At 64.4% G+C, this 43461-nt stretch carries 52 protein-coding genes and 3 pseudogenes (1 of these 55 running past the window's edge); 27 read left to right on the top strand and 28 right to left on the bottom strand.

From position 1 onward, the window contains the following. Positions 1–240: pseudogene (locus N1032_RS18875) on the top strand (carbonic anhydrase); the annotation flags it as partial. A gap of 78 nt (positions 241–318) precedes the next feature. On the opposite strand, the gene N1032_RS18870 reads toward N1032_RS18875, so the two are convergent. Beyond that, on the bottom strand, positions 319–525 hold the full coding sequence (locus N1032_RS18870; protein ID WP_259540956.1) for a cold-shock protein: 207 nt from the start codon (positions 523–525) through the stop codon (positions 319–321). Between the two features lie 196 nt (positions 526–721). Here N1032_RS18870 and N1032_RS18865 point away from each other — a divergent pair, with 196 nt between their 5' ends. From N1032_RS18865 to N1032_RS18855, 3 genes are all read left to right on the top strand, one after another. Then, positions 722–2146 (top strand): amino acid permease, encoded by a 1425-nt coding sequence (locus N1032_RS18865; protein ID WP_259540954.1) that lies wholly within the window; start codon positions 722–724, stop codon positions 2144–2146. Next, a complete protein-coding gene (locus N1032_RS18860; RefSeq protein WP_259540953.1) occupies positions 2143–2511 on the top strand; it encodes a pyrophosphohydrolase domain-containing protein in 369 nt (122 codons plus the stop codon). Before N1032_RS18865 ends, N1032_RS18860 begins: the two co-directional genes overlap by 4 nt. A 97-nt stretch (positions 2512–2608) precedes the next feature. Beyond that, entirely contained in the window at positions 2609–2935 is a 327-nt protein-coding gene (locus tag N1032_RS18855) for a hypothetical protein (protein WP_259540950.1), read from the top strand. A 49-nt stretch (positions 2936–2984) separates the two neighbouring features. On the opposite strand, the gene N1032_RS18850 is transcribed toward N1032_RS18855, so the two are convergent. Beyond that, positions 2985–3413 (bottom strand): hypothetical protein, encoded by a 429-nt coding sequence (locus tag N1032_RS18850; RefSeq protein WP_259540948.1) that lies wholly within the window; start codon positions 3411–3413, stop codon positions 2985–2987. Positions 3414–3682: 269 nt separating this feature from the next. On the opposite strand from N1032_RS18850, the gene N1032_RS18845 reads away from it, so the two are divergent. From N1032_RS18845 to N1032_RS18835, 3 genes and pseudogenes are all read left to right on the top strand, one after another. After that, entirely contained in the window at positions 3683–3931 is a 249-nt protein-coding gene (locus tag N1032_RS18845) for a dodecin (protein WP_259540946.1), read from the top strand. Continuing rightward, on the top strand, positions 3928–4158 hold the full coding sequence (locus tag N1032_RS18840; RefSeq protein ID WP_259540944.1) for a hypothetical protein: 231 nt from the start codon (positions 3928–3930) through the stop codon (positions 4156–4158). Before N1032_RS18845 ends, N1032_RS18840 begins: the two co-directional genes overlap by 4 nt. 468 nt (positions 4159–4626) lie before the next feature. Further along, a pseudogene (locus N1032_RS18835) lies at positions 4627–4926 on the top strand (transposase); the annotation flags it as partial. Between the two features lie 199 nt (positions 4927–5125). Here N1032_RS18835 and N1032_RS18830 read toward each other — a convergent pair. The 3 genes from N1032_RS18830 to N1032_RS18820 all read right to left on the bottom strand — a co-directional run bounded on the left by N1032_RS18830 (position 5126) and on the right by N1032_RS18820 (position 7543). After that, positions 5126–5332, bottom strand: coding sequence for a hypothetical protein (locus tag N1032_RS18830; RefSeq protein ID WP_259540943.1), 207 nt, complete (start codon positions 5330–5332; stop codon positions 5126–5128). 11 nt (positions 5333–5343) lie between these two features. After that, on the bottom strand, positions 5344–5889 hold the full coding sequence (locus N1032_RS18825) for a hypothetical protein (RefSeq protein ID WP_259540941.1): 546 nt from the start codon (positions 5887–5889) through the stop codon (positions 5344–5346). A gap of 640 nt (positions 5890–6529) precedes the next feature. Next, a complete protein-coding gene (locus tag N1032_RS18820) occupies positions 6530–7543 on the bottom strand; it encodes a PDDEXK nuclease domain-containing protein (RefSeq protein ID WP_259540939.1) in 1014 nt (337 codons plus the stop codon). A gap of 250 nt (positions 7544–7793) precedes the next feature. Here N1032_RS18820 and N1032_RS18815 point away from each other — a divergent pair. Together N1032_RS18815 and N1032_RS18810 are read left to right on the top strand one after the other, a co-directional pair. Then, positions 7794–8221: pseudogene (locus N1032_RS18815) on the top strand (LexA family protein). A gap of 6 nt (positions 8222–8227) precedes the next feature. After that, positions 8228–8908: a Y-family DNA polymerase gene (locus tag N1032_RS18810; protein WP_259540931.1), complete on the top strand. Its 681-nt coding sequence runs from the start codon at positions 8228–8230 to the stop codon at positions 8906–8908. Here the strand turns inward: N1032_RS18810 and nrdH are convergent. Further along, positions 8875–9111: a glutaredoxin-like protein NrdH gene (gene nrdH, locus N1032_RS18805; protein WP_259540929.1), complete on the bottom strand. Its 237-nt coding sequence runs from the start codon at positions 9109–9111 to the stop codon at positions 8875–8877. The two genes, N1032_RS18810 and nrdH, sit on opposite strands and share 34 nt — an antisense overlap. A 701-nt stretch (positions 9112–9812) precedes the next feature. Here nrdH and N1032_RS18800 point away from each other — a divergent pair. Together N1032_RS18800 and N1032_RS18795 are read left to right on the top strand one after the other, a co-directional pair. Next, positions 9813–10769 carry a ParA family protein gene (locus N1032_RS18800; RefSeq protein ID WP_259540921.1) on the top strand — a complete coding sequence of 319 codons (957 nt, stop codon included), beginning with the start codon at positions 9813–9815 and terminating at the stop codon, positions 10767–10769. Next, positions 10762–11298: a hypothetical protein gene (locus N1032_RS18795; protein ID WP_259540918.1), complete on the top strand. Its 537-nt coding sequence runs from the start codon at positions 10762–10764 to the stop codon at positions 11296–11298. Before N1032_RS18800 ends, N1032_RS18795 begins: the two co-directional genes overlap by 8 nt. Positions 11299–11381: 83 nt before the next feature. Here N1032_RS18795 and N1032_RS18790 read toward each other — a convergent pair whose 3' ends face one another. The 6 genes from N1032_RS18790 to N1032_RS18765 all read right to left on the bottom strand — a co-directional run bounded on the left by N1032_RS18790 (position 11382) and on the right by N1032_RS18765 (position 15871). After that, the gene (locus N1032_RS18790) at positions 11382–12293 is read right to left on the bottom strand and encodes an ArdC-like ssDNA-binding domain-containing protein (protein ID WP_259540917.1); all 912 of its coding nucleotides are present in this window, start codon (positions 12291–12293) and stop codon (positions 11382–11384) included. Between the two features lie 368 nt (positions 12294–12661). Continuing rightward, a complete protein-coding gene (locus N1032_RS18785; protein ID WP_259540909.1) occupies positions 12662–13111 on the bottom strand; it encodes a hypothetical protein in 450 nt (149 codons plus the stop codon). A 66-nt stretch (positions 13112–13177) separates the two neighbouring features. Next, positions 13178–13615 carry a DUF3846 domain-containing protein gene (locus tag N1032_RS18780; RefSeq protein ID WP_259540907.1) on the bottom strand — a complete coding sequence of 146 codons (438 nt, stop codon included), beginning with the start codon at positions 13613–13615 and terminating at the stop codon, positions 13178–13180. 11 nt (positions 13616–13626) lie between these two features. Further along, positions 13627–13842: a hypothetical protein gene (locus tag N1032_RS18775; RefSeq protein WP_259540905.1), complete on the bottom strand. Its 216-nt coding sequence runs from the start codon at positions 13840–13842 to the stop codon at positions 13627–13629. Positions 13843–13859: 17 nt separating this feature from the next. Next, positions 13860–14099: a hypothetical protein gene (locus tag N1032_RS18770; RefSeq protein ID WP_259540903.1), complete on the bottom strand. Its 240-nt coding sequence runs from the start codon at positions 14097–14099 to the stop codon at positions 13860–13862. 338 nt (positions 14100–14437) lie between these two features. Continuing rightward, complete coding sequence (locus N1032_RS18765; protein ID WP_259540901.1) at positions 14438–15871, bottom strand: ParB/RepB/Spo0J family partition protein; 1434 nt, start codon at positions 15869–15871, stop codon at positions 14438–14440. A gap of 366 nt (positions 15872–16237) precedes the next feature. Here N1032_RS18765 and N1032_RS18760 point away from each other — a divergent pair, with 366 nt between their 5' ends. Both N1032_RS18760 and N1032_RS18755 read left to right on the top strand, forming a co-directional pair. After that, positions 16238–16429 carry a hypothetical protein gene (locus N1032_RS18760; protein WP_259540890.1) on the top strand — a complete coding sequence of 64 codons (192 nt, stop codon included), beginning with the start codon at positions 16238–16240 and terminating at the stop codon, positions 16427–16429. Further along, a complete protein-coding gene (locus N1032_RS18755) occupies positions 16426–17349 on the top strand; it encodes a replication protein RepA (protein WP_259540888.1) in 924 nt (307 codons plus the stop codon). Before N1032_RS18760 ends, N1032_RS18755 begins: the two co-directional genes overlap by 4 nt. Before the next feature lie 728 nt (positions 17350–18077). Here the strand turns inward: N1032_RS18755 and N1032_RS18750 are convergent. The 8 genes from N1032_RS18750 to N1032_RS18715 all read right to left on the bottom strand — a co-directional run bounded on the left by N1032_RS18750 (position 18078) and on the right by N1032_RS18715 (position 25414). Then, positions 18078–19913 (bottom strand): helix-turn-helix domain-containing protein, encoded by a 1836-nt coding sequence (locus N1032_RS18750; RefSeq protein WP_259540886.1) that lies wholly within the window; start codon positions 19911–19913, stop codon positions 18078–18080. 551 nt (positions 19914–20464) lie between these two features. Then, a complete protein-coding gene (locus N1032_RS18745; protein ID WP_259540884.1) occupies positions 20465–20701 on the bottom strand; it encodes a hypothetical protein in 237 nt (78 codons plus the stop codon). Positions 20702–20858: 157 nt separating this feature from the next. Continuing rightward, entirely contained in the window at positions 20859–21287 is a 429-nt protein-coding gene (locus tag N1032_RS18740) for a helix-turn-helix domain-containing protein (RefSeq protein WP_259540883.1), read from the bottom strand. A 164-nt stretch (positions 21288–21451) separates the two neighbouring features. Continuing rightward, the gene (locus N1032_RS18735; RefSeq protein WP_259540881.1) at positions 21452–22201 is read right to left on the bottom strand and encodes an FHA domain-containing protein; all 750 of its coding nucleotides are present in this window, start codon (positions 22199–22201) and stop codon (positions 21452–21454) included. Next, positions 22201–23316 carry a M23 family metallopeptidase gene (locus N1032_RS18730; protein ID WP_259540879.1) on the bottom strand — a complete coding sequence of 372 codons (1116 nt, stop codon included), beginning with the start codon at positions 23314–23316 and terminating at the stop codon, positions 22201–22203. Before N1032_RS18730 ends, N1032_RS18735 begins: the two co-directional genes overlap by 1 nt. A 3-nt stretch (positions 23317–23319) precedes the next feature. Further along, complete coding sequence (locus N1032_RS18725) at positions 23320–23826, bottom strand: hypothetical protein (protein ID WP_259540877.1); 507 nt, start codon at positions 23824–23826, stop codon at positions 23320–23322. Next, on the bottom strand, positions 23823–25142 hold the full coding sequence (locus N1032_RS18720; RefSeq protein WP_259540872.1) for a MinD/ParA family ATP-binding protein: 1320 nt from the start codon (positions 25140–25142) through the stop codon (positions 23823–23825). Before N1032_RS18720 ends, N1032_RS18725 begins: the two co-directional genes overlap by 4 nt. Further along, complete coding sequence (locus N1032_RS18715; protein ID WP_259540870.1) at positions 25139–25414, bottom strand: helix-turn-helix domain-containing protein; 276 nt, start codon at positions 25412–25414, stop codon at positions 25139–25141. The genes N1032_RS18720 and N1032_RS18715 overlap by 4 nt, the downstream gene beginning before the upstream one ends. Before the next feature lie 205 nt (positions 25415–25619). Here N1032_RS18715 and N1032_RS18710 point away from each other — a divergent pair, with 205 nt between their 5' ends. The 10 genes from N1032_RS18710 (at position 25620) to N1032_RS18665 (ending at position 35750) form a co-directional block, all read left to right on the top strand. Beyond that, positions 25620–26240, top strand: a complete 621-nt coding sequence (locus N1032_RS18710; protein ID WP_259540868.1) for a DUF6668 family protein — start codon at positions 25620–25622, stop codon at positions 26238–26240. Positions 26241–26251: 11 nt separating this feature from the next. Beyond that, positions 26252–26554 (top strand): hypothetical protein, encoded by a 303-nt coding sequence (locus tag N1032_RS18705; protein ID WP_259540866.1) that lies wholly within the window; start codon positions 26252–26254, stop codon positions 26552–26554. A gap of 31 nt (positions 26555–26585) precedes the next feature. Then, positions 26586–27320, top strand: coding sequence for a hypothetical protein (locus N1032_RS18700; RefSeq protein WP_259540865.1), 735 nt, complete (start codon positions 26586–26588; stop codon positions 27318–27320). A gap of 3 nt (positions 27321–27323) precedes the next feature. Continuing rightward, on the top strand, positions 27324–28922 hold the full coding sequence (locus N1032_RS18695; protein ID WP_259540864.1) for a hypothetical protein: 1599 nt from the start codon (positions 27324–27326) through the stop codon (positions 28920–28922). A gap of 12 nt (positions 28923–28934) precedes the next feature. Next, positions 28935–30437, top strand: a complete 1503-nt coding sequence (locus N1032_RS18690; RefSeq protein WP_259540862.1) for an SCO6880 family protein — start codon at positions 28935–28937, stop codon at positions 30435–30437. Further along, entirely contained in the window at positions 30437–32107 is a 1671-nt protein-coding gene (locus tag N1032_RS18685) for an ATP/GTP-binding protein (RefSeq protein ID WP_259540860.1), read from the top strand. Before N1032_RS18690 ends, N1032_RS18685 begins: the two co-directional genes overlap by 1 nt. After that, positions 32104–33921 carry a type IV secretory system conjugative DNA transfer family protein gene (locus N1032_RS18680; protein WP_259540858.1) on the top strand — a complete coding sequence of 606 codons (1818 nt, stop codon included), beginning with the start codon at positions 32104–32106 and terminating at the stop codon, positions 33919–33921. The genes N1032_RS18685 and N1032_RS18680 overlap by 4 nt, the downstream gene beginning before the upstream one ends. Continuing rightward, positions 33914–34366 (top strand): DUF4913 domain-containing protein, encoded by a 453-nt coding sequence (locus N1032_RS18675; protein WP_259540851.1) that lies wholly within the window; start codon positions 33914–33916, stop codon positions 34364–34366. The genes N1032_RS18680 and N1032_RS18675 overlap by 8 nt, the downstream gene beginning before the upstream one ends. Then, complete coding sequence (locus N1032_RS18670) at positions 34363–35010, top strand: hypothetical protein (protein WP_259540843.1); 648 nt, start codon at positions 34363–34365, stop codon at positions 35008–35010. Before N1032_RS18675 ends, N1032_RS18670 begins: the two co-directional genes overlap by 4 nt. Before the next feature lie 92 nt (positions 35011–35102). Next, positions 35103–35750 (top strand): hypothetical protein, encoded by a 648-nt coding sequence (locus N1032_RS18665; protein ID WP_259540841.1) that lies wholly within the window; start codon positions 35103–35105, stop codon positions 35748–35750. A gap of 57 nt (positions 35751–35807) precedes the next feature. Here N1032_RS18665 and N1032_RS18660 read toward each other — a convergent pair whose 3' ends face one another. The 4 genes from N1032_RS18660 to relB all read right to left on the bottom strand — a co-directional run bounded on the left by N1032_RS18660 (position 35808) and on the right by relB (position 37272). Beyond that, positions 35808–36014 carry a cold-shock protein gene (locus tag N1032_RS18660; protein WP_259540835.1) on the bottom strand — a complete coding sequence of 69 codons (207 nt, stop codon included), beginning with the start codon at positions 36012–36014 and terminating at the stop codon, positions 35808–35810. A 166-nt stretch (positions 36015–36180) separates the two neighbouring features. Continuing rightward, positions 36181–36675, bottom strand: a complete 495-nt coding sequence (locus tag N1032_RS18655; RefSeq protein ID WP_259540834.1) for a CarD family transcriptional regulator — start codon at positions 36673–36675, stop codon at positions 36181–36183. Positions 36676–36730: 55 nt separating this feature from the next. Then, positions 36731–37003 carry a type II toxin-antitoxin system RelE family toxin gene (locus N1032_RS18650; protein WP_259540832.1) on the bottom strand — a complete coding sequence of 91 codons (273 nt, stop codon included), beginning with the start codon at positions 37001–37003 and terminating at the stop codon, positions 36731–36733. Next, complete coding sequence (gene relB / locus N1032_RS18645) at positions 37000–37272, bottom strand: type II toxin-antitoxin system RelB family antitoxin (RefSeq protein ID WP_259540830.1); 273 nt, start codon at positions 37270–37272, stop codon at positions 37000–37002. Before relB ends, N1032_RS18650 begins: the two co-directional genes overlap by 4 nt. Before the next feature lie 103 nt (positions 37273–37375). On the opposite strand from relB, the gene N1032_RS18640 reads away from it, so the two are divergent. Then, positions 37376–38002: a hypothetical protein gene (locus N1032_RS18640; protein ID WP_259540821.1), complete on the top strand. Its 627-nt coding sequence runs from the start codon at positions 37376–37378 to the stop codon at positions 38000–38002. Between the two features lie 48 nt (positions 38003–38050). Here the strand turns inward: N1032_RS18640 and N1032_RS18635 are convergent, their stop codons facing one another. Genes N1032_RS18635 through N1032_RS18625 form a run of 3 tightly spaced genes read right to left on the bottom strand, consistent with a single transcriptional unit; the run spans position 38051 to position 38928 of the window. Beyond that, positions 38051–38293: a hypothetical protein gene (locus tag N1032_RS18635; RefSeq protein WP_259540819.1), complete on the bottom strand. Its 243-nt coding sequence runs from the start codon at positions 38291–38293 to the stop codon at positions 38051–38053. A 32-nt stretch (positions 38294–38325) separates the two neighbouring features. Next, a complete protein-coding gene (locus N1032_RS18630; protein WP_259540817.1) occupies positions 38326–38547 on the bottom strand; it encodes a hypothetical protein in 222 nt (73 codons plus the stop codon). Positions 38548–38550: 3 nt separating this feature from the next. Further along, entirely contained in the window at positions 38551–38928 is a 378-nt protein-coding gene (locus N1032_RS18625; protein WP_259540815.1) for a hypothetical protein, read from the bottom strand. A gap of 316 nt (positions 38929–39244) precedes the next feature. On the opposite strand from N1032_RS18625, the gene N1032_RS18620 reads away from it, so the two are divergent. The 3 genes from N1032_RS18620 (at position 39245) to N1032_RS18610 (ending at position 42620) form a co-directional block, all read left to right on the top strand. Continuing rightward, the gene (locus N1032_RS18620; protein ID WP_259540813.1) at positions 39245–40222 is read left to right on the top strand and encodes a hypothetical protein; all 978 of its coding nucleotides are present in this window, start codon (positions 39245–39247) and stop codon (positions 40220–40222) included. Positions 40223–40470: 248 nt separating this feature from the next. Then, on the top strand, positions 40471–41223 hold the full coding sequence (locus tag N1032_RS18615; protein ID WP_259540811.1) for a hypothetical protein: 753 nt from the start codon (positions 40471–40473) through the stop codon (positions 41221–41223). Then, a complete protein-coding gene (locus N1032_RS18610; RefSeq protein WP_310795970.1) occupies positions 41220–42620 on the top strand; it encodes a helix-turn-helix domain-containing protein in 1401 nt (466 codons plus the stop codon). The genes N1032_RS18615 and N1032_RS18610 overlap by 4 nt, the downstream gene beginning before the upstream one ends. An 816-nt stretch (positions 42621–43436) precedes the next feature. Here the strand turns inward: N1032_RS18610 and N1032_RS18605 are convergent. Beyond that, on the bottom strand, positions 43437–43461 hold the 3' portion of the coding sequence (locus N1032_RS18605) for a biotin transporter BioY (protein ID WP_259540809.1). 563 nt of this gene lie beyond the right edge of the window; 25 of the gene's 588 nt are visible here — the last part of the coding sequence; the start codon falls outside the window, past its right edge; its stop codon occupies positions 43437–43439.

Genomic DNA, 43461 nt, shown 5'->3' with positions numbered 1-43461 from the left:
CTCATCCACCACACCGACTGCGGCATGCTCACCTTCACCGACGACGGCTTCAAAGACAGCATCATCGCCGAAACCGGAATCCGCCCGGCCTGGGCTGCCGAAGCGTTCCCGGATGAAGCAGCCGACATCACACAGTCGATCAACCGCATCACCGCCAGCCCGTTCATCCCGATCAAGGACTCAGTCCGCGGCTTCGTATTCGACGTCGCCACCGGCCGGCTCAACGAAGTTACGGAGTAGTCGGCTGGGACGGCGCCGTCCAAGTGGGGCTTGGGGTGTCAGCGGCCTTTTCCAGGTATCGGGCCGCTCCACCCGTGCTCAGCTGATGGGGAACACATTGGCCGCTTGTGGGCCTTTCTGTCCGGCCTCGATGTCGAACTCGACGCGCTGGTTCTCTTCGAGGTTCCGATACCCGGAGCCGGAGATCTGGCTGAAGTGCACAAACACGTCGGCGCCGCCGTCATCGGGTGAGATGAATCCGAAACCCTTCTCACTGTTGAACCACTTCACCGTTCCTGCAGTCATTGCTATTCCCGTCCGTCAATCTGCACCTTTTATCGGAAGCGTATCCAACACCGCGCCTGAGTTTGTTGGCGCGTCGAAGGGGTCGACACAAGCCGACACAGACAGCGCCGTCGGTACCCGCCTGCCCGGTACCGATGCTTGAATCGTGCGAGCAGAGCGTTAGGTGCGCTTGCGGTTGATCGGGGGGTCTGGGGTCGTGACCGATGGGAAGGTGGATCGCTTCGCGGCGGAACAGGACGGGTACCGGGCTTCGCTCAAGCCGCGTCAGGTTCAGATGATCGCGATTGGCGGAGCGATCGGCAGCGGCCTCTTCCTCGGCGCCGGCGGACAGCTGGCATCCGCAGGACCTGCTCTCGTGTTTGTATACGCCCTCTGCGGCCTGTTCGCATTCTTCATCCTGCGCGCCCTCGGCGAACTCGTGCTGCACCGCCCCTCGTCGGGATCATTCGTGTCCTACGCGCGCGAGTTCCTCGGTGAGAAGTACGCCTTCGCTGCCGGCTGGATGTATTTCCTCACCTGGGCCACGGGTTCTATCGTCGACGTCACCGCCATTGCGCTCTATCTCCACTACTGGTCGGCGTTCACCGTAGTGCCGCAGTGGGCGCTGGCTCTGGTCGCACTCGTGGTGGTGCTGGGTGTGAATCTCCTCGCCGTGAAAGTATTCGGTGAATTGGAATTCTGGTTCGCTTTGGTGAAGGTTTCGGCGCTCGTGATCTTCCTTGTGATCGGTGTTATATTCCTCTCCGCCGGGTGGCCGGTCACAGTCGACGGCGACCAGATCTCCACCGGCCTCACAATGATCGCCACCCACGGCGGCCTCCTCCCGAACGGTATCCTCCCGCTGGTCGTGGTGGGCCAGGGTGTGATTTTCGCGTACGCGGCGATCGAGATGGTCGGCACTGCCTCCGGGGAGATGGCCGACCCGCAGAAGCAGATTCCCCGCGCGATCAATACGGTCATCATCCGCATCGCCGTGTTCTATGTCGGATCGATCGCCCTGCTGGCGTTGTTGCTGCCGTCGACTGCGTACTCGGCGTCGGAGAGCCCGTTCGTGACGTTCTTCTCCAGCATCGGCTCCCCCGAAGCGGGAGCGATCGCCGGGTCCTTGATGAACTTCGTTGTGCTCACCGCCGCACTGTCGAGCCTCAACGCGGGCCTCTACTCCACCGGCCGCATTCTGAAGTCGATGTCATTCAACGGCGCCGCCCCACGATTCGTGGGGAGAATGAGTCGCAGCGGGGTGCCTTACGGGGGCATCCTCCTTACTGCGACCTTCACACTGGTGGGTGTGGGCCTTAACGCGATCGTGCCGCAGCAGGCGTTCGAGATCGTGCTGAACATCGCCGCTCTCGGCGTAATCGCTGCGTGGGCCACAATTCTGTTGGCGCACTGGGCGCTCTACCGTCGATGGAAAGCAGGACTGCTCGAACGGACACAGTTCCGGCTCTGGGGTGCCCCGGTCACCAACATCATCACGCTCGCGTTCCTGGCGGCCGTGCTGGTGCTGATTGTGTTCGACTATCCGGTCGGCACGTACACAATCGGTCTGCTGATCGTGGTGGTACCGGCGATCGTTGTCGGCTGGTATCTCACCCGCCGGCGCATCCGCGCCCTCCCATGAGCGCCGACATCGAAGGCATCAGCGCTGACGTCGAAGGGGTCTCGGGCGGCTATGCCGAGAAGTTCGGCATCGAACGAACCGACGCCTGGTTCATGCTCAAACTCCAGGAAGAGGTCGGCGAGCTCACCCAGGCGTTCATCGACCTCAAAGGGATGGGCCGCGACCGCGGCCGTACCGCCCAGGAGAACAGAAATGCGTTTGCTCAGGAATGCGCCGACGTTCTCGCCCACATCCTCCTCCTGGCCCGCCACGAAGGAATCGACCTCACCGCGGCAATCGATCAGAAATGGCTCCGCTGGGCGCGTGCGACGACGGCGGACGAAGCGACCGCTCCCGCAGACACGTTCGAGGCTGACCTGGGTTGATGTCGCCGTGTGACAGCGCCCTTGTCGAAACCGGAGCAGCGCGCCTAGGCTCAACCACCAATCAAGCAGACCAGTTGACAAGGGAAGGGGGTTTCGGATGCAGCAGCGTTTCGAAACCTCACCCGGTGATCGCAACCGCACCGATGAGCACGCGCTGCCCGTCTACCAAGATGGCCACGATCTGCATCCGATCATCCGTCACGCCGCTCTCGCCACCCCATCCGACTGGGTCGACGCGATCGTGGTTTCGTCATCAGAAGACGGCACCATCGAACTGTCCCCGATGGACAACGCACGCACCGTCCGCTGCTGGCACCACGCCGACCTCAGCAACATGGTGCCGACCGGCACCCCCGTCGCCCTCCACAACATCTACCCGGTGCTGGCCGTCGGCGACGAGATCCTGAGCATCCGCGCCCTCTGAACGCACGAACGCCCCCGCCGAAGCGGAGGCGTTCGTACCCACGGGCTTGTTACATGGAGGCCATCATGGGCTTCATCGAAGCCATCATCGCCTCGCACGCGTCGGCGCAGTTCATGCACACCTGAGCGCACATCGTCGCTGCGTCGTTCATACCCATCGCCGAGCAGTCCTCCGCGCACGCACGGCACATCGCGACGGTCGCCTCAAGCATGCTCATCATCGCCATCATGCCCATCTGAGTGGTCGGCATCGGGCGCATCATCATCCGCATCATGGTGTTGCACATCTCGGCGCAGCTCATGCACATCGTGACGACGGGCATGCCTCCCATCGCCATCGAACCCGCGCACATCGCGCACGCCTGCTCGGCCGCCGAGCAGGCCTCGATACACTTCTGCATCATCATCATGTCCATGCCCGCCATCGGGCCCTCCATCTTCTCAGAGAGCATCGACATCATCTGGGTCGTCTCATTCATCGGTCTTCCTACCTCTCTTCGGCGCGAGAGGCGGGATTGCCTCGTCAAGTGCGTGCCGTAATAATTCGTAATGCTAGCGGAAGCAGCCCACCCGAATCGACCGAGGAACAGGCAACACGCAGCTCGGTCATAGCGCGCGAGGACGAGGCCGAACCCAAGCCGCTCGATGGGTCGAATCAGGGTGCGTCGATGTTCGTAACCTGACCCCATAGCGGCGGCCACGACCGTACCGTCAATTGCAACAAGACATCTTTGCGGGGGGACGCACTATGGCTGATCACACCTACCGGGTCACCGAGATCGTGGGCACATCGCCCGACGGAACCGACGCGGCGATCCGTAACGGCATCGAACGCGCATCAGCGACCATCCGGAGCATCGACTGGTTCGAAGTTACCGGCACACGCGGCGACATCGAGAACGGCACGGTGGCCCACTTCCAAGTCACCCTGAAAGTCGGCTTCCGCCTCGAAGACCCCGCGACCCAGACAATGACTGCGGAACAATCGCGATCATGAGTATTCTCACAGTCGACTGGACTCGCGAACTCGTCCTCCGACGCCGCGAGGTCAATCGCCGCATCGACCTCTTAGCAGGGACCAACCCCATGGTGGCAGCGCAGCACCGTCTCGGACTCATCACTATCACCCAGGCATTCGATACCGGCGCCCTCACCGCGAACGGGTTCGATACCGAACTCACCCGCCTTGAGCGTCGGCTCAACCACGACGCTGTCCCCGCATGAGCCGAGTAGCGCAGATCATCGCTACCGCAGCTCGTCAGGTCACGCGCTGGTACACAATCAGCACACCTGCATACGATTCCTCCGTGACCAACACTTCTCAACCGTCCGACGGTGAGCACACGGGCTCGCCCGGCTGGGTGGACGATGTTCTTGCTCGATTCCTCTCCGCTGACCCACGATCAATCATCTGGTAACACACACGCCAATACCCCCACGCTCCACCACTCCGGGGAGCATCCTGTTCTTCGGCACTCAAACACTGATGATCCGTGGAACTATCGGTGGCGGACTAACGCTGAAGGCTTAGCCCGGCTAGCCATGTCTCGTAAAGCCGCCACATGCTGGAATCTACTCGGCCCGGCTAACGAGACGTACAGATGGGACTGTCTGAATAACGGTGTGTGAGGTCCGGCCTAATCCGAAAGGAGATGGCCCGTGGCTGACACGACCGAAGTAATGGGCAACGCGATGATTGATCCCGTGACGGGAGAGATCATCGATCAGAAGGACCTCGCGGAGCGGTTGCTCGCGCAGACCAAGGAACAGGCCGTGAGCATGGTAGGCCCCGGAGGGCTGCTGAACCAGCTCTCGAAGAGCGTGCTCGAGACGGCGCTGAACGCTGAGCTGACGGAGCATCTCGGCCACGACCACGGCGGGACGCCGATGACCGCGAACATGCGCAACGGGACGCGGGTCAAAGCGATGTTGACCGGGATCGGTCCGGTGCAGATCGAGGTCCCCAGGGATCGGGATGGGTCGTTCGACCCCACCGGCGGCGGCAGGGCACGCTGGGTGATCAGGTGAAAGCCAGCACTCAACGCGTTCGCGATCACCTTCGCCGGACGGTTCGAAAGAACCACCTACTGATGAAAACCGCCGGACCTCACACACCGTTATTCAGACAGTCCCTCCTGATGCGATGTGTGCTGCCGCGCGCGCGGCGCTTTCCCTCAATGCTGGGCCAGCGTCAGGTGTGGGGGATGTTGCCAATCGCTCCGGTGGGTCCGGGCAGGATGTTCTTCTGTGCGTCGAGCCAGATCTGGTGTCTGCGGAGTGCGCTGCCGACTGCGGATCGGATGACCCAGTATGAGGCGAAAAGGATGATCGCGACGGGGATGGCGTAGGCGAGGATCGCGATGAGTATTCCGGAGGGGTTGAAGCCGTTGGAGATCATGGGTGGGCCTTTCAGTTGGTGGTGAGTTGTCCGTTGGTGAATCCGACGTCGATGTGGAGGTGGGTGCAGGTGTCGTCGAACTGAGTGAAGTGCGTCGTCTCGATCGTGGTGCCGGCTTCGGCCCGGCATTCGATTTGGCCGACGCGGGCTCCGTTGGGCATGACGGGGTCGAGTGCGCTGATGAGGCGGATGGAGTTCCCGTCGGCGCCGGTGAGGGATTGCCCATTGAGTCGGTAGAAGTCGACGGCGAGCCCGCCGCCGTTGAAGTAGTGCGATGACGCGGTGCCGGCGCCTTCGATCTGGCCGGTGCATTTCCGGTTGATGTCGGAGACCCCGACCTGGTCGAAGAGCTGGAGGGCAAGCACGAGCACTTGGAGGATGCGCACGTCGACGTCGCAGTCGGGCACGTTCTGGCCTTGGGCGATCCACCGGATTTCTTTGATGTGGTCGGGGGTGGAGCCGATGAGGCGTCCTTGGTCGGCGGCGTCGACGAGCTGCTGCGCGAGCTGCACCGCGTCCCCACCGATCGCGCAGGCTCCCGCTCCCCCGGTCGACACGATCCCCTGATCGCGGTCGCGGGCGCGTAGAAGGGTGTGTAGTAGTTCGGGTCGGCGTTGATCTGCACGGCGTGCGCGGCGAGGGTGGGTTCCATCGTCTGCCATCCGGGCACGCCCATGAGGCGGGTGAAGAACGCGGTCGCGGCTTTGAATGGGTCCATCCGGTCGGCGAGCGGCCCGTAGCCGCGTTCCTGCTGCTGGAAGAGCCCGACGGAGTCAGCGGCGGTGCCGCGGAAGGAGAGCATAGGCCGGGCGTCCGTATGCGTGCGTTGGAGGCAATCTCAAGCAATTACGCGATTAAGAAAATTTGACCGTAACCCTAGGCCTAGGGTTACGGTTTCGCCTGAGGTAGCGTGGCTCTCTTCGCATCGTCGGAGTCCCCGTTAGAGAGAACCCGTGAAGCAATACGACGCTGTCGTGTTCCAGGATCGCACCTGGTGGATGGTCGAAATTCCCGAGCTCGGCATAATCTCTCGAGCTATCTCCCGATCCGAAGTGCCCACTCAAGCCCGCGATCTCATCACTGTGTGGCTCGATGTCTCTGAGACGCATGTCTTGCCACCACGCATCCGATGGTCGTCGCCACGGCACTTCGACTGAGCCCGCACAGACGTCCTTTTGTCAGCGGTTGTATTTCGACTCAGTCGCCTCGTAGTGCAGCGGCGAGGTCGTTCTCGGAAGGAAGAGCTGCTTGCATGGCAGGCGGAAGCATGTCGTAGCTGGCGACGCCGATGGGATTCTGCTGCGACCCGAGGGCGTAGCGAACCACGGCGTCGTTTTTGTTGGTGACGAGGAGGAGCCCGACGGTTTCGGCGTGCTGCGGGCGGCGTAGCTTTTCGTCGACGAGTGCGACGTAGAAACCGAGTTGACCGAGGAATTCGGGTTTGAATCGGCCGGTTTTGAGTTCGATGACGACGTAGCGGAGCTGCTCGACGTGGAAGAACAGGAGGTCGACGAAGAAGTCGTCTCCGTCGACGTCGAAGTGGACTTGTTTGCCGACGAACGCGAACCCTTCCCCGAGTTCCCGGAGCGTTTCGATGATGCGGTCGACGAGGGCCTGCTCGAGCTCGCGCTCTTTGGCGTCGCCGTCGACGGCGAGGAAGTCGAGAACGTATGGGTCTTTGGTGATCTGTTGGGCTAGGTCGGAGTCGGCTGGGTCGAGGACTCGGTCGAAGTTTGACGGTGCTGCCTCGAAGCGGGTGTGAGCGCTGGTCCGAATGTGGTGTTCGAGGACGTTCCGGGACCACCCGTGGGCGAGCGCGTTGGCCGCGTACCAGTCCCGCAACGTTTGGTCGCTGATCCGGTCGAGAAGGACGGTGATGTGACCCCAGGGCAATTGCGCAACAGCTTGCTGCGCAATTACGGCATCGGGCCAGGCACCGGCGAATGTGCGCATGTAGGTCAGGTTCCGGGGCGAGAATCCTTTCATCTCGGGGAAGGACGCCCGGAGGTCGGTGGCGAGCCGGCTGATGACTTTGGCTCCCCATCCTTCTGCTTCTTGGCGATCCGCGATCGTGTGCCCAATGCGCCAGTACAGCGCCACGAGTTCGGTGTTCACTCGACGCTGCGCGGTGAACCTGGCCGCACGAACTTGTTGTTTGAGTTCGGCGAGAGTGGACTCGTAAGAGGACGGCACCGGGGTGTTCTCGGACATGATCCCCCAGTCTGACTTATCCGCCGGCAGTGTTGCCCTTGGCGCGTCCCTGTCTCGCCTATCCGACTCAGGGAGGTGAGCCGCTCCCACCGGCATCGCCATATGTGTAATCACGCAACAGGCTGTTGCGCGATTGCGATGTCCCGCCTCGTCCCGCCGAAGAGCTGCCGAGCAGTAGCCGTCTGGGTGTTCGAATGTCACTGCGGTCACACATACTTGCCTATCGGTTCTTTGTTCGTGTGGAGGTGTGATGCTCGCGCTTCATCCTCAACCCATCGCCCCGGAGGTCGTGGCCGTCCTGCTGGCGGCTCCAACTGCCGTGGCGTGCGGGTTCCCCTCCCCCGCCCAGGACTACTACGACGGCCCGATTGATCTGACCAGCATGCTGGTTGAGGATCAGGCGGCGACTTTCATCGTTCGAGCGGCCGGGCATTCCATGACAGGCGCCGGGATTAGCGATGGTGACGAGCTACTGGTCGATCGCTCGAAGAGGCCGCGGCACGGGGACATCATCGTGGCCATTGTCGACGGCGAACTTACGGTGAAGCGGCTCGAGCTCACCGTAGACGGTGTGGTGCTTCGCTCTGGGAACTCCGAGCACCCCGACATCGTCGTCTCCGAACTGTCCGATTGCAGGTGTGGGGCGTCGCGACCTCCTGCCTTCATCACCTTCGGTAGGCGGCGTTGCTCGCTCACGTCGACGTCAACTCCGCCTACGCGTCGTTCGAACGAGTCTTCAATCCATCTCTCGATGGACGCCCACTCGTCGTCCTCAGCAACAACGACGGCATGGTCGTCGCGGCATCGAGAGAGGCGAAAGCTATCGGCCTCGATCCCGGAAAGCCCTGGTTCGAGTTGAGTCCTCATGCGCAGCGACTGGGTGTGGCGGCGGTGTCGAGCAACTACGAGCTGTACGGCGATATGAGCCGGCGAGTGATGGATGTGCTGGAACGGTTCACCCATGAGCTTGACGTGTACTCAATCGACGAGGCTTTCCTGACTGTCGATCGTCGTGCCGCCGCCGATCCCGACGAGATGACTCGTCTCGGCAGAGAGATTAAGGACACTCTCCGGCGTTTGCTGGGCGTTCCGGTTTGCGTGGGGATCGCTCCGAACCGCACCTTGGCGAAGCTGGCTAATCGGACAGCGAAGAAGCTTCCGGTCTTCGACGGGGTGTGCGTGTGGACGGCAATTCGCCCGGATTGGCGACGGCAGCTGATGGAAGCACTGCCGGTGTCAGAAGTGTGGGGCATCGCGAGCCGGCTTGAGCTGAGGCTTCTCGGGTACGGGGTGCGGTCGATTTGGGATCTGGCCACGGCGGGGGGTCGGTTTCAGGTCAGCTTGTCGATGAGGTCGGGACGGTAGCCGGACCAGTGATTGTGGTCGTCGACGATGACCACGGGGGCTTGAACGTAGCCGAGGTCGTCGCTGACGTATTCGAGAGCTGCACTGTTCACGGTCAGGTCGACTTCCTGGTATTCGACGCCTTTGCCGTCGAGGTGCCGTTTGGTGGCGGTGCATTGGACGCATGCGGGTTTGGAGTAGACCGTCACGGGTGTCTCGCTCATGGGTTTCCACCTTTCTCCTTGGATCGCTTCTTTGGTCGCTTGGCTGGGTGAGATCGAGGGTGAGCGGGTGCGGAGGTCGCGCCGGGTCGTGGAATACCGGATCGGGCGAAGCCGGTGAGGATATGCCGCGAAAGCACGGCGCGACCGCCGTGGAGCGAGCTACGATCGGTCAGGCAGGCGGCCGACGGACGATGCAAGAGGGGTGCGAGCCGCCCCGGCTTTGTACTGGCACTCCCCCGTGGCCGTACATATGTTCGATGTTGGGTCAAACGCTCAGATCAGACCAATCGGTGAGTGCGACGTTGACGGGCGTTTTTCGCCACCACTCCCCCGGCCTTTGATGGCCGTCAGGACGGATTTGACCGCCAGCCTGGGACTGCCACCCATCCGGCCTCGTGTTTGTCGATTCTGAGCCAATTCCGCGTCAGAATGCGGGCAGGTTCTCGTACTACGGCGTTCACAATAATGCTGGTATTTATGGTTTTGTTGGTGTTACTTGTTTCGATTGCATACCTTGGTTTTCAAGTAATGCCGTAATCACTTGCATTGTTGACGTGAATTCCCAACCAAGCGGCGGGCATCACCAGGTCTATGAATGGAAAGCACCGAACTTGCAATACCCGTATTGCAAGTATTCCTTGCTAACCTGGGTTCACCCGAATAACCAGCATTACATGCATTACTTGTTTTAGGAGACTGTTGTGGCCAACTTTGACCGGAGCGTTCTGCAGCGCACCGTTGCCGTCATCAACAACAAGGGTGGTGTCGGTAAGACGACCTTGACCACGAACGTCGGGGGGCTACTCGCGGCGTCGGGATGGCGGGTTCTGATCGTGGATCTCGACCACCAGGGCAATGCCGGTCTGGATCTGGGTTATCGGAACACGGAGAAGGATGACGACGGCGCGAACCTTTTGAAGGCGCTGATCATGAATGAGGAGCTGCACCCGGTCGAAGTGCGACCGAATTTAGATGTCGTGGTCGGGGGCAGTCTGCTTGAGAACGCGAATGGGCCGCAGCCTGCGTCGGCGTCGAAGAGGGGAGATGCCCGCCTGTCGGTCGCGCGGGCGTTGGAGCCTATTGCGGGCGATTACGACATCATCTTGCTGGATTGCCCACCGAGCAGTGATGTGATTCAGTCCGCGGCGGTCGCGGCGGCCCGCTACGTGCTTGTGCCGGTGAAGACGGACCGGGCGAGCTTGGAGGGACTCGCGCTAACGGCGAACCGTCTGAGCGCCATCTACCAGCTAAACCCGGACATTGACCTGCTCGGTATTGTTCTGTTCTCGTCGACGACATCGGCGGTAAAAGTGCGCGAGGAGTTCGTGAACCAGATCGTCGAGGTCCTGGTCAGCGATGACGCGGGTCCTGATGAGCGGGTGGCGGCAAAGAAGTCAATCTTCGACAATTTCGTTCGTAATGCCGAGGCAGTGGCGAACTCGGCTCGGAACAAGGGTGTTCTCGTCCACGAGTTGGATGAGCAGGTACGGAAGGCCGACAAGTGGTGGGTGTCGCTTCGTAAGGGAGAGCCGGCGAAGCGGGTGGGTCCTGCGTCCTCGAAGAGTGTCGCCGATGATCTGCAAGCCATCACGCAGGAGCTGGTGGCGCGGTTGACGGAACTTGAGGCTGAGGCGGAAGTGGAGGAAGCGAATGTCTGATGAAGCATCGCGCTTTGTTGGCGCTCCGCCGCCTCCCCCGCGAAAGGCGCGTGGTCTGACGCGGGCTAGCCGGCCCGCGGTCGCCGCGGAAATCGAGCCCGAAACCACGCCGTCGGCCGAGCCGTTGCCGGTAGTCGAGCAGCCGAACAACGAACGGTCCGGGCAGGTCGCGGTCGCTGAGGCGCCGGTGGCTCAACCAGCCTCGGCCGCTCCGACTGCACCTGTCGTCGTTCCGCCAGTCGCTTCGCAGCAGTCGGCTTTGGTGCAGCAACCGTCGGGGGAGGGGTTCGACGTTCCGGAGGCGCGCCGGCACAGGATCAAGGTGACGTTCGAGCTCGATTCGGATTTGAGGATGCGAGCTCGCACGATGTTCAAGCGGACGGGGGAGAGCGAGGGGGACTTGTCGTTCGGGGGCATGATTGCGACGCTCATTGAGAACGAGTGCCTGCGGCGTGAGCGCGTGTATAACGGCGGTCGGCCTTTCGAGGGAATGGACAGCAACCTTCGTCCCGGCCGCCCGTTGAACTGACTGTGAAGATGCAGCGCCGCCTTTGGCGGCTCCGCTGGGCCGCACCCACCGGAGCCAGTGTGCTGAGTCCGGTGGGTGCGGGGTTAGTCGAGTTGTGCCTGCTCGGGGTCGTCGGTGAGTGCGTCCGCGAGGGTGTGGGCTGCGCGGAGTACTCGGGTGGCGGTGGTTCGGATGGTGTCGGCGTCGCAGTTGCTCCATCCGGCGACGTAGCCGATGCTGTATCCGCTGGTGTCGAGGCCCATCAGTCCGGCGACGATGTAGGCGACGCTTTCGGCTTCGGTCTCCTTGATGCCGCGGTGCTCGATGTACTCGCCCGGTTCTTCGTCGGTGTGCAGCAGCACGTGTCCGGCCTCGTGGAGGACGGTCTTGGCGGCTTGAGCGGGGGAGAGGTCGGCGTCGACGACGACGCGCATGCTTCCGTCTCGGGTGGTGTATCCGTTGACCTCGCCGGGGATGGGTTCGCGGGTCACGGTCCAGCCGATTGACGTTAGGTAGTCGGCCGCGGGGGCGTAGATGCCTGTCAAGTCATCGCCGGTGAGGCGCTGTCCCAGCTCGCCGGGGTCGGGCTGCGTGGGGTCGATCAGGTCAGTCTGCGCCCGGTCGAACACCGACAAGATGGGGAAGTAGGTCATGGTCTTCTCGCCGTTTTCGCCCGGCTCGACCTTCTCGCCGTCGCCTGCGTCTTCGCAGGTGAGCTTCTTCTGCCGGAACCCGAAGATGCGGATGCCGCGCTCTCCTTTGCGCACCTGGCGGCCGAGTTGCTGCCACTTCCGGAACCCCGCAACATAAGTCGCTGTCGGGCACTGGGTGAGGATCAACACAAGGTTGTTGAACGAATAGTTATGAAACGCCTGAGCGAACGTCAGAAACCGCTCCCACTCGCCAGTATCGCGCAGCTTCTCGACCTCGGTGACAATTGATGCCTGCAGTTCTTCGGCCTGGGCGCGGCGCTCCTCGGGGGACTTGTTGGGCCGGGTGTTCGTGACCTTGCGCATATGCTCTCTCCTCTCAACCATCCCTCACGTTCTTCTGCCGTGAAGGCGGTTTACCGCCGCCAGGGAGAGACGGCCGGAGTGCCAGTGACCGTGGAATACCGGACTGAGCGCAGCGAGGGAGGATATGCCGCGAAAGCACTGGCGCGCAGGCTGGCCGACCGCACACTGCCGAAGGCTTCACGGCACAAGAACGGTCACCCGCGGGTGCCTGACAGTCGGCCGGCTCGCCGGCCGTCCGATTGCGGGTGCGGGCTCCGTCCCGTGCCGGCCGCTCTAGTCGCGAGCCGCGGACGCTAAATTGCCACTGGCCGACCGCGGGAGAGAGGGCGCGGGCAACCGATGGCAACAGCGTGGGGGAGTGGTTGGGGTCAGTCGCTCACCTCGCAATCGAGGCAGATCGGTGCAAGCACGGTGCCTCCGATCCGGTGGGACATGCCGGTGGAGGGGCAGAACCTGTTCCTGGTGCGCTTCTGCACCTGGACCTCGACCTCCCACGCCTCGTCTTGGGTCAGTTCGCCCGCGTGCTCGTGTGCGGGGTCCGCGCGCAGATCCCATTCGACCCGCTCCCAGGCGAGCACGATCAGGTAGGCGTGCGCTGCCTCGTCGCCGTAGTCCTCGAACTCCCCGGCGCCGGGCTTACCGTAACCGGTGCCCCGCTCGGGCAGATAGCAGGAGTCGGTGACGTACCGGTAGGTGGTGGCCTGGTCGGGGAGGTCGCTGGCCAGCATCCACTCCTCGCGAATGCACTGCGCTTGGATGAAATCGACAGCGGCCGCGACCTTCGGCGGGAGCGGGATGGTTGGCGGTTCGGTACTCATGGTGCTCTCCTTGGACTGGTGGTGTGCGGGTGGGGGGGTGCGGGGGCGGCCCCGCACCCGGGCGGGTCAGAGCGACCGGAGCATGGCGATGATCGGCAGGAATGCCGGGTGCACTCTCAGTGTGGCCACCACGGCGTCGACGACCTCGGGGGAGGGTGTCTGCTCGATCGCGTCGGTAACGACCTTGGCCTGCGCGTCGCTGAGTCCCGTTGTGTCGCCGTCGTCATCGGCGGTCAGCGCCAGCGCCGAGCCGAAGAGGGCGGCGGGGTGGCCGAGCGCGTGGGCGATGATCGTCAGCGGCAGGTTGAACGGCGCCCCGTTGATCGCGCCCTCGTCGTCTACGTAAAGGTCGATGCCGTCTCGGCAGCGCACGACGTCGAAGTTCCGGGCGTCGATCGCCTGCTGGATCGCCCGCCATGTCAGCTCGGCGGGCACGGTGACCTGCTGCAGTTGGTCGGCACCGATCAGGATGCCGCGATAGGTGTTCGTATTGGTGACGGTCATGGTGTGTCTCCTCAGTGATCGAAAGTGGTGGGTTCGGTGACGGTGAATCCGACGATCAGGCCGGAGCGCATCAGGTCGAGCTCCTCGACGGTCGACCACACGGCGTCGTGCTCCTCGAAGGGAATGACGCCCTTCTCCCAGCCCTCGCCGTGCTGCTTGTCGAGCCATTTCGAGGCCAGCTCGATCTCGTCGGCGGCGGTGATGGTGTCCCCTGCGGGGGTGGTCATAATCAGCACGGCGTCTCTTAGTTCTCGGGGAGGGTGAATCCGCGGGTGCCCTCGAAGTAGACGCGGGCCTTCGCGTTGGTCTTGATCGCCTCCCACGCCTCGGGGGACACGACGTAGGCTGGGTCACCGTCGGCGTCAATGAACGTCACGCAGGTCCGCGCGTCGAGAACGGCTCCGGTGACGGGGCAGGTAATCACCCGCCCGACGAGATAGGCGACCATCTGGCCACGGACGATGTTTTCAAGGGTTGTGCTCATGGGTTCTCTCTCCCTCAACCGATCTTTTTGCCTGTCTGGCAAGCGGATCGATTGAGAGTGGACGGCCCGTAGTGCGCATTAATCCGGGGGAAATAAGCCCGTCAGGGCGCGTCCGGATTGGTGGGCACGGAGGGCTGGGAGCGAACTATCGTGAAGTGGCCAGACAGACGGAAAAATGCTCGAACAGCACAGTGCCGCGCAGCGGCTCCAATCCCGAATAGGCCTGGCGCCGGCCGCGCCGGTGTTCCGCTGTCGGAAAGAGGTTCCGGCCTCCGTGCCGGGGCCGGGGGAGTGGACCCGGCGTGACAGCAGTGGGGAACTGCCACGCCGGGGGCTTGCTACTCCTCGAACTGGTCTGCGTCGTCGCCGGTGTCGTCCTGCTCGGCCGCGGGAGCCTCGGTCATAACGTCGACGCGCGCGCCAGCCACGACGATCTTCTCCACGTCACTCAGGGTGTAACCCCAGGTTTCGAGCTGGGTGAAGTAGTGGCCGTCGCGGGAGCCGGGGGAGCGCCACGTCATCTTGCTCGTGTTCGACTCGATCCCACCGAGCACCACAGCCAGCGTCACGTTCCGTGCCTTTGCGGGGGTCGTGGTCACGATTCCCGCCAGCTTGTCGCGGTCATAGTACCCGCCGCGCTCGACGCCCATCAGCTCGTGGGCGAGGGCGTTCCCGTCGCGCGAGGCGGAGCCGACCGTCAGACCGTGGACGGTGAGACCCTGGGCGATGAACTGTGCCGCATCCTTCGGCAGGGTCTTGCGGGACAGGAACGACGCCAGCCACTCCCGGCGCACGACCTCGGCGCTAGCCCATGCCTCGTTGTTGGCGATCAGAGTTTTGCGCTCGGTTTTTTGCTCGTCGGTCATCGGGCCGCTGGTCGCTCCGTTTCCGCTCGACTTCCGGAACCCTGCTGCTTTCGGGTCGGCGATGTAGAACGTCGCGCGGACCTGACCGCCGAAGTAGGTCCCGACGCAGACGGCGCGACCCTCGGCGGTATCGATCTGCTTCTGGGTGAGGCTTTCACCGTCTGCGCTCACGAGGTTGCGTACCAGGGTGTAGTCCGTTTCGTAGTGGCCGCGCTCCCGATCGAGCACCGTGTATCCACGTGCGGCGTATTCGGCTTCGACTGCGGCTTTTTCCTCGGCCCGAGCTTTCTCATCGCGTGCCCGCTGGGCGGTGTGGGCGAACTGGCCGGGGTCGGTGGTCGCGGTCTCGATCAGGTCGGCCACGGTGTCGTCGTCGCCCTCGAACTCGATCAGCGTTGCCGCCTGGTCGAGGGTCAGCGAGTGCGACACGATGGCGGACGCGGCGGCGTCGTTTTCCGCCACGGCGATTCCGGCCTTCACGGTTGCGGGCTTGGTGTTGAGCCGTTTGGCGATCACGGTCGGCGTCAATCCCTCGAAGGCGAGCTGCTGGTAGGCGGCCACCCGGTCGGCGTCGGTGACGGCCTCGCGGTGCTCGTTCTCGGCCATCTGCTGAACGATGCGATCTACGGTCTTTTCGTCGGCCGCGACGATGTAGGCGGGGATACTGGCCAGCCCGACCTCACGGGCCGCGAGGGTGCGGCGCTGACCGGCTCGCACGATCACGTTGCCGTGCTCGTCGCGGCGGGCGAGGATCGGTGTCAGCACACCGTTCTGCTTGATGCTGGCCAGGAAATCGGCGGGCAGTTTCGCGTCGGTACGCACGTTCGCCTCGACGACGATCCGGTTCGGGTCGATGTGCTCCACGGTGCCCTGCTGGGTGGCGACGGTGGCGTTGGTGGTGGTCATTGGGTTCTCTCCCTCAACTGATTTTCTGCCTGTCTGGCAAGCGCAGCGATGGAGAGCGGACTGGCCGGAGTGCCGGGTCGTGGAATACCGGAGCGCAGCGAGGATATGCCGCGAAAGCCCGGAACGCCGGCCAGGGAGCGAACTATCGTGGAGTGGCCAGACAGACGGAAAATTCGGGTCGGCATCTGCCGCGTCGCGGCTCCGCTGGCTGGCGAAGCCAGCACCGAGACTCGTAACAGCCCTGAGTCGTCCGGGGCAGAGGCTTTGGGCGGTATTCGACGCGCCGGAGGTGAATCCGAGGGGCCTCCGTTGGGAGCGTCAGGATTGATAGCACGCTAGCGAGCTATCTAGCGCTGTGGAGGAATGATGACGACGATCGACAGCAAGCCCCCAAGAAAGCGTGATGTCGCAGTCCAGCTGAACACCCGTGTGTCGCTTGAGAACCGCGAGTTGCTGGACGAGGTGGCGGCTCGCGAGGGGATCAGCTTGCGTGCTGCGGTTGAGACGGCCATCCGGTCCACGTGGGGGAGTGGAGATCAGAAGGCTGATCCGTCGTGAGCGCTGTCGAACCGTCGGTGCCACGAATTCCGAGGGATCGCCTCAAGGCGTTGACCTTCGCCGCGGCTCAGGAACAGGACGACAGCAACCCGCTCGTTGGCTATAGCGCGCGGGTGTGGGCGCAGGTGTCGTTGCCCTACCGCGACCCGGGAGATGTGCCTTTCTGGACTCGGAAGAACGGCGATGTCGAGCTGACAATGCGCCCTGCCCTTCTGTCGAACGCAGACGGCACGAAGTACGAGGGGTTCGCGTACGGGCTACTGCCGCGGCATGCGCTCACCTGGATTGCAACAGAAGCGGTCCGCACACAGGCCCCGGTGCTGCAGTTGGGCTCAAGCATGAACACTTTTATGCAGAAGATCGGCTTGGCCAAGGGCGGGCGGGACGCGAAGCGACTCACCGAGCAGCTCCAGCGGTTGTTTGGCTCGCAGCTGTTCGTGCGCGGCCTGGCGATGAACGAAAACGGCCGCGGTGAAGTGACGAAATACTTCCAGATCGCGGACACTGTGCAGTTGTGGTTCTCCAAGGAGGTCGGCGATGAGAACAAGGGGTTGTGGTCATCGTCGGTGACGTTGTCCGAGTCGTTCTACCGGTCGATCGTCGATGCTCCGGTGCCGGTGCATCTGGAGGCGATGCGTGCTCTGGGCTCGTCGCCGATGAGGCTCGATATTTACCTGTGGGCGACGTACCGGGTGTTCACGTTGACGAGGCCGGCGAAGATTCGGTGGACGGAGTTGAACGATCAGTTCGGGGGGCAGTACGGGTCGATCCGTCAGTTCAAGGCGGCGTTCATCAAGAATCTTCACGAAGTCAGGCTGGTGTATCCGGAGCTGAATGTTGAGGTGACGCCGGAGTTCTTGGTGCTGCGGCCGTCGCGCCCGCATATCCCGCCGACGAAGCGTCGGGTCGAGCTTCTCTAACCGCCGAGCTGGTTTCTGACTGACAAGCCGGCGTCACCAAGTACCCATGGTGTGGGGCGTCACTAATTGCCCACGGGTGCCTGTCACTAATTACCCACGGGGCGCGTCAGGGCGAAGTGGCCTGGGGTTCGCCGTGACGGGTCCAGGCGTTTGTGGACGACCGCGGGACCTACGGTGGGGCGTTCGTGGCCTTTCATCTTCGGCCTGCTCAAGTCCGAGTCGTGTGATTGAACGCCCATCCGCTGTGTGGTCGCCTCGAGAAATGAAATCTCCTACCGGCGGAACTATCTGCAGAACTACAGGGGCCAAGCGATGCGTGCCCGAGATCGCCGTCATTGCAAGGATCGAAGGCGATGGGTTTGAAACTGGTTGTCATGAGATACCCACGCCGGCGTCGTCAGATACCCACGGGGACGTCACAGAAGACCCACGTCTGTCACCAAGTACCCATGGACTTCGCGGGGGACTTTGGTGACGCAGGTATGTAGCAGGCGCAGAGAGCCGGGACGTCACCGGATACCCACGATTCAGCGCAGATGGGCGTCACCAAATACCCATCAATCGTTGCTATCGAACCTGCTGAGCACTGTGATCGACAGTGTCATCAGATGCCCACAGCGGATATCGTGCGGCTCGAGGGATGCGATTCGAGCAAGCATGGGTATTTGGTGACGGTATGTTCCGCGTCATTGGACGGCCAGAACTACCGCCTTGAGCCGTGTGGTCCGCTACGCGACGTCGCCGAGCTGCCAGCGACTGTCGGGGTTGAGGTAGCCGGCGTTGACGTATTGGCGTGCCTCGCGGTGGTTTCCTCGGCCATCGGCTGAGCGTGGGTATCTGGGCCAGTTTCGTTCCCCGGTCCCGGCGTCGCGAAAGATGGGGCGGGCTGACACGTGGGGGCGTTTTGGTCGTTGGCGTGGGCTGCTGGTCATGGTGTCGTATTCGGCCAGCCACCATGCCCAGACTTCTCGTTCTTCGCCGTAGCGCCGCGCTCGAGCAGCGAGGGTTCCGAGGACCCCGAGCTTCCGAGCAGCGGCATCGCGCAAGTCACGGACGGACCGTGTCCAGCCGGAGCCACGTTTGATGACGAGTCGTGAGTGCCGAAGCCGACTCAGAGCTGTGGTCGCGGTTCGCCGGTCGATGCCGAGGAGTTCTGCCGCGCCATCGACAGTGATCGGGTCTGGCCGATCACGGAGCTCTGCGTAGATTCGTCCGGCGGTATGTCCGTGGCCAGCACGGGTGAAGAGGTCGTGCCGGCCGTCGGTCAGGAGGTGCGTGAGCTTGTTGAGGATCACGGTGCGGGTACTGAAGAGCTGACCCGGGGGGCGGGGGTTATTAAAAGGTTGTGACCGGTCCTTGTCAGAGGGTGTGGAAAAGTCGGGGGTTAGCCTGAATTCGCGCGCGTTGGGACCGTCTGCGGTCCTGATCGTTTCGATCCAGCCGTCGGTGGTGAGCGCTTTGAGAGCGGTGTTGGCGGTGGTGCGTCCGATGCCGGCGAGGAGGGCGAGGTCGCGGATGGATGCACTGATGATCTCTTTGCCGGTGTGCATGCTGAGGTACGTCAGGGCGAGGAGAACGGAGCGTTGGCTGACGGCGGCTTCGGTGCGTCCCCATCGGCCGGGGCTTGCGTGGAGGCGCTGCAGGAGGGTCTCGGTGGTGGTGATGATGCCGTCGAGTTGACTGAGGTCCTGGATGCGCGTGCTGGGTGGAAGGCTTTGGCGGAAGGTTGCGATGTCTTGTGCTTTGGCCCATTGCCTGTTGAGGCGTTCTGTCGCTTCGTGAATGGTTCTGGGGCGTCGTGTGCCGCGGCCGGTGTTCTTGGTGCGGTAGTGCTCCATGCCGGGGGCGGTGCGTGCGGCGTGTTCGATGTCGCGGCTGCTCCAGCCGGCCGTCGCGGCGGCGAGGAGGCACATGAACCCGGTCCAGGACGGGTTGTTGCCGCCTCGCACGGTGGCCATGTGGGCTTCGCCCCAGCTGGTGAGCTTGCGGTGGGGGCGGTGGTTGTTGGTGGGCCCGGAAGGTCCGCTTTGTTCCGTGTGCGCGCGGGGAGCGGTGTCTTCGAGGGCGACGGTTACGGCGGTGAGTGCGGCAGGTTCCGCTCCTGCGTTCAGGAGGCTGTCGGTGGTGCCGCGAAGCACGGTGGAGTGGCTTCCGTTCCGGTGGGGTGACAGAGGCGGGCGGGCAGCGCCTTCGCGGGCGTTGAGGAGCATGCCGTGGTCGAGGCTTCGGTAGTGGGCGCGGGCTGCGGTTGCGAGGGCGGCGGTGGCGGGGGCGGAGAGTCCGCCTCGGGGGGCGATCCAAATGTGTCGGCCGCCGGAGGTCGAGGATTCGCAGATCAGGTGCGGCACGTTGTGGGCTGTGAGGAGGGTGCTGAGTGCGTCGCAGTCGTCTTGTGCGGTTTCGGGTTCGTCGGCTTTGGCGTCGAAGTCGAAGCAGAGCAGTCGGAAGATACCGTGGTTATCGGCGAGCCTCATGCACCAGGGGGTGGTGGGTGTGTGGGGGTTGAGGCGGTGCAGGTGGGGGTATTCGTTGGCGCGGAGTTGGCCGTCGGCTTCACGGACCATGATGCGGACTTGGTCGCGGGGGCTGATGCGCCGGGTGAGCTCCCATGCGGTGTGGGTATCTGGTGACGGGTGGGTATTTGGTGACACGCCGCCCGGTTGTGCTGCAGTTGTGGGGGGTTGGCGCGTTACGATGGGGATACCTCCACTCCGGTGGGTGGGTACGTCAAAGGCCCGGATCTGATCCGGTCTTTGCTGATAGATCGGCCGCTGCACCTGTTTGGGTCGCCAAACTTGTCGCAGGTGAGCGGCTGAGAGGCTTTGGCCCGTCGCGTTGCGGCGGGCCGCTTCTTGTTAAGCGGCTGTGATGCGGTCCTCCTGGGGTAGGGGGCGCACGCTGTCGGTTGCAGGTGTGAGTTGTGGGGCGTGGGTATTTGGTGACACGCCGGTGTTGCCGCTGTGCTCAGTTGTGGCGGAGCCTACAATCCTGAACATAGGGAGACCTCCCGTGAGGGTTGGTTGATCTGGTTGAGCTCGAGCCGCGTGCCTGGCAGCTGGTTGGTTCGAGCTTGGTTGTGGGAGATGCCCGCCGCGTTTGCGGCGGGCTCTTTCTGTTAAGCCACCTCTGAGATCGGCAACTCCTGATAGCGGGGCATGATCGGGGACTGGGGTGCGAGGTCGGCCATGCCGACGTCGCGGGCGAGTACCGAAGCGATGTAGTCGTTGACGCTCATCCCTCGGGCTTCGGCTTTCTCGCGGACAGCCTCGCCGAGGGGCGTGGCGACACGGGATATGAGTGCTTGGCGGTCGCCTTTGCTTTGCCGTCCGCCTCGGTATCGCTGGCTAGTCATGGCACTGAATCTATGTGCGTTAAGAATCAGATTCTGTGAGTTGCCGCGGTGTGTCGGCAGCTTCTGAATCAGATTCTCGAATCTGGGCGAACCGGATGAGTTGGCGCATCCGGCTTTCCTGATAGCGGCAGCTGCCGGGATCAAATTCCGGCTGTGACTAACCATGCTGATTGTCCCTCTGATTACTAGCCTCGCGAAGGGCTTGGCGTAGCTGAGACTTGCGGACGAGCCAGCGGCCGCCGACGTGGAAGGCGGGTATCACTCCAAGCTCCATCCATCGGTAGATCGTGGGCTTGGACTTGTCGAATAGCTCCATTAGATCGCGGTGACTCATCTCCTCTGCGTACACGGCAAGCACGTCCACGGGCTCAGCCGGCTGGGGCTGGGGGCGATTGCTGTTGGCGTCGAGCCATGCCCGTACCTCGGGCTTGAAGATGATCCAGCTGCGCTCAAGGCGGTATGCCGGGATGACGCCGTTGGTGAGGCGGGTGAAGATACCCGGCCGGCCAACACTGAGGATCCGGGAGAGATCGGTTGTGGAGAGCGCGTTGGGGAAGGCGTCCCAATAGGTGTCGTCGTCGGTCATCAGAGCAGCGGTTTCATGGGAGTCCCGATCGGGGTCGACGGAAAAGCGGTCAGGGCTTCGGGTGTCCTGGCGTTCATCAGCGGTTAGGCCGCCGTTCGGCCTTCTCCAAGCATTATCCCAGCTCGAGTACCCCGCACTAGGGTCAGCGGCGCCGACTCGTGCCGTCATCGTTCATCCTGCGTCCCGCTGCTGGTTGCCGTGTCGATCGAGAATCGCTGTCCGCCGATGTGCACGACGTCGCCGTGACGCACCGGATAAGAGCGGCCAGGGGCGAGGTCGATGCGCTGCCCAACCGGGCGCCGGATCTGGCTTCCGTTCCCGGAGTGTAGGTCAGTGGTCCAGAGCTGGCCGTCGACCCACGCGACGAGCAGGTGCGTTTTGGACACTGTTCGCGTCAGGTCATCGATTACCACGAGTTGGTCGACGAGTTCGCCGTCGACCGCGGCGGGCCGGCGCCCGATCAGAGCACTGCTAGAGACGCGGGCGACGTCGCCCGTGCCGAACCGAAGCGTGGCGATCGCGCCTCGGTTCAAGCGCTCGCCAGCGACGAGCTCGACGGTGGCCAGGGCCGCGGTCGGCACGGATGCGGAGAGCGTCGTTCCTTCGTTGGGGGTGGGTGTGTGCTCGAGCGGGGGTCTGCGTCGGCGGGAGGCTGGTGGGGCGAGGTCGGTGACGGTGCCGTTTGGGTGGACTGCGAGCTGCCAGGTGCCGTGTGGGTCGGTGGTGGTTATGCGGATGGGGCGGCCGAGCGTGGTGGCGAGCTCGGCCGCGTACTGGGTGACGGCGGTTCGGGTGTCAGCGGCGGGTACTGGAGGGTAGTCGATGTGGCGGCCGGCGACGTTGGCGTGGGCGCTGCCGTCCTGGTGCACGTTGACGACGAGCACGGGGTAGGCGGGGATGGGTGTGGGCGGCATCAGTAGTTCCTGGTGCAGCTGTCGGCGGGGCAGAGTTCGACGCCGAAGAGGGCGAAGAACTTTTCAGGGTCGATGAATCCGGGGACGGGTGCGCCGAGCGTCTCGGAGGTGGGCAGGGTCGCCACCTGGGGGTCGGTGTTTCCGTCGACGTTGATGCGGATGTCGAGGTGGCAGCCGGTGGAGGGGCCTTCGTTGCCGGTGAGGGCGATCTGCTGGCCAGCGGTCACGGCATCGCCTACGTTCACGGTGACGTCGGCTAGGTCCATGTGCAGGTAGGAGACGGTGTAGCCGGCTGGGGACTTGATGGACACCTGGTAGCCCTCGGCGAGCGCGACGGTGCCGTTCTCGATGGAGTAGATCGGGTCTTTGCAGTTGCCGGGCCAGTGCTGGAGGTCGTCGGCGGGGTGCCAGCTGGAGGCGCCGCCTGTGGGTGCGCCGCGGGGTCCGAAGTCGTCGGTCATGTTGAAGCCGGGGGAGAGGGGCAGCATGACGCTGCCGCTCGCACATCCGGTCCCGGTGGGGCCTCCTGCGAGGGCCGTCACGATGGCGTCGGCTGGCTCAAAGAACGGCGCGTAGTAGAACGGGTCTGCGTTGCCCTGCACCTTGTGGATGGCGAGGGTGGGTTCGAGGTTCTGCCAGTCGGCCACGCCGACGAGCCGCTGGAAGAACGACGTGGCGGCGTAGGTCGGGTCCATGGCCTGCTCTCGCGTGCCCCAGGTGCCTAGGCACCACTGCTGCTGAAAGAGCCCCACCGAGCAGGTGGGGGTGCCGTCCGGGTTGGTGACGCCGTTACCCTCGTCGCCGTAGTCGAGGTTAACTAGCGTGCTCTCACCGATGGCCGTCATGACGCCGATCACCTGCGCCTTTCGATCGAGGCCGAGCGCGGAGGCGGCGTTCATGATGTACGCGGCGTTCTTCAGCTGCTCACCCTCGAATCCGGCTACCGGCTCGGTGGGTACCTTCTCCGGGTCGATCGAGTTCGCGGCCGCGGCGCACGATGCAGCGGCACCGCCTCCGGTGAAGACGAGCACGATGAGCAGGAAGAGCGTGGCGAGCACGATGAGTGGTGCGCCGATGAAGGTCAGCGCCCCTGTGCCTTTGCTCTGCTCCGCCATGGGCTACGCCTGCGCGGGCCGGATTCGGTCAGCGAGCCACGGGGCAGCCGGGTCGATGCGGCTCAGGCTCACGTTGTACGGGCCGGCGTCGGTGGGAACCTCGATGATCAGCGCGACCTCCGTGGAGCCGTCGAGGATCGTGCCGGCGCCGGTGACCTGGTGCACAGGCACCTTGGCCGGGTCGGTGCCCTCGTACGCGGCCGCGCCGACCTGGGTCATCAGCGGGTAGAGGTTGTTCATCCACGTCTCCGCATCCAGGGTCGGCTGCCCGAACGTGGCGACCACCTTCTCGGCCGCGGCGAGCGCCGATTCTCGACTGTCGTCGCCGGCCTCCGGTACGGGGATGACTGTGGCGTCGTCGCTGGGCGGTGTGGGGTTCGGGCTGCTGGGCGACGTCGGGGCGGCGGTGACCGTGCTGGTGGAGCTAGAGGCGTCCGTGTCGGGGTCTGCGACGCATCCGGTGAGGGCGAGCGCTGCGATCAGGGGCAGCGCTGCTGCGGCGCGGTTCACAGGCCGTCCGCTACGGTGGCGGTGACCTGGAGCCACGCTTCTCGGGTGGCCGGTGACAGGGCGTCGAAGTTCAGGGTTCCGCCGTCGACCAATGCGTCGTCGTGGGGCACGTGGTGCACGGCGCGGGTGAGGGAGCGGAAGTGCGAGTCGAGTCGGCGGACGAGTTGCGGGTCGGCGACCTTCGAGGGTGAGGCGAGCACGGTGACGGCGTTGCGCACCTTGTCCTCGTGGCCTTTCTCGTAGAGGCCGTCGACGAGCCACGCGGCCGAGTTGGCGGTGTCCTCACGGATCGTGGAGACGATGACCACCTGGTCGGCTGCCGCGAGGGCAGCTTCCCAGTTCGAGGCGCGCATGTTGTTACCGGTGTCCACGACGATGACGCGGTAGAAGCGGCTGAGGGTCTGGTGCAGGTTCTCGAACGCGGCCGCGTCGATCGTGCTCGACGCGGCCGCGTCCTCGTCAGAGGCGAGCACGTGGAACTGGGTAGGGTTCTGGGCCCGGACGTAGTTATCGAGGTCGCCCACCCGGGCGTTGCGAATGTCATTGAACCGGTCGAGATCTCGAAGAAGGTCAACAGCCGTGTTCTGGTGGCGGGCCGGCTGGGCACGCCACCCGAGCGTGCCCCTGGTCTCGTTGTTGTCCCACGCCAGCACAGAGCCGCCGCGATGGATGCCGAACGTGGCCGACAGGAGCATGGTCGAGGTCGTCTTGTGCGCCCCACCCTTGGGGTTGATGACGACGATCGTGCGCGGGCCGCTGAGGCTGCGGGCGACGCGTTCGATGGCGTCGCGGTGGGCGAGCTCGAAGGCGCCGGGGGCGGGCTTGATGAGGCCGCCCGTGAGCGTGCGCACTGTGCCTTGCCATCCCATCGTCGCGGGACCGACCGGGGCGGCGGGCCTGGACTGCAGAAGGTCGTTCAGGGTCGGCCGCGGCTTGGCCACCTCGACCTGCGGCGCGACCTGCTGCTGCGGGGCGGCGGGCGCCACGGGCACCTGCTCTGGCGCGGCGTGCGCGGGCGTGGTGGCCTCGGGCTGCTGCACGACCGCGGCAGAGGCGTCGAGGGCGGTGATGGGCTCGAGGTGTCCGTCAGGGTGGACGGCGAACAGCTGCTCTCCGAGCCCGTCGCGGGTGAGCAGGCGGACCGGCCGCCCGAGCTCCATGGCAGTTGCAGTGACGAGCGCGACGATTTCGGCGCGCACCGCGGCATCGGTGGCGCCGGAGACGTCCTGGGTGCTGCCGTTGATCGTGACCGTGCCCGTCGCATCGGCCGCGACCGTCGCCTCGATCTTCGGGAACGTCGGAACGGTGATGGTCATGAGGTGCCTCTCTCGTCGTCCTGAAGATTCAGTGCGGCCTGCTCGTTGTGATGGGCCAGGAGGTACGCGCGCAGCTGCTCGCGGGGGATTCGCCAGTTCTTCCCGATCCTGACGGCCGGCAATCGGCTGGCCGGATCGGAGGTCGTCAGAAGGTCGCGCACGCTCCGCTCGCCCAGGTTGATGACCCGCGAAACCTCCCCCACAGTGAGCATGTCGCCGTAGCGGGAGAGCGCGGAATCGGGCCACATCAGCGTCGAAATCGGTTCGTCCACCCTAAGAGGCTAACGGACAATCGGTCACATAAGCGCAGATCAGTACATTTGATGGCACACAAGGTAATTTATGTGAGACTGGTTTGACTGTGCCCCATACTGGGGGTCCGATGAAGGACTACGTCCATGCTCTACCAGTGTCGACCAAGACGCAAACCGGATGAGATTTGGTATTCCGAGTCTCAATCGGGAAGGGATCGAGTGAATGACCAACGTGAATCCGTGGCTTGTGAGCCCGAAAGAGCCGGCAGCTGAGGTGCCCGAGGCGCAGCTTCCGAAATCGAGGCGAGACGTGCGCGGCGGTGCCACAGCTCCCCAGCTCGGCGTGCCCGCGCCCGACACCGCCGACCGGCTCCCTCGACGCGAGCAGGCATGGCCAGCGACCGCCTGGTGGCTCGGCGTGCACGGCGGCGCCGGCGAATCGACACTGGCCACCCTGGCCAGCGGGACGCGCCCCGCAGATCACAGCTGGCCCATTCCGATCACTCCCGGCACCACACATCGGGTGGTGCTCGTCGCTCGCAGCAACTTCGCCGGCATCACCGCGGCCCAGCGCGCGGCGACCGAGTGGGCCTCGAACGCTCTGGGCGAGGGCGTAGGCCTCGCCGGCCTCGTGCTGATCGCAGATGCACCCGGTCGACTGCCGAAGCCACTGCGCGAGCTCGAGCACATCGTCGCCGGCGGCGTGCCCCGGGTGTGGCACCTGCCGTGGGTCGACGCCTGGCGCGTCGGACCGATCGACGCGGCCGCGCAGCTGCCCAAGGAGTTCCGCCAACTCTTCACCGACCTCGCTATCACAACCCTGAGCACATCCGCTCACCACTGAAAGGACACGCCATGTCTCTCTCCCTCGCAGCCGCACACGTGCTCACCGCGGCCAGCCAGTACACCGGCCTACTGCCCGACCCCGACCCGGTAGCCCCTCCCGGATTCGAGGGCGTCGCGACGATCCTCAGCTGGGCGAAGTGGGTCGGCCTCATCGCCGCCATCCTCGCTCTGATCGCCGTGGCCGTGATGTTCATGTTCAACTCCCGCCGCGGCGAAGGCGGCGAACACATCAAAACCTTCGTCGCCATCCTGATCGGCGTCATGATCATCGGCGCCGCCACCGCCCTCGTCGGATTCCTCTCCGGCTCCTAAACCACCGCCACTCCGCCGAAGGGAACCACGCATGAGCAGCACCGAGACCAAAAGCCCGTTCAAGAACCGCGGATTCATCGCCGCAGCCATCCTCGTCGGGATCATCGTCCTGGCCGGAATCATCGTGCTCGTCACGTCACTCACCCGCAGCGGCGATGTTGCCGACCCGGTTACTACCCCGCCTGCGTCGACCTCCACGGCTAGCACAGCGGACCCCAGCGTGTGCGGCCTGCCCGGGGACGAGGCGACGGACACGCTTGATGCCGCGCCCGACTCGACGTGGGAGCTCGTGGGCACGCTGGCTGCCCCGACAGATCCTGGGGTCTCGGGCCCGGGGACGATCGACGCTGACGGGTTCCGCAGCTGCTTCGCGCACACGGCGGAGGGGGCGCTATACGCGGCTGTGAACTACTTCGCGATGAGCACCGATAGCCGGTTGGCTCCGGAGCTGTCGGAGCGGTACCTGGTGCCCGGCCCTGGCCGGGATGCTGCGCTAGCAAAAGAAGCTGCTGGGGAATACGCCGCAGCCGACGGTGGGCTTCGTGCGCAGGTGGCTGGGTACACGATCAGCTCGTACGACGGCGAGCAGGCGACCGTGGATTTGGTGGTCCAGGTGGCGAACAGCGGCGCACTCGTCAGCATCCCGACTGTGCTCGAGTGGTACGAAGGCGATTGGAAGGCGGTTGTCGACAACGACGGCAACAGTCCTTTGGAAACGGCGCAGCTGGAGAGCCTCGGCGGCTATACCCCATGGGCTGGGGCGTGACCCGTGCCTGAAGAGTGCGCGACCTTCGACTTCGCCTGCAAGCTAGGAGAGGGTGCGAAGGACATCATCTCGCAGGCGTCGAATGACGCCGTGCAGGAGCTGATGAACCGAGTGCTGGAAGGGCTCGGGAAGGCGTTGGGCAGCATCGGGACGATGTGGGTCAACGTGCCCACCCCGGTGCTAACTGCCGGCAACGGCACAGGGGTGCTGCCCACGAGCAACCCCGGGGCCGACCAGTTCACGACGATCCTCTCGTACGTGAGCTACATCGGGTTGGCGATCGCCGTTCTGTCGATCGTCGCGCTCGGCGCGCTCATGGCGTTGCAGTCGCGACGCGGTGAGGGCCTCCGGAATGCTGGCAAGCTCGGCGTGATCTTCATCGCCATCTTGCTCATCTCGGGGGCGTCCGCGCTCGTGGGCGGGCTTCTGTCTGCGCGAGCGCCGGAGGGCTCGTCGTCGACGGTCGGGTTCTTGCAGAACGCTCTCTGGTACTGGGTTGGGGGCCTTGCGATCCTGTCCATCATCATCGCTGGCATCCGGATGGCGTGGGAGCAGCGGGCGCAGCCCGGCAAAGACCTGATCCAGTCGCTCATCACTCTCGTGGTGGTTTCGGGTACGGGTCTGGCCGTGATCACTCTGGCCACGACGGCCGCCGACCAGTTCTCGGTGTGGATTCTTCAAGGGGCGACCGATTGTGACGTGTCCGTGGCCGGTAGCCAGTGCTTCGGCACGAACATGGCCGCTCTGATCACTCTGACCGCTGCGTCACCTATCGGCGTGATCGGGGTGCTTATCCTCGGCGCGATCGCACTGCTGATGACCTACGTGCAGGTCGCGTTGATGGTCATCCGGGGCGGTCTGCTGGTCGTGCTTGCAGGTGCGCTCCCGTTGACCGCGAGCTTCACCAACACGCAGATGGGTAAGCAGTGGTTCGGGAAGATGATCGGCTGGACGCTGGCCTTCATTCTGTATAAGCCCGCGGCCGCCCTGATCTACGCGGCCGCGTTCAGCCTCGCCGGCACCGATGCTTTCCAAGACGACGGGGGCGGCATCTACTCGATCCTCACCGGCCTCGCTCTCATGCTTATGGCGCTGATCGCGCTGCCGGCGCTGCTGAAGTTCGTGGCGCCGATGACGGGCGCGGTCGCTGGCGGCGGCGCTGCGGGTCTCGCTCTGGCCGGCGCCGCTGGGATGGTCGGAGGTGAAGTTGCCAGCGGTGCGGTTCGCCGGATGAGCAGCTCCAGTAACAGCGGGGGAGGAGTCGGCGGGGGCGGCGGCGATTCGAGTCCGAGCGGCGCGAGCATGGCCGGGAAGGGCAGCCCCGCCCCGACACCCTCACCTGCGGGCGCGAGTGGTGGCGGCGCTGGAGCTGCGGCACGGGCCGGTGCATCCGGGGGCGGTGCGGCCCCGGGTGGAGCCGCTGCGGGAGCGGGCGCAGGTGCTGGCGCGGGAGCTGGTGCGGCGGCGGGTGGGGCCGCTGCGGCTGGTCCCGCGGCTCCGATCGTGATGGGGGCGCAGATGTTCAAGGAGCGGGCCAAGGCCGCGGGGGAGGCCGCGCAGGGAACGGTCCAGTCGGCCGCAGACGATGCAACTGGAGCGTAGGGAGTTCGTGCGATGACAACGACAGATGGTGCGCCCCCGGCGTACGGCAACTGGACCAAGCCCAAGACGGCCGGCCTGCTAGGCCTGGGCACGATCGGGACCGCGATCCTGTTCTTCGGGGCCGGGTTCAGTGTGATCGTCACGATGGCGTCGACCATCGTCAATGGCCTGCTCACCGCTCTGGTGTTCGGGCTGTTCCTGCTGACGGTTTCCGTCAAGGACAAGCATGGCCAGAGTCTGCTGATGCGGACCACAACACGGGTGGGATGGATGGCTACGAAGAGCAAGGGATCGAACATCTACCGGTCGGGGCCGCTTGGCCGCGCCGAGTGGGGCACGACGCAGCTGCCCGGCCTGACGGCTGGGTCCCGGCTGACCGAGTGGCGCGACAGCTACAACCGGCCTTTTGCGCTGGTGCAGGTGCCGAACACGTCGGACTTCACGGTCGTCATTGGCACCGAGCCTGATGGGGCCGCGCTCGTCGACCGTGAGCAGGTCGACGTGTGGGTGGCCGAGTGGGGCATGTGGCTGGCCAACCTCGGAGACGAACCGGGGATCGAGGCGGTGTCGGTGACGATCGAGACGGCACCGGACACTGGCACGAGGCTGCGTCGCGAGGTGAGCTCGCGCATCGACCCGAACGCACCCGAGTTCGCAAGGAGCATCCTCAACGACCTGGTGGAGCACTACCCGGCCGGGTCGGCCACGATCAAGGCCTATGTAGCCATCACGTTCAACGCTGCCGCGCGCGCCGGGGGCAAGAAGCGCACCCCTGATGAGATGGGCCGTGAGCTCGCCTCACGACTGCCAGGTCTCACGCAGGGGCTCTCGGCCACCGGCGCTGGCGCGACGCACCCGTTGAGCGCCCAGGAGCTTTGCGAGGTCATCCGTGTGGCTTACGATCCGGCGGCAGCGCGGTTGATCGACGATGCCAACGCGGCGGGCGAGCCGCCCGAGTTGTATTGGCCGGAGGTTGGCCCGACCGCGCATCAGGCCAGCTGGGACACCTACCGGCATGACTCCGCCGTGTCGGTGACGTGGATGATGAGCGGCGCCCCGCGCGGCAACGTGCCCTCGAGCATCCTGGCCAGGCTGCTCGCACCTCACCGCGACGTCGCCCGGAAGCGGATCACGCTGTTGTACCGCCCGATTGACGCGGCCAAGGCGGCCGCGCTCGTCGAGGCGGACGCGCGTGCGGCAATGTTCAATCTCCAGTCCTCGAATAAGCCCACCGCTCGGAGCGTCACCGCGACAAAATACGCACTGGCGACCGCTCAGGAAGAGGCGTCCGGGGCGGGCCTGGTGAACTTCGGCATGCTCGTCACCGCGACGGTGACGGATGCCGCGCAGGAGGCCGACGCGAAGGCGGCGATCGACAGTCTGTCGGCCACCGCGCGGCTGCGGCTGCGCGTCGTGCACGGGTCGCAGGATTCCGCGTTCGCGGCGGCGCTGCCGCTTGGCCTGGTGCTGCCGAAGCATCTCCGCATCCCCACTGAGGTCAGGGAGCAGCTGTAATGCCCGCGATCGACAACACACGCCGCAAGATCCGCGCGTCGAAGCCGAAGGAGCTCGCACCGGCCAAGCCGTCGAAGGCCGAGCAGGAGCGCGAGAAGAAGCCCGTCGTGAAGCGGCCCGGGCCCCGCGGGTGGCTGGGTCGCGCTCGAGGTGAGGCGTCCGTCATTCAGCCTGTCGACGAGTGGCGCGGCACCACCGTGCAGGTCTGCGGGCTGCACCCCTTCTCGGTCGGCACGGGGACGCCGATGATCGGTGTTCCGTTGGGTTTGCAGCTGTTCACGGGCGCGACAGTGTGCGCCGACCCGATTTCGTGGTTCCAAGACGCCGGCCTCATCTCCAACCCTTCGGTGTTCGTCCTCGGCCTGCCCGGCCTGGGGAAGTCCACGCTGATCCGGCGCATGGCCGCCGGCGGCGCTGGCCTCGGCAACCTGCCGTTGGTGCTGGGCGATCTGAAACCCGACTACGTGGACATGATCAAAGCGCTCGGCGGCCAGGTCATCACCCTCGGCCGCGGCCGCGGCCACCTCAACATCCTCGACCCCGGAGAGGCTACGGCGGCCGCGGAGCGGCTGCGAGCTGCCGGCAAGGAGAAAGAGCGGGCGATCGTGCTCGCGGACGCGCACGGGCGCCGACACACGATGGTGTCGGCGCTGCTTACGATCCTGCGGAAGAACCCGCCCTCCGCGCGCGAAGAGGCGATCATCGACCGGGCCCTGAAAGTGCTCGACGAGCGAGCAGCGGGCGTCCCCGTGCTCGGTGACCTGCTGGCGGTCATCCAGGAGGCCCCGGCAGAAGTGCGCGCGGTCGCTCTCGATCGCGGGGACGATGACCGTTACCGGCGCATCACCGAAGAGCTGGAAGCGTCGCTCATCAGCCTCACCACGGGCGGCCGCCTCGGAGAGACGTTCGCCCACCCCACCGACGTACCGATGATGCGCGATCGCCCGGTGGTCTACGACGTGTCCTCGATCGACGATTCCGATACCGATATGCAGGCCGCGATCCTGCTCGCCTGCTGGTCTGCCGGCTTCGGCACGGTCAACATCGCGAACGCCCTCGCTGACGCCGGGCTGGAGCCACGACGCCACTACCTCGTGGTGCTGGATGAGCTGTGGCGGGCTCTCCGCGCCGGCCAGGGCATGGTCGATCGCGTCGACGCCCTGACCCGCCTCAACCGGCAGCGCGGCGTCGGCCTGGCCATGATCTCCCACACCATGAGCGACCTGCTCGCTCTGCCCACCGAATCGGACCGGATGAAGGCGCGCGGATTCGTCGAGCGCAGCGGCATGGTCATCGCGGGTGGGCTGCCGGGTGCGGAGATGCCCATGCTGACCAGCGCCGTGCCGCTGTCGCGTGCGGAGCAGGAGCTGCTGGCGTCGTGGCAGGACCCCGGCGCGTGGGACACTGGCGCCGGCCGCGAGGCGGAGCCGCCCGGGCGGGGGAAGTTCCTGATCAAGGTCGGCGGACACCCGGGCATCCCCGTCAAGGTCGAACTCATCGAAGCAGAGCGGGCGATCAACGACACGAACAAGCTCTGGCACCCGGCCGATTCGTTCCCCGAGCCGGACGAGTCCAACCCGGTGATCGGTCTGGAGAGCGCTGACGAGGTGGAACGCGAGTTCGAGGCTGAGGTGCCAGGGGCTGCTCGAGCAGAGGAAGGCGCAGCATGAGCACGTCGAACCGACGCCGCGCGCCTGGGCTCGACGGCTCGACGATCCTGCTGCTGGTCGGGCTCACGCTGGCCGTGCTGGTGCTCGGCACAGTGTGGGCGGCAGTGACGTGGGGATCGAAGCTCGACGGCGTGAACCCCGAGCTAAGTGGCGACCCGTTCGAGCTGTTCTTCGGTGTGCTCCGCGGCAAGGTGGCCTGGCCGGGCTCCGCCACCTGGATCGCCGTGGCGGCCGCGGTGGTCATCCTCGCTCTGGGCATTCTGCTGTGGGTGGCGATCGCCCGCGCCCGGTCCAAGCGGACCCGCGTCGACGAGGCCGCCCGGTTCATGGGCAAGGGCAAGGATCTCGCGTCTCTGTCGGCCAAGAACGCACGCGCCACGGCGCAGCGCCTCGGCGTCGACGGTTGGATCGGCGTCACGATCGGCGTCACCATCGTGGGCCGGCAGAAGCTCTACGCCTCCGCGGAGGACATGATCGTCATGGTCGCCGGCCCCCGGGTCGGGAAGTCGACGTCGTACGTCATTCCCGCGATCGTCGACGCGCCCGGCGCGGTCGTCACGACGTCGAACAAGCGCGACGTCGTGGATGCCACCCGGGACGTGCGGGCCGCGAACGGATCGACCGTCTGGGTGTTCGACCCTCAGGGCATCGCGCGGGAGGAGCCCTCCTGGTGGTGGAATCCGCTGTCCTATGTCACCGACGACACCCGCGCGGCCCGCCTGGCTGCGCACTTCGCGTCGTCGACGATGACGGGCGGAGCGTCCGAGAACTCGTCGTACTTCAACCGTGCCGGCGAGAGCCTGCTCGCCGGCTTCCTTCTCGCGGCCGCGCTCGATGGGCGACCGATCACGCAGATCTTCACCTGGACCACCCGGCCGGGGGAGATCGAGCCGGTAAAGATCCTGGAGCGGCACGGCTTCATCGGCATGGCTGACGCGGTAGCCGGCGAGGTGAACGGAGAGCCCAAGCGCCGCGACAGCGTGTACGGCACCGCGGCGCAGATGGTCGACTGCTTGAAGATCGGCAAGATCGCCCGCTGGGTCACGGCCCTCACCGGGGACGCGGCCGACGACCCGCGGCCGCAGTTCTCACCGGAGGCCTTCGTGCGGAGCAAAGACACCCTCTACAGCCTGTCGATGGAGGGCCAGGGGTCGGCCGGTCCGCTCGTGACCGCGCTGACCGCGATCACGGTGGAGGCTGCCGAAGAGCTGGCCACCACTCAGCGCCGCGGCCGCCTGTCGGTGCCGATGCTCGGCGTGCTGGATGAGGCGGCCAACGTCTGCCGGTGGCGGAACCTGCCCGACCTGTACTCGCACTACGGCTCCCGCGGCATCGTCCTGATGACCATCCTGCAGTCGTGGTCACAGGGCGTCGAGGTGTGGGGCCGCGAGGGCATGCGCAAGCTGTGGTCCGCGTCGAATGTGAAGGTCTACGGGGGCGGTGTCGCAGAGACGGAGTTCCTGGGCGAGCTGTCGCAGCTGGTGGGCGACTACGACAAGCACACGTCGTCGACGTCGGTCGGGCGAGGCCAGCGGTCGACGTCGCATCAGATCCACCGCGAGCGCACTCTCGACGTGTCCGAGCTCAGTGGCATGCCCCGCGGCCGCGCCGTGGTGTTCGCATCAGGCGCTCCCGCTACGCTCATCGAAACCGTACCGTGGATGCGCGGCCCCCACGCCGGACCGGTACGGGCGTCGATCGCCGCACACGACCCGGCCAACACTGCTGTCGCGGCGGCGGCGGTGCCGGTCCAGGAGCGAGCTCAGGCCTGGGTGGAGGCGGGCACGGCGACGGACGGAGAGCAGGATGACTGACTACGATGACGACCTCGACGCAGCAGACGGCGACGAGCCCGACATCGACCCACCCGAAGCGGACGAGAGCGTCAGCGGCGATGCGGGCTTGTTTTTCGGCTCTGTCGACGAGTTCGTGCGTGAGCAGTTGATCGAGGAATACCGGCGCGTCGTGGGCCCCAGCGGACGGGCACACCGCCGCTGGGCTGCGGAATGGTGGAGATACCCGGAAGCCGTCTCACGGCTCGAGGCGATATGGCGGGCGTGGGAGCATCTGCGACAGGACGGGGCCACCGGATCGAGCGTGTGGTGGCGCGATCACCTCGACCCGCACATGGCTGTCCTGATGGACGTCGAAGGTCCGTTCGCGGATTCGAAAGATCAGAACGACCCGGGGGAGAAGCTGCCCTACACCGCACCACCAGCGGGCCTGTTCCCGGATGTACGGCTAACGGATGCCGGATGATCGACGAAGATTACGCGGAAAGCGCCGCGAGTGCATTTGGTGACGCTGTCGTTGCCGTGAGCGTCTACCCGGGCGTGCACCATGCGCGCGTCGACCTGGCCGACGGCACGCGAGCACTGATCGACGTCAACGGTAACGAGGTGGGCCGTCGTCTGCGCGCGCCGGTCGCACAGGCCGTCGACGCGGAACTGACGACAGCGATCGACCCAGCTACGACGGGGGAGCGGCCGACGCCTGTGCGGTTGTCAGTGTTCTGTGGCCCACGCGGCTGGGTTGCTCGTGCCGACTTCATGGGCCGAAAAGCATGGAGCTACGCAAGCAGCATGGACGACATCCGATCGGCCGCAGCAAGCGCAATCGCCAAGGTCGGGGCCGAGTTTGCTCCTGAGGACCCGATCGTGCTCGACATGCCTGCGACGTACCTGAAGCTGTGGCCGCAGATCCGTGGCCAGGAAGATTATGTGGCGCAGCTGCGGCAAGAACTTCGCGTCGAAGAGCAGCGCGTCGACGAGCTCCGTAAGAAGTCTCTGCAGGCGTTGCGTCGGGCGCATGTGCCGGTTGACGATGCGCTTCGGATTCTCGCTGATGGTCCGATTATTGAGCCGCCGGCCAATAACGGGCCCGCCACGGCGGCCACCGACTAATTCCGCGAGACGGCGGACGCGTGCACACTCTCTGCTGCTCCTGCATCACGGTGGTCCCGGAGTGGGGCTGGATGGCTGGCTAGGGTGGGGGCATGAATGGGGAGCGCCCTGGGGCTGACGATTTTCGGGCTGACGCAGTGAAGTGTGCAGGGATCGTGGGGCCGTTCTCCGAGATGCTGCTGGATGAGGACGTTGACGCATTCACGCGTCGACGCCTGGAACCCCATGTCCAACTGCTCGTGGGATTGTTCTGGTCGGCAGGGGAGATCCTCGTCGACGAACTCTTCGAGGACCTCACCGCCATGAATGCCGGCAATCTCGACGCCGAAGAGACGATGGCGTTGCATGGTCTGCCGGAACAGTTCCAGGACCGCTACGACGGACGGTTCCTGCACCAATTCCTCGTCGCGACCGTGGTCGTGACGACTCGGGTGGCGACGTCGTGGGAGTACCCCGCGACGATCGCCGAAGCACTGGCGGTCAAGCTGCTCCTGGACCGGGTCGAAGTGCTGATCGACACCTACGAACTCGAGTTCGACGAAGGATGGCGGGACGATGTCGAAGGCGTCCTGTTCGAGGACGACGACCACGAATTGCTCTACTGGGATCCCGAGGAGCTCACCGCCAACCCCCGAATGCTCGACGGTTCGGTGAACCTCGACTACGCGAGCTGGTTCGTGCCATTCCGCTCGCCACCGCGAACAGCGCCGTTCGCAGTGTCAGACACGCCCGCACAGTAACGACCCATGGTCGAACCGGATTGCCGCAGAGCGGGAGCCGGATGGTAGGTGCTGGCGTTAGTTGATGGCCCGAACGTTCGAAGCTTGCGGGCCTTTTTGGCCGGCCTCGATGTCGAACTCGACCCGCTGATTCTCATCGAGGTTTCGGTAGCCGGACCCCGTGATCTGACTGAAGTGCACGAACACGTCGGCGCCACCGTCATCGGGGGAGATGAACCCGAACCCCTTTTCTCCGTTGAACCACTTCACAGTCCCGACTGTCATCTCATACTCCTTCACCGATGCGACCACCTTGCAGGGGCATCGTAGCGAACGGGGGTGTCGGGGCGGGGATGTCGGAGAGTACGTCCCCCGAGCCGGCCTCCCGGAAGCGAACAGCTGACGCCACCACTTGCCAACCCCGCTACGGCCTGATGGTTTACAGGACGGGTCAGTGGGTGGTGTGTTCCTGGAGGACAGTCTCGACGGCCGTCCCTGCGTCGGCTTCCGAGCGATCAAGAGAGAGCGCGAGCTCCGACTCGACGGTATGACGGGCTTTCTGCAGCATCGCTTTCTCGCCCGTCGACAGGCCGCGGGAGACGTCGCGGCGCCACAGGTCGCGAACCACCTCAGCGGCTTTCAGCACGTCGCCGCTGGCGAGCTTCTCCTGATTCGCTTTGTACCGCCTCGACCAGTTCCCCATGTCCTCAGGGATGTCGGTCCGGATAACCGCGTACACCTCGTCGACACCTCCGCTGTCGATGACGTCACGGACTCCGACGTCCAGGATGCTGTCCGCAGGAAGCTCGATAGTCAGATCGTTCGAGTGCACACGCAACTTCACGTAAGCGACGTTCGCGCCTTTGACGACCCGGTCTCTGAGCGCGACCACAGTAGCGGCCCCATGGTGCGGGTACACCACCGTGTCCCCGATCTCGACCTGCATGTGTTCTCCATTCACTCCACCAAACGACACCACATCACTCCCCTCAGGGTGTAGATCAGTCGTAGATCGTGGCTCGGTCGCCGATGTCTAAGGCGACGATCACCAGCTCGCCGCGACGGATATCAAGGATCGCCCGGTAATCCCCGACCCGTATTCGCCACAACCCGGTGTACGGCCCGCTCAGTGCTTTGCAACGCACCGTGGGATTCTCTAGCCCACTGAGGTCATCGAGCGCTTTCACGATCCTCCGCGCGATTGCGGGATCGAGCTTGCGAAGGGCGCGCATAGCGACCCGGTCGAACTCGATCCGCCAAAGCGGTCCGCTCACTCGACAGGCTCAGAAGGCATCGCGTCAAGGTCAGCCCGGGAGACCCCAAGCTCTACCAACACATCTTCCAGGGGCACGGTGTCGCGGGCTCCAGCGCGAATCGCTTCGGCGCGGGCAACGACGCCGTATGCGTGTTCGAGATCGTCTAGGTGCTCGGAGAGCGCCTCGCGGAGGTAGAACGCCGCGGGACGACCGGTGGTCGCGCTCAACGCATCCAGCCGGTCTTTCAGATCATCGGGCAGACGAACACTCACCACTCCTGTAGACATGTTTACAGTCTCGCACACGTCCCACGTTCTGCGCTCGGAGCGGCGCCTATGCACATTGGCCGCCCGTCGGAGTATCGACATCATCTTGGGTAGCGTCGATCTCATGCCTGAATCGGATGCACCAGCAACGGGACTGGTGTCGACGCCTTCCGATGTCCTCGAGGCCGCGGAGGCGTTCGGTAACCCGCACAACGCTGAGATCACCGCGTACCTTTCCGCCCACCCAAGAGCGACGTTCGGCCACATCTTCACAGCGCTGCGCGACAGCGGCGTCGATGTTGTGAAAGGGACCCTTTCCGCCCGGCTCCGGAAACTCGAAGCCACCGGAGTCATCTTTGGTGACCCGTCTCCCGAAGAGAGGGGCCGCGGCAAAGTAGTCCGGTACTCACACGATGCAAGACGGCTCAATCAGCTCGCTTCACGGCAGCTGGACTACATGCTCGGCTTACTCGACGAAGACGTCCCCGCTGAGCAGGTCGGGCTGCCTGCAGCTTCAGCTCTTCGTCCGCTCGACCTGGTGAGCGCGAAGATCCTGACCTATCTGACCCTCAACGATTCACCCAGACCCGACGAGCTCCATCAGGTACTCAGGGAATTGTCCTCACCTCAGCGCTTGTCGGATCTCATCGCTATCGGTCTTGCCACGATCGACGACAACGACCATGTGCGTCTGGACCAAGCGGCCGTCACCCGCGCCGCTCGCGTTCTTTTCGAGGTTTCTGTCCACTGACCCCTTGCGCTGCCAATTGTTGCGGCGCTGAGCTTTGGTCGCCGGTTCTTAGTCCCGAAGTTCAGATAGGAATAGTGCCCAGCGCGAATCAGCCTCTTCACCGGTGTCGTAAACGCCGAGCCAGGCGTCAAACGCGGGGGTGCCGATGAGTTTGATCTCGACACGGAGGACGTGCCGGGAGCCATCTGTGCTTACCTTCGGTACCAGCGACACAACGTGCTCGGGGTTGATCCACATGCGCGCTGCACCAGCGGGGCCGTCCCGATCGGGGAGCGATACGAAGCGCGCCATGAGCCCACTGTGTCAGGCCGATAGGGATCGGATCAACGTTCGAGATGCTCTCGGAGCGCCCGAACGGCCGCTTCCGGGCTGTTGAATGCTCCGAGGTCGAAGACGCTGGACGTCATGGCGCTGTCGTCTGCGTGGCTGAGTCGGTAGCCGTCCGGCTCCCTCTCGACGCGCCACGAGGTTTCAATGAGGGCGCCGTCGAGTTCCTGGACCACCCAGTAGTGGTGGTCCTCGATGCCTCGGGCGAGGTAGATCATTGGTTAGTCGGTGCTGGTGGGCTGTTTGTCGAACCAGCGGACGACACCGTTTGCCGAGTGCGCCGCGCGTAGTGCGGCGGAGGCGGTGTCGAGTGCGGCGGCCGCGCGCTCGAGCTCGGCGGCTGCAGTGACTGTTCCGGTGGCCCCGTCGCCGCGGTCGTCTTCGCCGGCGTAGTGGGTTCCGTCGACGACGCGGGAGTGCCAGGCGCTGAGTTGCCGTGTCACCTGCTCGAGGTCATCAATGGTGGCCGTCAGCTCTCCGAGCAGCGTGTACGAGGTAGAGGGCGACGGTACGTTCCTTGTCGAGTGGGCGAGCGTGCGAGCCTTCTCGGAGAGCTCGCGGGCGACCTCGACCTGGCGGTCTTCCTCGTTGACACTCATGCTGCTCCGTCCGTTGCTCTTGGTGAGTTGTCTGCGATCAAAGCGCATCCACTGAGGCTGACCTGTAGACGTCGGCCCGATGGTCGACCCGCAGGATTCCGATCGTTCGGGCGTCATCATCGATCGTATAGACCACGGTCACGTATGAGTGGCGAAAAGCGACCACTACTCGGCAATCTCGGCGCAGGCCCGAGGACCTTCGGTACGGCGGCGGTGAACCATTCCGGACGAGCTAGAAGACGAACCGCGTTGGAGGCGAGGTAATCTCGGATCGTCGCTCTTGGTGCGGGGAGGTGATCTAGTGGAGGGGTGCGCAATGGAGCAGGACGACCCGGACGCAGGCCCATGGGTCTCGAGGCTTCGCCCCACGATCTTTGAGGCGCGAAAAGACTTTGCGGCACTCCACGGCTACCTTCACGTTGTAACCCGCGAGATCGACCGTAGCTTCGACGCCGTCGTCGACCAGGTTGACCTCGACCCAGAGAACCACGACATGGGAGACGTCTATTGGGAGGCCGAGAAGATGTTCGGTGCGAATCCACTCGATATTTCTGCCCACACCGGACTGATGCTGGTCAGCCGCGCCGTAGCGCTTTCGGAGATTATTTTCGCGTCGATCCCGAGCATGCTGTTCGTCGACGCGGACCCGTTCGTATACAACGGTGACCATTCGTGGTCGCGCAAAATGGCGGGGCTTTTCTACAAGACCTGCTTGAACAGGCCCGTGAACATCGCGGATGGCGCAATGAAGCCGATCACGCAACTGCGAGATCTATATGCGCACGGTTACGGCCGACCGCGCCGAAAGGAGGAGGCTGAGAAACTCGCTGCAGCTCTGCATCCGCATCTTGGAGCAGCTGAGCCCACTCCCGAGGAGAGAGCGCTCGGCTTCGCCGATCGCCCCTACGTGTTTGGGTTATACGCTCAGTACGACCCCGGAACCGGCCTCTCGGAAGAGCACTTCCTGCCACTCGTCGCTGAGCTCAGCCCTGTTGCAACGCGACGACTGATTCTGCTTGTCCAAGAACGCGTCGAAGCGGCGCTTCTTGCCGCCTCCTGGGGTATCAGAGATCCTCTGACAGAAGAAAACAGTAAGTTCCTTCGAGAGTGGGCCAAAGAAGAAGTTGTGCGGCAGGAGGCGGCCGAGGCGAAGCAGGCCCAGCAAGTCGCCCGAGCACAAGTTGTTGAGGCGCGTGTTCTCGCTCGCGCCGAAAAGTACCGACAGGCGCGTGCGGCAGGCTTTGCGCGTCGGGACGAAATGAGAGATTCGCGAAGCCGAGGCATTGCTCCGTGAGCATCTTGGCGTGGGCGCACGCAAGACCCCGGAGATCCGGTTGGGCATCGAGAGGATGGCTAGCTAGTTTGCCGCAGGCGCGTCGAGCAATACGCATTGCCCGCGACAAAGGCACGTTCCCAGCATCGCGTTCGAGAATGAAGCGCTACCGCGCGAGTCTTGTTCGTTCTCATAGCTTGATTGACTGAATTCTGCTTTTTTCCAAAGTCGCATGCTATTGTCCATAAGACCAGCGACGGGAGTCCACTATGTCCGATCAGGTCGAACTCGACTGGAGATCCGAATTCACCGTCGGCGACCTGGCGACTTTGCGCTCCGCCATCCCTCAGGCCATCCAGGCCAGCCAGGAGCGCTCGGCTCGAGCACACACCGCATACGCAGACCCTGACGGCGAGCACGATGTCTACGGGGTCGGAATGGCTCGAGGGGCACAGAAAGAGCTGCTTTCCCTGATCAAAGGTCTCGATTCCTACGATGAACGCCGCGTCCCCGGCACCCGTCGAACGTTGACATACGTCGGCGACGCTCTGATCTTCCTGCAGCGGGTTGGTAAGAAGATGCCCAAGAACCACCGCCGGCTCCGCCTGAGCTATTTGCCGGAGCAACGACGCGACATGTTCGCCGAAGCAAGCAACACAAAGTATGTGGAACCGGGCGGACTTTTTGAGATGCCTGCGCAACCCCAAGGCGATGACGACGTCGCGCGCCTCTCCGACGTGCTGGGAATGATCGAAGCCGGAGGCCGGCACATCACCCTTTTCGTGCCCTACTACAGCAGCACTCCTTTCACCGTGGGGTCAATGTACTGGGCGCCGGCACGACTCCGTGGCCGGTACTTCGAGTTCACAGATCCTGAGCGGCTCGATTACGTCAAAGCGCCCGTGACCCGGCCGATGAAAGACACCAAGCCCAAGCCTGTCGGAGGTTTCGCCGACGGCAGCCGGCCCCGGACCAAGACCGCTCTCCGTCCCCGCCCAGAAGACGGAGAGGGCCAGAAGTGACACCCGATTCCCCTTCTCTGGCGGACGTGGCCAGACTTTTTGATCCTGCACGGCTGACTCAAGCGCGGCGGGTGTGCAAGATGACGAAGACTGAACTGCACCAGCGGGTTGGGGTCTCTGCAGCAGCGATCGGACAGTATGAGCGTGGCGAGGTCAGGCCTCGAGCGGAGACGATCGCAGCCCTGGCTGAAGCTCTCCGTGTACCTCCAGGCTTCTTTTCACACGGCCGACCGAAGGCGCAGATCGAGATTGCCGAGGCGTCCTTCCGGCGTCTACGAGCCACGACCGTGGGGCAGCAACAGCAAGCCACCGCCTACGTGGAACAAGCCTGGGAACTGAGCCGCTACCTCGAAGAGAGCGTCGAATTTCCAGTCTTGGATTTGCCGGAGTGGGCGATGCCCGAGAGCACCGACGTCCCCGATCCCATCACAGCTGCACGGGCGATGCGGCGCCACTGGGACCTCGGGACCGTGCCTGTTCCGTATCTCGTCTATCAACTTGAGCAGCACGGCATCCTCACGGTCTTTTTCTCAATGAAGGAAGAGGGCAAGCCAGACGACAAAAATCGAATTGACGCATTCTCGACCACCGCACTTCCGCGTCCCATGATCGTCTTGACGCCGGACAAGGCGAACGACGTCCTGCGCCACCGCTTTTCCGCGGCACACGAATTGGGGCACATCGTGTTGCATCACGGAAGGCAGGGCACTGATAGTCAGATGGAGCGGCAGGCCGACGAATTCGCTGCCGAGTTCCTCACTCCTCGAGACGTGATCCGAGACCTCCTCCCGACCAGGATTAACTTCAATCGACTCGAAGAACTCAGCCTGTGGTGGGGTGTCTCCGTCCACTCATTGCTCTACCGATCTCGTGAGCTCGAGCTAATTTCTGAATCGACCGCCCGCCGGGCGTACATCACGCTTAGTAGTACTCCTCGGCGATCGCAACCTATCTGGGACTTTCCGGGCGAACGGCCGGAACTTCTGAAGAACGCTATCGAACTGCTCGAAGGAGTCGGCGTCTCACTCGTGGACGTCGCCTCGAGCTTGCAGATGACCCCTAGGCATGTTCGCCGGCTTGCCGATATTGACGACCCTCAGCCAAAGCTTTCGCTGGTGAGGCCTCTAGACGACCGCCAAAACCTGGCGGCGACTCACGGGGACACCGTGGGTACCCATGAAGAGGAAGGAGCCACCATGGCCCATCGATCTGCAATCACCGGGCGCTACCTGTCCAACGCGGCCGCAGCCCGGCACCCGAGGACCACCGTCACGGAATCGTCGGGTAGCAACAAGTCGACCGGTACACACAGCCGCTCAGCCATCTCTGGTCAGTTCATCACCGGGTCGGCTGCCGCACGGCACCCCAACACGAGTGTGACCGAGAAGGGCAAGTAGCGCCGGGGCAAGTAGGGGCGTTCGATCTCAATGTCAGTGAGATCGAACGCCCCTACGTTTGCCACCATAGTGACTCAGTTCGTTGACTCTCCACTGCAGTCGACATGGTGGTTCCATCTGCTGCGGAGTAAGAGAACCAGCAAGCGTGCAGGCATGTCGACGGGCCATTCTGCACGCGTCGCGGGGGACTCGATCATTCGCAGTGGATGCGAATAACCAGTGGTTGACTTGACATAAGGTACATTATCGGTATCGCGAATGTGTGCGGCTGGAAGGCTGCCTGTGAGTGGCCGACGTCGTCAAGAATCATCAGCTGAGACCATGACTCGCTACGTGCAGCCCTTGATCAGGCGGATCAAGCTACTCGCGCTGCATTAGCGTGTCGCGCAGGCCTTGCCGCGCGACGGCCTGCGTGGCTACCGATGCAGGCGAAGCTTCTGTCACTCGTTTCTTTCACCGTCTTATGCGGAGCTCGGCAGTCGACGTGGGACCGAGCTATAGAGAGCAAGAATCGACATCCGACGTCACTCTGAATTGGCACACGGCGCCGTCGACCTCTTCTACATCCGATTGCCAAATTCGGTGCGCTGCTACCCCAAGCACTGCCAGGAGGATAGCTCCATCGGTAGCCCTCAGCCCGACCGGCGGCTCAACAGTTAGTTCCCAAAGGGCCTTTTCTGGTTCAAATAAAGACCGGCTGCTTGGAGGGGCTAGTTCCACCTCGGGGGGCCCAGACTTGCGCCGAGTACCCGCATGAAATGGTCGACCGCCACGCGAACAAGGCATTGTGCTCCGGAGTACTGAGCTATCCGGCGGTCAAGACGCGCCTCGACCGGCGCTA

Source organism: Herbiconiux daphne, assembly GCF_024979295.1.
Taxonomy (GTDB): domain Bacteria; phylum Actinomycetota; class Actinomycetes; order Actinomycetales; family Microbacteriaceae; genus Herbiconiux; species Herbiconiux daphnes.
Note: the sequence above shows the minus strand (reverse complement) of the source record. Positions and strands in the feature narration are given on the sequence as shown.

Bases quoted from the DNA above. Each gene is read 5' to 3' on its own strand.
- N1032_RS18870 (WP_259540956.1), bottom strand. From the start codon at position 525: ATGACTGCAGGAACGGTGAAGTGGTTCAACAGTGAGAAGGGTTTCGGA.
- N1032_RS18860 (WP_259540953.1), top strand. From the start codon at position 2,143: ATGAGCGCCGACATCGAAGGCATCAGCGCTGACGTCGAAGGGGTCTCG.
- N1032_RS18855 (WP_259540950.1), top strand. From the start codon at position 2,609: ATGCAGCAGCGTTTCGAAACCTCACCCGGTGATCGCAACCGCACCGAT.
- N1032_RS18850 (WP_259540948.1), bottom strand. From the start codon at position 3,413: ATGAATGAGACGACCCAGATGATGTCGATGCTCTCTGAGAAGATGGAG.
- N1032_RS18845 (WP_259540946.1), top strand. From the start codon at position 3,683: ATGGCTGATCACACCTACCGGGTCACCGAGATCGTGGGCACATCGCCC.
- N1032_RS18840 (WP_259540944.1), top strand. From the start codon at position 3,928: ATGAGTATTCTCACAGTCGACTGGACTCGCGAACTCGTCCTCCGACGC.
- N1032_RS18830 (WP_259540943.1), bottom strand. From the start codon at position 5,332: ATGATCTCCAACGGCTTCAACCCCTCCGGAATACTCATCGCGATCCTC.
- N1032_RS18820 (WP_259540939.1), bottom strand. From the start codon at position 7,543: ATGTCCGAGAACACCCCGGTGCCGTCCTCTTACGAGTCCACTCTCGCC.
- nrdH (WP_259540929.1), bottom strand. From the start codon at position 9,111: ATGAGCGAGACACCCGTGACGGTCTACTCCAAACCCGCATGCGTCCAA.
- N1032_RS18795 (WP_259540918.1), top strand. From the start codon at position 10,762: ATGTCTGATGAAGCATCGCGCTTTGTTGGCGCTCCGCCGCCTCCCCCG.
- N1032_RS18790 (WP_259540917.1), bottom strand. From the start codon at position 12,293: ATGCGCAAGGTCACGAACACCCGGCCCAACAAGTCCCCCGAGGAGCGC.
- N1032_RS18785 (WP_259540909.1), bottom strand. From the start codon at position 13,111: ATGAGTACCGAACCGCCAACCATCCCGCTCCCGCCGAAGGTCGCGGCC.
- N1032_RS18780 (WP_259540907.1), bottom strand. From the start codon at position 13,615: ATGACCGTCACCAATACGAACACCTATCGCGGCATCCTGATCGGTGCC.
- N1032_RS18775 (WP_259540905.1), bottom strand. From the start codon at position 13,842: ATGACCACCCCCGCAGGGGACACCATCACCGCCGCCGACGAGATCGAG.
- N1032_RS18770 (WP_259540903.1), bottom strand. From the start codon at position 14,099: ATGAGCACAACCCTTGAAAACATCGTCCGTGGCCAGATGGTCGCCTAT.
- N1032_RS18765 (WP_259540901.1), bottom strand. From the start codon at position 15,871: ATGACCACCACCAACGCCACCGTCGCCACCCAGCAGGGCACCGTGGAG.
- N1032_RS18760 (WP_259540890.1), top strand. From the start codon at position 16,238: ATGACGACGATCGACAGCAAGCCCCCAAGAAAGCGTGATGTCGCAGTC.
- N1032_RS18750 (WP_259540886.1), bottom strand. From the start codon at position 19,913: ATGGTCCGTGAAGCCGACGGCCAACTCCGCGCCAACGAATACCCCCAC.
- N1032_RS18745 (WP_259540884.1), bottom strand. From the start codon at position 20,701: ATGACTAGCCAGCGATACCGAGGCGGACGGCAAAGCAAAGGCGACCGC.
- N1032_RS18740 (WP_259540883.1), bottom strand. From the start codon at position 21,287: ATGACCGACGACGACACCTATTGGGACGCCTTCCCCAACGCGCTCTCC.
- N1032_RS18735 (WP_259540881.1), bottom strand. From the start codon at position 22,201: ATGCCGCCCACACCCATCCCCGCCTACCCCGTGCTCGTCGTCAACGTG.
- N1032_RS18730 (WP_259540879.1), bottom strand. From the start codon at position 23,316: ATGGCGGAGCAGAGCAAAGGCACAGGGGCGCTGACCTTCATCGGCGCA.
- N1032_RS18720 (WP_259540872.1), bottom strand. From the start codon at position 25,142: ATGACCATCACCGTTCCGACGTTCCCGAAGATCGAGGCGACGGTCGCG.
- N1032_RS18710 (WP_259540868.1), top strand. From the start codon at position 25,620: ATGACCAACGTGAATCCGTGGCTTGTGAGCCCGAAAGAGCCGGCAGCT.
- N1032_RS18705 (WP_259540866.1), top strand. From the start codon at position 26,252: ATGTCTCTCTCCCTCGCAGCCGCACACGTGCTCACCGCGGCCAGCCAG.
- N1032_RS18700 (WP_259540865.1), top strand. From the start codon at position 26,586: ATGAGCAGCACCGAGACCAAAAGCCCGTTCAAGAACCGCGGATTCATC.
- N1032_RS18690 (WP_259540862.1), top strand. From the start codon at position 28,935: ATGACAACGACAGATGGTGCGCCCCCGGCGTACGGCAACTGGACCAAG.
- N1032_RS18685 (WP_259540860.1), top strand. From the start codon at position 30,437: ATGCCCGCGATCGACAACACACGCCGCAAGATCCGCGCGTCGAAGCCG.
- N1032_RS18680 (WP_259540858.1), top strand. From the start codon at position 32,104: ATGAGCACGTCGAACCGACGCCGCGCGCCTGGGCTCGACGGCTCGACG.
- N1032_RS18675 (WP_259540851.1), top strand. From the start codon at position 33,914: ATGACTGACTACGATGACGACCTCGACGCAGCAGACGGCGACGAGCCC.
- N1032_RS18670 (WP_259540843.1), top strand. From the start codon at position 34,363: ATGATCGACGAAGATTACGCGGAAAGCGCCGCGAGTGCATTTGGTGAC.
- N1032_RS18665 (WP_259540841.1), top strand. From the start codon at position 35,103: ATGAATGGGGAGCGCCCTGGGGCTGACGATTTTCGGGCTGACGCAGTG.
- N1032_RS18660 (WP_259540835.1), bottom strand. From the start codon at position 36,014: ATGACAGTCGGGACTGTGAAGTGGTTCAACGGAGAAAAGGGGTTCGGG.
- N1032_RS18655 (WP_259540834.1), bottom strand. From the start codon at position 36,675: ATGCAGGTCGAGATCGGGGACACGGTGGTGTACCCGCACCATGGGGCC.
- relB (WP_259540830.1), bottom strand. From the start codon at position 37,272: ATGTCTACAGGAGTGGTGAGTGTTCGTCTGCCCGATGATCTGAAAGAC.
- N1032_RS18640 (WP_259540821.1), top strand. From the start codon at position 37,376: ATGCCTGAATCGGATGCACCAGCAACGGGACTGGTGTCGACGCCTTCC.
- N1032_RS18635 (WP_259540819.1), bottom strand. From the start codon at position 38,293: ATGGCGCGCTTCGTATCGCTCCCCGATCGGGACGGCCCCGCTGGTGCA.
- N1032_RS18630 (WP_259540817.1), bottom strand. From the start codon at position 38,547: ATGATCTACCTCGCCCGAGGCATCGAGGACCACCACTACTGGGTGGTC.
- N1032_RS18625 (WP_259540815.1), bottom strand. From the start codon at position 38,928: ATGAGTGTCAACGAGGAAGACCGCCAGGTCGAGGTCGCCCGCGAGCTC.
- N1032_RS18620 (WP_259540813.1), top strand. From the start codon at position 39,245: ATGGAGCAGGACGACCCGGACGCAGGCCCATGGGTCTCGAGGCTTCGC.
- N1032_RS18615 (WP_259540811.1), top strand. From the start codon at position 40,471: ATGTCCGATCAGGTCGAACTCGACTGGAGATCCGAATTCACCGTCGGC.